Origin of the sequence: Flavobacterium hibisci (assembly GCF_020026925.1) — a bacterium.
GTDB lineage: Bacteria > Bacteroidota > Bacteroidia > Flavobacteriales > Flavobacteriaceae > Flavobacterium > Flavobacterium hibisci.
Window position 1 is genome coordinate 57672 of the sequence record NZ_JAIQDW010000002.1, and the last position, 57671, is coordinate 115342.

The window sequence follows — 57671 nt, forward strand, 5'->3', positions numbered from 1 at the left end:
TGTTCAGCTGTGCAATTGTGGGGTCCGGAGTGAGCAATTTTACTGCCAATTATCCTGTGATGCGATCTAATGGTATTTCGACCATGTTTAAATACGAAGCCGATCAATATCGTATGGGAAGTTCTATGTATGACAATATTGACGGATACATCAAAAATTCGCCTATTTTTTCGGCTAAGAACATCAAAACACCAATCCTTATTTTTCATAATGATAATGATCGTGCCGTGCCTTATCAGGAAGGGCAATCTTTGTTTTTTGCACTCCGCCGTTTAGGGAAACCTGCTTTATTGGTTAACTACAAAAAAGAAGGACATACTTTAGATGATGCTGCCAATAGAAAAGACTGGACGCAAAAAATGCAGCAGTATTTTGATTTCTATTTAAAAGGTGCTTCACGCCCGGACTGGATGTAGATTTTTCTAAATGCTTATTATTTAGACGCTGATTTTACAGATTCAATTTGCGAAAACGCGGATAAACACAGATAAAAAGAGAAAAAGAAAATCCGTTTATAATCCGCGTTTTCGCGATAGCGAATCCGTTTCATCCGCGTACAATAAAACTGTTATTTGAAGGTTTCAAATTAGACCTTCAAAGCAACAGCAAGGGTTTCTTATATTTTTTCAAACCAAAATTCAATCAAAAAAGAACAATAATTATCAAATGAAAACAAAATTAATTCTGGCGCATTTCCTGATTCTGGGTTTAGCTCAAGTTTCGGCGCAGTTTAAAACTACGTTTCCGCTGCCAAAAGAAGTCGCACACGGAACGCTTCCAAACGGAATGCAGTATTTTATCATGCACAACGAATGGCCTAAAGACAGGGCTGATTTCTATTTTGTTCAAAATGTTGGAGCTATTCTGGAAAATGATGACCAGGATGGATTAGCACATTTCTTAGAACATATGGCTTTTAACGGAACGGAGCATTTTAAAGGAAAAGGAATCATCAATATGTTAGAAAAACAAGGTGTTTCTTTCGGAAAAGATATCAATGCTTACACGGCTTACGACGAAACCGTTTACAACATCAGCAATGTTCCTTCGCAAAACAAAACTTTATTAGACTCCTGTATGTATGTACTGCACGACTGGTCGGGTTCTCTCCTGCTTGCCAATAACGAAATTGATGCAGAAAGAGGCGTAATTCGCGAAGAATGGCGTACCAGAAGAAACGCAGATTACAGAACAGGAGAAAAAATCAATAAAGTTATTTTCGAAGGTTCAAAATATGCAAAACGAAATGTAATTGGAGATTTAAATGTGATCAATAATTTCAAGTATCAGGTATTAAGGGAGTATTATAAAAAATGGTATCAGCCACAAAATCAGGCTGTCGTAATTGTAGGAGATGTTGATGTCGCTTTAATCGAAAAACGTGTTAAAGAAATTTTCGGTTCAATACCTACTCCAAAAAAAATCAATAAAAGAGAATACGAAACAATTCCGGTACAGAAAGAAAATCGTTACGTTTTGGCTACCGATAAAGAATTACAGCGTTCCGGGATTTCTCTTTCATACAACAAATTGAAACCTTTAGTACAGGATCAGGCAGAAATGATTAAAAGCATGCAGGAAAATCTGGCACTGCAGATGATGAATACCCGTTTCAACGAATACATAATAAATAACGAAACAGCAGGTTTAGCATTCGGGGTTTCTAATGAAAATATTTCAAGATTAGACAGCAAATTTTCACTGTCCATTAATCCGAAAAAAGGAAAATTTATCGAAGCTTTTACAGAAGCTTATACAGAATTTGAAAGAGCCATGCAAAACGGATTCACACAGCAGGAATTAGACCGTTTGAAAACTAAAATGCGCACCAACTATGATAATCGTTTAATAAATAAAGACAAAATTGGCAACAGTTACTGGGCAGAGCAATTACAGCTTTATTTCTTAGAAGCCAATCCTGTTTTTTCTGTTGAAGGTGAACACGAATGGATCAATACTTTCCTTAACAATGTTACTTTAGCTGAGGTAAATACTGCTTTTAAAGCGCTTAATCCAAAAGATAATTTAGTGTTATCAGTTTCTGCTCCGGAAGATGCAGCAACAAAATTCCCGGAAGCAAATGAATACTGGAATGCTATCAAAACTATTTCTAACACAAAATTAGAACCGTACAAAGAAGAAGAATTAACCGCTTCTTTGGTAAAAGAGCAATTGACAGAAAAACCAATTGTAAAAACAGAAGATATTGAGGCTTTCGCGAATGCAAAAAAATATACTTTGGCAAACGGCGCAAAAGTGATTATTTATCCGACTGATTTGAGCAAAGATCAAATTTTGTTTACCGCTTACAGTGCCGGAGGAAACTCTCTTGTTGACTGGAAAGACCTTCCGTCGGCTCAAATTGCTGCTGGTGTAGCGACATATTCTGGTTTAGGCGATTATAAATTTACCGATTTAAAAAAGAAACTGACTGGTAAAACAGCCTCTGTGAGTCCGTATATTGGAGGCTTGTACGAAGGTTTTAACGGAACCAGCAACAAAGAATCGCTTACGACTTTATTACAGCTTACTTATTTGTATTTCCAGCATCCGAGATTTGACAACAGCACTTTCGATAAAATAAAAGAACAATATCAAAATAAACTGAATAATGCTTCAAACAGCAACGAAAAAGCTTTAAATGATACGATTTCAAATTTAAATACCAATTACAGCAAACGTAACTGGTCTTTAACACAGGATTTCGTTACTGCCTTAGATTTAAATAAAGCTAAAAAATTCTACACAGAACGTTTCTCAAACGCAGCGGATTTTACCTTTTTATTCGTCGGAAATATTTCAGAAAACGACATTACTCTGATCAACAACTATTTAGGAAATATCCCGTCAAACGAAAAAACAGAAAAGTATGTTGACCATAAAATTTTTATGAAAGACGGAAAAGTAGAAAAAACGATTTTCAGAACGATGGATACGCCAAAAACAACGGTGTATCTTCATTTAGAAAATAAAGATGTTGCCTATAACAAAAAGAATAAAATCTTAAGTTATATGTTATCTGAATGGCTGACAAAACGTTATTTAGAAACGATTCGTGAAGAAGAAGGCGGTAGTTACGGCGTTCAGGTTGGAGCCAATTTATCGCAGTCTCCTTCTCCATTATTTTCTTTAGAGATCAATTTCGATTGTAATCCTGATAAAGCTGATGCTTTGGTAAAAATTGTTCATGCCGAGCTTGCAAGAGTTCAGACTGAAAATATTCCGGCAAATATGCTCGAAGACATCAAGCAGTCTATTCTAAAAAATCATCAGGAACAGATCAAACAAAACAATTACTGGCTGAATGTTTTGACTTCTTATGTTCGAAATAACGAAGAACCTCAGGATACAGAAATTCTAAAAAACACTTTAAGCACCCTAACTGCAAAAGACCTCAAAGATTTCATCGTTAGCTCTTTAAAAAAATCCAACAGTGTACAGGTACTTATGAAAGCAAAATAAGAATTTTTATAAGTCAGTTCCTGATTTGTAATTCTTATTGATTTTTTTATTTTTAATTAGTTTTTAAAGGCTGTTCAAAAGACAGCCTTTATTATTAGCATATAATTGATAAACGTTTACCCTATGAATGCATCTTTAAATAGTATCAAATCTTAAACAGTTCAGTGAATAAACCTTACAAGCAAACAAGCGATTGAGAATACTAAATTATGTTCTCAATCGCTTTTTTTTTTAATCGGGATATCTAATCTGTACTTTATCAATACAATTAAAAGGATATTGCGTACAAACAGTTAACTTTTAAAGCCTTCTTTATTGTTAAAAAGTTTTAGAAACCTTATCAATTGCATTAATAGTAAAATCTAAATCTTCATACGTCAAAGCATCTGTAATAAACCAGGTTTCGTATGCCGATGGGGCAATATAAACACCTTCCTGCAATAAACCGTGGAAGAATTTCTTAAACGTTTCGTTGTCTCCTTTCGCAGCCGTTTGAAAGTCAGTAACCGGATTTGCATCAAAATGTACCGAAATCATAGAACCTACTCTATTGATGGTAAAAACAACATTATTAGCTTTCAAAACCCTGTCGATTCCTGCTTCTAAATACGCCGTTTTTTCTTCTAATCGGGTAAAAATTTCCGGATCATTATTTAAAGCTTGTAACATCGCTAATCCTGCAGCCATCGCCAAAGGATTTCCTGATAATGTTCCAGCTTGATAAACCGGGCCAAGCGGTGCTAAATAATTCATAATTTCTTCACGGGCAGCAAAAGCACCAACCGGTAATCCGCCACCAATCACTTTTCCGAAAGTCACAATATCAGCATCGATATTGAATAATTCCTGAACACCGCCTTTTGCTAAACGGAAACCTGTCATTACCTCATCAAAAATCAATAAAATTCCGTTTGCCGTACACAATTCTCTTACCCCTTGCAAGAAACCTTTTTGAGGTGGAATACACCCCATATTCCCTGCAACTGCTTCTATAATTATCGCTGCGATTTCATTTTTATTCGCTTCAATTAACGTTTTTACATTCTCTAAATCATTGTATTTCGCCAATAAAGTATCTTTTGCTGTTCCTTCTGTAACTCCGGGACTGTTTGGTGAACCAAAAGTTACAGCTCCGCTGCCTGCCTGAATCAAAAACGAATCAGAATGCCCGTGGTAACAACCTGCAAATTTGATGATTTTATCTCTTTTTGTGAAGCCGCGAGCCAGACGAATGGCACTCATACAAGCTTCTGTACCTGAATTCACAAAACGGATTTTATCAATATTCGGAACCATTGAAACCGCTAAAGCAGCAATTTCTGTTTCCAGTTCGGTTGGCATTCCAAATGAAGTTCCCAGTTTTGCTTTTTCGATTACCGCATCCACTACCGGCTGATAGGCATGACCTAAAACCATTGGTCCCCAGGAGTTGATATAATCGATTAATTTATTTCCGTCTTCATCATATAAATATGCTCCTTTGGCACTTTTTACAAAAATCGGAGTTCCACCAACGGCTTTAAATGCTCTTACTGGTGAATTTACCCCTCCCGGAATTACTTTTTCTGCTTCAGCAAAAAGCTGACTACTTCTTTTATAAATCATCATTAATTATTAATTGTCAATTATTAATTGTGAATTACTTCACTCTGAGCATTTGCCCTATCGAAAGGGCATTATCCGTCAAATTATTTTTTTGTTTTAATTCGTCAACCAAAATATTGAATTTTTTGGATATCGAATACAAAGTATCTCCTTTCTGGACTTCGTATAAATTCGGATCGTCTGAACTTGTAACTGAAGGCGAAGACGAACTCTTTACCGGTGCGGACTTATTAATTGCGGTATAGCTTTTCCCTGTAACCTGACAATCGTACTGATGCAGATTATAACGCTCAATATAACTGATTAATTTATCCGGATAATTAGGATCTGTTGCATAACCACAAGCCCTCAACCCTTTTGACCAGGCTTTATAATCGTCTTTTTCATACGTAAACAAAACGGCATATCGGTTTTTACCAACTAAAAATAAAGCGTGATCCCTGTAGGATTCTGATGGTTCTTTATATTTTCTAAAACATTCCTGAGACGAATCATCATCATGACGAACACTTTCCCCAAGCCAGTCCTTGTGACATTTTATTCCGAAATGATTATTAGCTGACACCGCCAGATCCCCTCTTCCTGCTCCCGATTCCAGAATTCCCTGGGCCAGAATAATACTGGCCGGAATACCGTATGTTTTCATGTTTCCCATTGCAATATCTTTATACTGCAAAACATAATCAGTAATCAGACTGCTGGTAACAACTGTTTTGGAAGTCGATTGGATAACCTCAGTTGTGTTATTTGTAGAAGGATATTTAGCAGTTGGTCTGGAAGTAACTCCTTTTTTAGTCGTAACTGTTCTGGGTCTTTGAACCGCTGCCTGTTTTTTAGTGGTTGCGATAGTAGGCTTGCTGGAAGAACAGCTTGCCAATACTGCAACTACGAAGAGTGTAATTATTTTTTTAAGCATCAATTTTGAGTGTTGGTAATTTTTTCTGCTTCAATTTAATATTCATTCCTTCAATTCCCTGTAATCCGCCGGTGTGAATGAGTAAAATTTTTGAATGTGCAGGAAAATAGTTTTTATGGATTAAATCTATAACGCCAAAAACCATCTTTCCAGTATAAATTGGATCTAAGGGCACTTTATTTTCTTCAAAAAAAGCATTGATAAATTCTATTAATTCTAAATTTATCTTGCCATAACCTCCAAAATGATAGTCAGAAATGAAATTCCAGTTATCTTTTTGTGCAAAAATACGAATTTCATCTTTTAAAAAATCACCTTTTAACGCCGGAAAACCTAAAATTTTCTGATTGGGCAATGCGCTATTTATTAATCCGGAAATTGTTCCACCCGTTCCAACTGCGCAGCAAACATAATTAAAAACTGAATCCTCATCAGTCAAAATCTCTTCACAGCCTTTCACGGCCAGCTCGTTTGTACCGCCTTCGGGAACCAAATAAAAATCTCCAAATTTCGCTTTTAAATTTTCAATATAAGATTTTTCGCTTTTTAAACGATACTCTTCTCTTGACACAAATTCAAATTCCATTCCGTTTTCCTGAGCGAATTTCAGGGTTGGATTTTCTTCAATTTTATCGAAAAGTTCATCCCCGCGAATAATTCCGATGGTTTTAAATCCCTGTTCTTTGCCCGCAAAAGCGACAGCTGCAATATGATTTGAAAAAGCACCGCCAAAAGTCAATAAAGTCGTTTTGTTTTCGGCTATCGCCTGAAGCAAATTGTATTTCAGTTTCCTGAACTTATTTCCTGATACAAAAGGATGAATCAGATCTTCCCGCTTTATCGTCAAAGAAATGTCGTTTGAAAACTCAATATTTATGGGCTGATTAAAAACGGGGGTCATTTTAATTTTATGTATTGCAAGAACTGAAAAAAAGAGCGGTTTTTCAGATAGTTAAAATTAGTTTCATTTTTGTATGCCTCTCTTTCAAAACTAATATTTCTATAAGCTAAATCTGTGTTTTTGTATTGAATCAAACGAATAAAAAATTCTAAAATATACCAGATAAAAAACGGTAGAATCAACATTTCTATTTGCTGTCTTAAATGTATTTTTTCGTGGTTTACAAAAACAGCATTTACCTGGTCATTATAATATTTTACTAAAATGAAGGGAAAAACAGCCATTCCGCGATATCCTTTGGGAATTAAATATTTAGCAACAATCAGAAACATTGGCTGTAAAATTTATAAATTTGTAGTTATAAAATTGTTCGATTTCAATAAAATCACAATCGATTAATTGTTTTTTCAACTTTAATGAAACGCCAATTGACACAAAATAGTTTATGAAAGAGCAAAGTAATGAAAATAAATTAATCGAAGGCGAAGATTTTTACTATACGCTCGAAGGTTATAAGTGCTTTACCGAAAAACACCATTTAAAACGTGGTTACTGCTGTAAAAGCGGCTGTCGTCATTGTCCTTACGGTTTTGACAAACGAACCGGACAAATCAGAAAGAAAGCCAATTAGATAATGTATCAATTTGAGAATTAGATAATTTAAATAAAATCCCAATCTTAAAATACCAAGATTTAACAAACATCTTTAGGAGTAAAATATTGGTAGATTTCAAAAGTCAGTCTCAGGTAGACAAAATTAAAAAACAAAAAATTAATCTGTTGTTAATCTAATAAAAATACCTTAGCAACTTAGAAGCTTAGGATCTTAAAAAAATGACTTTCAAAGAACAAATACAACAAGGAATCCCTTCTATATTGCCACCAAAGCAGGCATACGATCCGGCTATTAATCATGCTCCGAAACGAAAAGAAATTCTTTCGGCTGAAGAAAAAAAGCTGGCATTGAAAAATGCTTTACGCTATTTCGACCCAAAACATCACGCCGAATTAGTTCCTGAATTTTCAGAAGAATTAGAAACTTACGGTCGTATTTATATGTATCGTCTTCGTCCGGAATATAAAATGTACGCAAGACCAATTGATGAATATCCCGGAAAATCATTGCAGGCAAAAGCGATTATGCACATGATTCAGAACAATTTGGATTATGCCGTAGCGCAGCATCCTCACGAATTGATTACCTATGGTGGAAACGGAGCTGTTTTTCAAAACTGGGCGCAATATTTATTGACAATGCAATATTTGTCTGAAATGACAGATGAGCAGACTTTAACAATGTATTCCGGTCATCCAATGGGATTATTTCCTTCGCATAAAGAAGCCCCGAGAGTTGTGGTTACAAACGGAATGGTAATTCCGAATTATTCTAAACCTGACGATTGGGAAAAAATGAATGCTTTGGGCGTTTCGCAATACGGACAAATGACGGCGGGAAGTTATATGTATATTGGCCCACAGGGAATTGTACACGGAACTACAATTACGGTTTTGAATGGTTTTAGAAAAATAAAACAAAATCCAGAAGGAAGCTTATTCGTAACTTCGGGCCTTGGCGGAATGTCAGGCGCACAGCCAAAAGCAGGAAATATTGCGGGTTGTATTACGGTCTGCGCCGAAGTAAATCCGAAGATTACTAAAATCCGTCACGAACAAGGATGGATTAATGAAGTTGTAACTACGACCGAAGAATTGGTTGCCAGAGTCAATTCGGCGAAAGCCAAAAAAGAAACCGTTTCTATCGCTTATTTAGGAAATGTTGTGGATGTTTGGGAATGTTTCGATAAAGAAAACATCAAAATCGATTTAGGATCCGATCAGACTTCACTTCATAATCCATGGGCAGGAGGTTATTATCCGGTTGGAGTTTCGTTTGAAGAAGCTAATGAAATGATGGCTAACAATCCGGAATTATTCAAAGAAAAAGTTCAGCAAACGCTGCGCCGTCATGCCGATGCAATCAACAAACATACCGCAAAAGGAACTTACTTTTTCGATTATGGAAATGCGTTTTTATTAGAAGCTTCCCGTGCAGGAGCTGATGTAATGGCCGAAAATAATATCGATTTTAAATATCCGAGTTACGTTCAGGATATTATGGGATCCATGTGTTTTGATTACGGATTTGGCCCTTTCCGCTGGGTTTGTACTTCCGGAAAACGGGAAGATTTATTAAAAACTGATGCAATTGCAAGTCAGGTTTTAGAAGAAATGGCCAAAACAGCCCCTGATGAAATTCAGCAGCAAATGCAGGATAATATCAAATGGATTAAAGGGGCTCAGGAAAACAAACTGGTTGTAGGATCTCAAGCCCGAATTTTATATGCCGATGCCGAAGGCCGAATTAAAATTGCCGAAGCTTTTAATCAGGCGATTGCAAAAGGTGAAATTGGCGCTGTCGTTTTAGGACGCGACCATCATGACGTTTCCGGAACTGATTCGCCTTATAGAGAAACTTCAAATATTTATGACGGATCCCGTTTTACAGCTGATATGGCGATTCATAATGTAATTGGAGACAGCTTCAGGGGAGCAACATGGGTATCGATTCATAACGGCGGGGGCGTTGGCTGGGGAGAGGTTATAAATGGCGGATTTGGTATGGTTCTTGATGGTTCTACAGAGGCTTCAAACCGTTTAGCATCAATGCTTTTCTGGGATGTAAACAACGGAATTTCAAGACGAAGCTGGGCCCGAAACGAAGGTGCTGTTTTTGCAATAAAACGCGCCATGAAAGTTCAGCCGTTATTGAAAGTAACTTTACCCAACATGGTTGATGAAAGCTTACTATAAACAAAACATTTAATTCTATAAAATTATGAAAACATTCAAATTAGTTCCGATTTTGCTGTTATTGATCCTTAGTTCATGCAGCAGTATTACTGTTTATTCTGATTACGATAAAAATGTCGATTTTACGCCTTACAAAACCTATGCCTTCTTCAAACCCGGAATTGATAAAGTCGAGATTTCTGATTTGGATAAAAGACGTATCCTTCATGCAATTGATACAGAAATGCAGTCTAAAGGTTTCACAAAAAGTGAAAAACCTGATTTGCTGGTGAACATTTTTACAAAATCAAGAGAGCAGGTTGATGTAAACCAATTTAACGCCGGATGGGGCTATGGTTGGGGATGGGGATGGAATCCATGGATGATGTATGGAGGAAACCAAACTACCGTATCAACTTCTACTGAGGGTACTTTATACATCGATCTGATTGATGCCAAAAAGAAAGAAATGATCTGGCAGGGAGAAGGAATTGGGGTTTTAACCCGAAACATCGATAAAAAAGATGAAAGAATTGCTGAATTTGTAAGCAAAATTTTAGCGCAGTATCCTCCTCAGGTAAAAAAATAATTATACATTTGCTCTTCACACAACAGTAAATGACAAACTTTAATAACATCATTATCGCTATTATGAGCATTATTGCAATTGAGCAGTAATGGCGGGGTGTTATATTAAAAAGTAAACAATACAATTTATGAAACCTCCCACAACCGGGAGGTTTTTTATTTTCAAAATTAAAATTATGAATTTATTCAACGAGGTACTCAATGCAAAAAAACAACTTGAAAATGTTGTAGCTTCTACTCCACTTATGCAGAATCTTAATCTTTCTGATGAATTTAAGGCAACTATTTTATTAAAAAGAGAAGATTTACAAATTGTCCGCTCTTATAAGATCAGAGGGGCTTACAATAAAATTTCTTCGTTGACTGATGCTGAAAAACAAATTGGAGTGATTTGCGCCAGTGCCGGAAATCATGCCCAGGGTGTTGCTTATTCCTGCAATTTACTTCAGATAAAAGGTAAAATTTATATGCCAAAAACCACTCCGAAGCAAAAAGTAAAACAAGTACAATTGTTCGGGAAATCGTTTGTAGAAATTGTACTGACAGGAGATACTTTTGATGATGCTTACGCTTCTGCCACTGCAGATGCCATCAAAAATCATAAAATATTCATTCATCCGTTTGATGATGAAAAAGTAATTGCAGGTCAGGGAACGGTTGGTTTAGAAATACTCGAAAATTACAAAGAGCCTATTGATTATGTTTTTGTTCCAATTGGCGGCGGCGGACTGGCTTCCGGTTTATCTGAGGTTTTTAAACATTTAAGTCCGAATACCAAAATAATTGGTGTTGAGCCAAAAGGTGCTCCTTCAATGAAAACTTCGATTGAAGAAAATAAAAACACAGCCTTAAAAACAATCGATAAATTTGTAGATGGCGCCGCTGTAAAACAAGTGGGAGACAAAACTTTTGAAATCTGTCGTTATAATCTGGAAGATATTATCCTGGTTCCCGAAGGAAAAGTATGCACCACTATTTTACGATTGTACAATGAAGAAGCTATGGTAGTTGAGCCGGCAGGTGCTTTAACAATTGCTGCTTTAGATTTTTACAAAGACAAAATTAAAGGAAAAACAGTTGTTTGCGTGGTGAGCGGAAGCAATAATGATATTGAAAGAACAGCCGAAATAAAAGAACGTTCTTTACTGTACGAAGGCTTAATGCATTATTTTATGATTCAGTTTCCGCAGCGTCCCGGTGCTTTAAAAGAATTTGTCAATAACATTTTAGGTCCTGATGATGATATTACTTATTTTCAGTTTGCTAAGAAAACAAGTCGTGAAATGGGTTCTGTTGTCGTTGGACTAGAATTAAAAAACAAAAAAGACATTCTAAATATTAAACTGAATATGACCCAAAACGGATTTGAATTTCAATATCTGAATGATAACCCCAATTTGTTTACACAGTTAATCGGGTAAAAAATGTACCGCTATGATAAATATCAGCAAATAAAAAAGACGCTATATCGTATTTTTGCAAACTCAAAAATTTAATTAAAAAAAACATGGCATTTCAGGATATTTCAAATATAGAAGACATAAAACTTTTAGTCAATACATTTTACGAAAAAGTACAGAACGATGATTTGATCGGACCTATTTTTAATGAAAAAATGATCGGAAGATGGCCGGAACATCTGGAAAAAATGTACCGTTTCTGGCAGACTTTACTTTTAGAAGAACATACCTATTCCGGAAGCCCTTTTCCGCCACACAAACATTTACCGGTAAACCAATCGCATTTTGATCGATGGATGGAAATTTTCACCGAAACTGTTGATTCTTTATTTGCCGGAAAATTAGCAGAAGAAACCAAAGTCCGTGCGGCAAATATGGCTTATATGTTCAATTATAAAATTGAATATTTCAGAAATCAGGCAAATCAATAAATTGCAATAATTTTAAAATAACTACTTACTTAAAATATGAAAAAACTAATTATTCTGTGTAGCGTTCTTTGTATGTTCTTTGCTGTCACCACAAAGGCACAATCTGCCAAAAGTATGCTTTACAAAGGCACTATTGACGGAAAAATAGCCGTAACATTTTATATAAAAGAAGAAGAAAATCCTTGTACCGCAGATTTAATGTACACATCAATGTACCGCTACGACAAATCCGGCAGCTGGATACAATTAGACATTACTCAAAATAAAAAGAATGAAAACCAACTTGTATTAGTCGAACATGGATTTTCAGGAGTTATGATTTTAACGAAGGAAGGAACAAATTTTAATGGATTATGGATCAGTCCTGACAGTAAAAAACAATTAAAAGTAACCTTGAAGGAAGTCCGTATGACCAAAAAAGAGACTGAAACTTACGAGGATAAAATGGAGAAAATAAATTATGAAAATAACGATTGTTAAAACTGTCGTTATTTTCATAACTGTAAATTATTTCAATTTTCTATCAAAAATTTTTCCGTTTCTAAATTTATTTGTTCCGTCCTCCCAAATATCATTTTCAGAAGTTCTTTTAAATATTTTTGGATCTGCTTTTTCAACAATACTATTTTTGTAAAATACATTTTTACTGTCCTTGGCATAATCCGGCGAGAGGATTTCAAAACCTGAAATAGAAGCACCGGTTATTTTTATGCCTGAATAATACACATTTTTCCTGTCTTTGCAGTAGCCATAATCTAATGGCTCAAAAGATTGAATATCAATTTCAGGGTATACTATTCCTTTGTAAATTAAGGTGTCGTTAACCACTATTGTATAATAATCAATTGCTTTGGCACTTTTAATAGTTTCGAAAGTATGCAGGGTAAATTCATCTTTCGTAAAAGCAGAAACTACAACATTTCCGATTTGGACGTATGAATCGTTAACAACCTTGATTTCACCTTCAACCCTTTTATGTTTTCGGATGACTTCATCAACTTCAAAAGCATATAAACCGTCTCCTCTTTGATGAATAATCGAATAAATGTAATTTGCGTCTATAGCAATTGCATCGTTTAAAGGCCTAAAAGTTACTGGATCTCCTTCTGTTTTTTTACCCTTGTAAAAGACTGCATTAGCATCCCTGAACCAGCTAATCCGTTTATAATCCGGAAGTGAGGGATCCAACAGCTGATAACTTTTAGGATCTGCTCCTTCAATAATTCCTAAAAAATTATATTCTTTCCCGTTCGTAGTATAAACATGGTTTTTATCCTTAATAATTCCGGAAGTATCCACCTGAAAAGTTGCATAATCAACAGCTTGCTTTCTTCCTTTCCAGAAAACATCCTTTTTATCTTTTCCAAAATCCCTGTTTATGGGCTGAAAAGATTCAACATCAGCATCCGATTCAAAATACCCCAATTCAAACCAATTGCCCATTGGAGAATGTACAATCAAATTTTTTCTGTAATGATAAAAATACGAATCGGAAACTTTACTATTTACCGGATCCCCTATTCGGAATAAAAAATATCTTATACCTAAAAAGACGAACACAGCTATTGCTAAAATGATCAACAAAACTTTCATACTTATGAATACCTTAAATATACTTTTGTAAAACTAAGTATTTTATTGTTATTTTTTCAGTTCTAATTTACCCGCATAAAATATACGTATTGAAGAAATATCCTAAAACATGTGAGTGACAAAAACTAACAATTCACTAACAAAAGACGCTTTTTATTTAAATTAAATAGCATAAAAGTCATTTTCAATACCTCAAATTTGTAATTTTACATTTCAACCTACAGTTTTTCCAAATGAATCCAAATATTGAAACAAATCCGTTATTAGAAAGATTGCCCAAACATTTAAAGCAATTCATCAAACCTCAGGATTACAGCGATTATACGCCCATTAATCAGGCGGTTTGGCGGTATGTTATGCGTAAAAATGTAGATTATTTATCAAAAGTAGCACATCACTCCTATTTGGATGGTTTGAAAAAAACCGGAATCGAAATTGACTCTATTCCGAGCATGTACGGCATGAACCGAATCCTGACCGAGATTGGCTGGGCTGCCGTTGCTGTTGACGGGTTTATTCCACCCAATGCTTTTATGGAATTCCAGGCCTACAATGTTTTGGTTATTGCTTCTGATATCAGACAATTAGAACATATTGAATATACTCCCGCTCCGGACATTATTCACGAAGGTGCCGGCCACGCTCCTATTATTGCCAATCCGGAATATGCTGAATATTTAAGACGTTTTGGAGAAATTGGCTGCAAGGCGATTTCATCCCATAAAGATTATCAGATGTATGAGGCGATCCGACTGCTTTCGATTTTAAAAGAAGCTGAAGATACACCTCAGGAAAAAATTGAGGAGGCGGAAAAAGCTGTTGCCGATTTGCAAAAAAACATGGGCGAATTGTCTGAAATGGCCCAAATTCGAAACCTACACTGGTGGACCGTTGAATATGGTTTGATTGGAACGGTAGAAAATCCTAAAATTTATGGTGCAGGACTCCTTTCTTCTATTGGTGAAAGTGCCCACTGTATGACTGACAATGTGAAGAAAATCCCTTATGATATTTCTGCTGCCAATCAGAATTTTGATATTACGCAATTACAACCCCAGTTATATGTAACGCCTACATTTTCACACCTGAGCCTGATTTTAGAAGAATTTGCTAATAAAATGGCTTTACGAACCGGAGGACTCTCAGGTATTCAAAAACTGATTCAATCGAATGCTTTGGGAACGATTGAACTGAGTACCGGTTTACAAATTTCCGGTGTTTTTACTAATGTTATTGAAGAAGAAGGAAAACCAGTTTACATTCAGACAACCGGAAAGACCGCTTTATCGTACCGCGAAAAAGAATTGGTGGGTCACGGAACTTTGACACACCCACACGGATTTGGGAGTCCGATTGGAAAACTGAAAGGCTTTAATCTGGCAATTGAAGATATGAGTCCGAAAGATTTACAGGCGTACAGCATCGTAGAAAGTGAAACCGTAAAACTGGAATTTGAGGGTAATATCATCGTCGAAGGAGAAATTATTACCGGTTCCCGAAATTTACATGGTGAAATTATCCTGATCAGTTTTAAAAATTGTACCGTAACACACGGCGAAACGATTTTGTTCCAGCCAGAATGGGGGAATTATGATATGGCGATTGGTAAAAAGGTAGTTTCGGCCTTTTCCGGTCCAGCAGATGTAAATAGCTTCGATCTGGTTAATATTGTTCCGGCTTCTAAAACCATTAAAGCAAAACATACAGATGAACGTGATGATTTGGAAATTTTATATTCAACAGTTCGGAATATTAGAAATAATAAAGATTCTAAATCTGAACTACGAACGGTTTTTGAAAAATTAAAAAATTATCATCCAAACGACTGGCTTCTTGCTGTTGAAATTACAGAACTTTTAAAAGATTCTGATGAAAAAGAACTTTTACAGGAAGTATTAAATCATTTAGAACAATTGAAAATAAAACGTCCTGAAGTGGCGCATTTAATTTCTGGTGGTTTGGATTTGATTTTTGATCAGGAAGCTGTTTAAAATATTGCACATAGGTTTTAATATCGTAAAGATGCAAAGTTTTTTTACTGAGCAAAGAGTCACACTGCTTGTCACTTCGACGAAGGAGAAGTCACACTCGGAATTCGACAAAGATTGGCGATTTTGATTGCGGAGTTTCTAGTGTGATTTCTCCTTCGTCGAAATGACAAAAAAGATGAGTTAAATTGAATCAAAATGATAATTTAAAAATTCTAATTTTGGATTAAAATCTTTTATTAATTCAATCTTCTTTTCTCTTCTCCATTTTTTTAATTCTTTTTCTCTGGAAATTGCTTCCTGAATCCCAACAAATTTTTCATAATAAACCAGAAATTCTAAACCGTATTTTGAGGCAAAAGTTTTATTACCAGTTTCTAAATTGTCTTTATGCTGTTCCAATCTTATTTTCAAATTATTGGTAACTCCAATATAGAAAGTTGAACGATATTTATTGGTTAAGATGTAAACGTAATAAGAATGAAAACCTTCCTGAGGATTAAACATAGTTTTAAATAATTATATTTTTCTAAGTTTTTTTGTCACTTCGACGTAGGAGAAGTCACAAAAAGCATTTACAGTTCGTTGCTCACTGGGTGTGATTTCTCCTCCGTCGAAATGACAAGATCGTCAAAAACTCCTTCTACAACTTCAAATCCTCATTTAACTCACTCTCAGATTCAATCGTTTTCCCATTATACTGAAGTTTCCACCCCATAGAATTCGTCATAATCAAAATCTTAGACAATTCACTAATCAACCTATTTTGTGCGTTTGTTTTAAGTGTTGATTTATCGATTTTCTTAGCCAGATTCGCCTTCACCGACTTGTTGATTTTATTGTAATCGTCTCCAGTAAAAGGATTCAGTTTGCTTTGCTCTACATCATAAAACTGAATATCGGGATTGATGGTAATTTCTTCTTTTGGAATATTGAGGATTGTGATCGTTTTATTCTTTTCATCAATATCATATTTCATTTTATGTAAATCGTAGGCAACTGTAACATTTGCGTTTACGACAACAAGTGCTTTCTTCTCAAACGAAATCATGTTCATAAAATATTTCTGTTGGTTTTTATAAGTGATGACTTCAGAAAAATGCCCCTCAGTAACAACTAGTTTTCCAACATTTAAGATTTGCTGCTGAATTAGATTTGTATTATACTCAATTCCGGCATCATCATTTTTTTTGAATTCACAATATCTGAAAGCCAAAATAATGGCAAGTACAATTCCGGAAACAACTACTATTCTCTTAAGCATAACTTGAATTTACATTTTATAATGAAAGCTAATTTAATACTTTTTTAAGTAGAATTCCTTATCATTTTAAAAGGGATTTTTGATAAACAATTTCGCGTCACATTGAAATTATGTAAGATAATCAGCTTTTTACATAAACCCGGCAACCCACTAGTCAGGTATTTTTGTAAAAATGAATTTAACCTGCAAAATTTAAATGTTATGATTGAAAAAATTAAGGAATTACCAGAAAATATGATTGGTTTTAAAACAGCTGGTCACGTAGTGAAAGGCGATGTTGATTTTGTGAAATCAGAAGTACGTCTTTTAATCGATGAAGCACAAAAACTAAACTATTTATTATTTTTTGACAACTCTCCAACTGATTTTGCTTTGGGCGCCTGGCTTCATGAATCTTTGCTAAGCTTTAAAAACATTACAAAATGGACAAGAGCCGCTATTGTAACAGACTGTCAGAGAATGATTAATTTCACTAAAGTTTTCAATACAATTATGCCGGGAGAATTCAAAGGATTTAAAAAAGAAGATTATATGCTGGCCGTGGACTGGACATCAGAAAAAATTGACTTGGACTAAACTATAAATAACGATATCATGCATAAAGATTTAGATAATAAAGAAGCAATAGAGAAAATAATTTCATTAGTAAAAGAAATTAAAACAGGGATTTTTGTAACTGAATTAACAAAAACACCTCTTCAATCAAGACCTATGAGTATTCAGGATATTGATGATGAGGGAAATTTGTGGTTTATTAGTTCTGCAAACAGTAATAAGAATTTTGAAATTTTAAAAGACAATCAGGTTCAATTGTTTTTTGCTAACAATGCAAGCTCACAATACATTTCGATATACGGTGCAGCGTCGATATATAAAGATCAGGCTATAATTGACGAATTATGGACGCCAGTTGCCAAAGCCTGGTTTGAAGAAGGCAAAAATGACCCAAACGTTACAGTTATAAAAGTGACTCCATCGGATGCTTATTACTGGGACACAAAAGACGGAAAAGTTATTTCATTGCTTAAAATGGCAGGATCAGCATTATTTGGAAACACCGCAGATGTAAGTGTTGAAGGAAAATTGAAACTATAAAAAAAGTGACTCGATTGAGTCACTTTTTTTTATGTATTAAATCTAGAATTATCTGTTAGCATTTAATTCATCAAGTACTTCTTTAGTCAGTTGCAGGCTTTTCAATTTCGCCTGATGGTCAAAAATTGGACTTGTAATCATCAGCTCGTCAATTCGGGAATAATCGATGAATTTTTTCAAATCTATTGCCAGTTGTTTTTTACTTCCCACAAAAGAACAGGCCGTCATCTGATTGACATGAAAACGTTCTTCTTCGCTCATAATAGCATCAAGGGAATCAACAGGCGGCTGAAGTCCTTTACGGTCATTTCGAATTAAATTCAGAAACATTTGGTACAAACTTGTGGAGAGTTTTTCTGCTTCTTCATCAGTACCGGCGGCAATAATGTTTACACAAGCCATTGTTTTCGGTTTATCCAAAACTTCAGAAGGCTGAAAATTATCACGATAAAATTCGAAAGCCTGTAGCATCTGACGAGGTGCAAAATGCCCTGCAAAAGCATACGGAAACCCGTAAGAAGCCGCTAAAGAAGCACTTTCCATGCTTGATCCTAAAATCCAGATTGGCACTTTAGTTCCTTCGGCAGGAAAGGCACGCACTTTTGCTGTAGCGTTTCCTTCAGAAAAATATTCCTGTAATTTTGATACGTTTTGCGGAAATCGCTGTGCCTGCTCGAAAAAATCTTTTCGGATTGCCTCAGCAGTGGGCTGGTCGGTTCCTGGCGCTCTTCCTAATCCTAAATCAATTCGACCCGGATATAATGTTTCTAAAGTTCCAAATTGCTCTGCCACTATCAATGGCGAATGGTTCGGAAGCATAATTCCACCAGAACCTACACGGATATTTTGAGTCTGACTGGCAACATAGCCGATTAAAACCACCGTTGCAGTACTGGCAACATGTGCCATATTGTGATGTTCTGCAAGCCAAAATCTTTTGTATCCTAAATTATCTGTTAGTTGGGCAATTTCTTTTGTTTTATTTAATGTTTCAGCTGCATTACTGTTATTATTGATAATAGCAAGTTCTAATATGGAGAGTGAAATTGGATTTTTCATGTAAAATAAATATCTTTTTGCAAAATTAATTTATTTGTTACGAATGCTAAATTCTTCGGTGTTAATAGATTTATAATGTTTGAAATCAAATTTATATTTTGAATTCTAAAGGCAAATGATTTAAAAACTAAATTTGTACTTCTAAAATAATATCTGATTTTAGCAACTTCCATAAATGGCACACAAAATATTAATTATAGACGACGAAGAAAAACTGCGAAGTCTTTTGGCACGAATTATAAAATCGGAAGGATTTGAAGTTTTTGAAGCCAAAGATTTAAAATCAGGTTTTAAGAAATTAGAACAAACGGATATTGATGTCGTTTTGTGTGATGTGAAATTGCCTGATGGAAATGGTGTTGATTTTCTTCAAAATATAAAAAACAGTTTTCCCTTAACGGAAGTTATACTTTTAACCGCTTTCGGAAATATTCCGGATGGCGTTCAGGCAATGAAAAATGGTGCTTTCGATTATATTGTAAAAGGCGATGATAACGACAAGATTATTCCGCTTCTATACAAAGCTATCGAAAAAGTACAATTACAGAAAAAAGTACAGCAACTTGAAAAACGTATCAGTGATAAATATTCTTTCAATACTATTATAGGAAAATCAAAAGGAATCGAACAAGTTATTGATTTAGCTCAAAAAGTAGCCAAAACCGATTCGACCGTTTTACTAACTGGAGAAACCGGGACAGGAAAAGAAGTTTTTGCGCAGGCGATTCATGAAAAAAGCAATCGCACAGGAAAATCTTTTGTGGCCTTGAATTGCAGTACTTTTAGCAAAGAAATTCTGGAAAGCGAACTTTTTGGTCACAAACAAGGCGCTTTTACGGGAGCTGTGAAAGATAAAAAAGGTTTTATAGAAGAAGCGAATGGCGGAACTTTGTTTTTAGACGAAATTGGCGAAATGCCGATTGATCTTCAGGCAAAATTATTGCGTGTTTTGGAAACCAGCGAATATATTCCGGTTGGTGAAACGACTTCTAAAAAATCAAATTTCAGGTTAATTGCAGCCACAAACAGAGATTTAAAAGAAGAAAGTGAAGCACATCGTTTTCGTTCTGACTTGTATTTCCGTTTGAATATTTTCGAAATCAAATTGCCTTCATTGAAAGAAAGAATAAAAGATATTCCGCTTTTGGTTCATTTTTTCGTTAAACAATTTTCTGAAAAGACAAACAAAAAGAATTTATCTATTTCAGATGATTTTATTCAGAAATTAGAAAATTATTCGTGGCCGGGAAATATCCGTGAACTTAAAAATATTATCGAACGTTCTGTAATTTTAAGCGATACGGTTTTAACGTCAGATGTTTTGCCGTATGAAATGCAGCAGCAAGCTGAAAAAACCTCAAAATCTATGTCGGCTTTTTCGATGCAGAGTATTGAAAAACTGCATATTCAAAAGGTTTTAAATTATACTAAAGGAAATAAAGCGGAAACGGCAAGATTATTAGAAATTGGAATTGCGACGTTGTATCGAAAGATTGAGGAATATAATTTATAATCTAGATCCTGCAAGGTTTTCAAAACCTTGTAGGTTTAAATTTTAAAGTATTAGATTAACCTAGAATACCTTACAAGATTTTGAAAACCTTGCAGGAAACGAATAAAAATAAACTTATCGTTTTAATAAAAGCTTATCATTTTGATAGGCTTTTTTTATACCTAGATTTTTGGTACAAAGTAATATTCTCTTATTCTACAGCACTTTACACATTACTTGACTTTTTCGGAACATCTTTTGGCATAAGGAGAAAGAACATTAAAATTTCATCCAAATGAAAAATCAAGTTAATTCTATTTACAAACAAGCAGAACGCTTTGCTGAGATAACTAAAAAAAATATTATCAGCGGTAATATCGTTCGGGCAAAAAAGTGCCTGGCACTTGCTGAACGGTTATTTGTAACAGGAAGCATCGAAACTAAAAATGCGATTTCAAACGTGTACATTTTTTCCGTTTCGTCTTTTATGGAAATGCGCCACTGCAATATTTCGCATCTTTTTCCACAAACGCTTAAAGCAGAATATATCAGACAAGTTAATACTTCTGGAGTCTAATGATGAAAAATGTAATCTGTAAAATGTCAAATGTCTTTCCGTTTACTTTTCACATTACTCAGATTACATCATCTAACAAATAACATTTTACATCTCACAATAAAAACAATTTTATGATCACTTTTCTTTTACTTGCATTGGCCGTTTTGCTCTTTGCCATTTGTTTCCTCTCCGTTGAATTCTTTGAAAAAATCTAAATCATGACTGCACTCTTCATCGTTTCAATTGCCGTTTTCGTGTATTTGGTTTATGTATTAATTAAACCTGAAAAATTTTAAATCATGTAAAAAGTTAAAAGTGAAATGTTAGAGGTCTTCATTTTACAAATCACATTTCACTTTTTACAGCTTCACATCTCACTTTTTACAATCAACAACTCACAATATTATGAATACAGAATTACTAGGTGTCATAGGTATTTTTCTCCTCACTATTATTTTAGCGATTCCCTTCGGAAAATATATTGCTAAAGTATTTTTAGGAAATAAAACACTTCTTGACCCGATTTTCAATCCGCTTGAAAAATTTATTTTTAAAATAAGCGGTATCAATCCAGCCGAAGAAATGAACTGGAAACAGCATTTAAAAGCACTTTTAAGTATTAATATGCTTTGGTTTTTTCTTTGCTTTTTTGTCTTGATGTTACAGGGTTCATTATTCTTAAATCCGGATAATAATCCTAATATGTCGCCCGATTTGGCTTTTAATACCGCCATTTCGTTTTTAGTGAACTGTAATCTCCAGCATTATTCAGGCGAAAGTGGCGTTTCGTACCTATCGCAAATGGTGCTGATGTTTTTGCAATTTGTTTCTGCTGGTGTCGGAATTGCCGCTGCTGTAATGGTTTTTACCGCTATGCGCGAAAGAACAACTGACAAACTAGGGAATTTTTACAACTATTTTGTAAAAAGCTCTACTCGTATTTTATTACCGCTTTCTGCAATCGTGGCAATCGCTTTGGTTTTTAGCGGAACGCCTATGACTTTTGAAGGAAAAGATGCGATTACCACTTTACAAGGCGATCATGTAGAAGTTTCCCGCGGACCTGCAGCTGCTTTCGTTGCTATCAAACATATTGGTACTAACGGCGGTGGATTCTTCGGAGCCAACTCTGCCCATCCTTTAGAAAATCCAACTTATTTTACAAATGCGGTTGAACTTTGGGCACAGCTTATTGTACCATTTGCAATGATTTTTGCACTTGGATTTTTCCTAAACAAAAGAAAATTTTCTTATATCATTTTTGGTGTAATGACCGTTGGATTTTTACTCTTGGTAATTCCAACAATTTCATCAGAACTTAACGGAAATCCAGCCATCACAAAAATGGGAATTGCACAGACAACCGGAGCAATGGAAGGAAAAGAAGTCCGTTTTGGTCCGGCAATTTCAGGTTTCTGGAGTATTGCTACAACGATAATTTCTACTGGTTCTGTAAACAGTATGCACGATAGCGCGATACCAATTTCGGGAGCGATGCAATTATTGGCGATGATGGTCAATGCTTTTTATGGCGGATGCGGTGTTGGTTACCTCAACTTTTACATTTTCATTATTCTGGCTGTATTTATTTCGGGTTTAATGGTTGGGCGAACTCCTGAATTTCTCGGAAAGAAAATTGAAGCCCGGGAAGTAAAAATTGCTGCTTTTATTGCCATTCTTCATCCTTTGTTAATTTTAGCCGGAACAGCTTTGGCTTCTTATTTTGCTGCGAATGATACTGCAATGGGTTACTGGTTCAGCGGAAATGCAATGGGCTGGCTGAACAATCCCGGCAATCATGGTTTCTCTGAAATGTTATACGAATATACTTCAAGCGCTGCTAACAACGGTTCTGGTTTTGAAGGTTTAGGAGATAATAATCCGTTTTGGAATATCTCTACAGGAATTATTTTACTGTTAAGCCGTTTCATTCCAATCATCGGACCTTTGGCAATCGCTGGTTTATTAGCAAACAAAAAATACATTCCGGAAAGCGCAGGAACTTTAAAAACAGATACAACAATTTTCGGAATCATGATTTTTGCTGTGATTGCTATTATTGCTGCTTTATCTTTCTTTCCAGCTTTGGCTCTTGGACCTTTAGCAGAATATTTTACACTGAAATAATGTTCTTTAATTAGATAAACATAGCCCAAGGTTTCAACCTTGGGGACAAAGATTGCGATATACGTTGCGACCCAACGGTTGAAACAGTGGGCTATGTTCTATAATTGGTGCGTTTGTTTCGCATAACATTTAACAAATAACATTTAACTTTTTACAAGAAAATGACAACTAATAAATCCACATCATTATTTGAAAGCCAGCAGGTAAAAGAAGCTTTACTGCAGTCTTTTGTGAAGCTGAATCCAAAAATGATGATTAAAAATCCGGTAATGTTTACCGTAGAAATCGGGACTGCGATTATGTTTGCGGTTTGTGTTTCCATCTTGATGGGCGCAAACGATCAGGGCAGTTTTATTTACAATTTAATTGTTTTCTTAATCTTACTCGCCACACTTTTGTTTGCCAATTTCGCGGAAGCTATTGCCGAAGCCAGAGGAAAAGCACAAGCCGACAGTTTACGAAAAACCCGTGAAGAAACTCCTGCAAAATTGGTGAAAAGTGAAAAGTCAAATGTGGCAGGTCAGCCAGATACATTTCACATTTTACAAATTTCATCCTCACAATTAAAAAAGAACGATATTTTTATTTGCGAAGCGGGCGATTTAATTGCTGCCGATGGTGAAATTATTGAAGGTCTGGCAACAATTGACGAAAGCGCCATTACCGGAGAAAGTGCGCCAGTGATTCGTGAAGCGGGCGGAGACAAATCGTCTGTAACAGGAGGAACAAAAGTTTTATCTGATAAAATCAAAGTAAAAGTAACCTCTGAACCTGGCGAAAGCTTTTTGGATAAAATGATTGCTTTGGTTGAAGGTGCAAGCCGTCAGAAAACGCCAAACGAAATTGCATTGACTATTCTGTTAGCGGCTTTTACGTTAATATTTATTATTGTCTGCGTGACATTGAAACCGTTTGCTGATTATGCAAATGCACCCATTACAATTGCTGCTTTTATCTCCCTTTTCGTTTGTTTGATTCCGACTACAATCGGCGGATTACTTTCTGCGATTGGGATTGCGGGAATGGACAGAGCTTTACATGCCAACGTAATTACCAAATCAGGAAAAGCGGTTGAAACTGCGGGAGATATTGATGTTTTACTTTTGGATAAAACCGGAACGATCACTATTGGAAATAGAAAAGCAACGAATTTTTATCCAACAAAAGGAATCTCTTTTGATGATTTCGTAAAATCTGCTGTTTTGAGTTCACTTGCTGATGATACGCCAGAAGGGAAAAGTATTTTGGAACTTAGTAAGATGTTAGATGTAAATAGTAAAATGGAATCCGACATTTCACGTCTCACAGACAACATTTCACAAACCATAAAATTTACTGCTGAAACCAGAACTTCGGGTGTGATTTTAAAAGACGGAACCAACATCCGAAAAGGTGCGCAAGACGCCGCTAAAAAAATCGCAGAACAAGCAGGAAATACTTTTCCTGAAGATACTTTGCAACAGGTAATCACGATTTCTTCTAACGGAGGAACACCTTTAGTTGTTATTAAAAATAACGAAATTCAAGGCGTTATCGAATTGCAGGATATCATTAAAGCCGGAATGAAGGAACGTTTTGAGCGCTTACGCCGAATGGGAATCAAAACGGTTATGGTTACGGGAGATAATCCCTTAACTGCCAAATTTATTGCCAAAGCAGCAGGAGTTGATGATTTTATTGCCGAAGCAAAACCGGAGGATAAAATGAACTACATCAGAAAAGAACAAGCCGAAGGACGTCTCGTTGCCATGATGGGAGATGGAACAAACGACGCTCCTGCCCTAGCTCAAGCCAACGTAGGTGTTGCCATGAACAGCGGAACACAAGCCGCGAAAGAAGCCGGAAATATGGTTGATTTGGATAACGATCCAACCAAACTTATTGAAATTGTAGAAATCGGAAAACAGCTTTTAATGACCCGCGGAACGTTAACTACTTTTTCAATCGCGAATGACGTTGCTAAGTATTTTGCGATTGTTCCGGCACTTTTTATTACTGCGATTCCGGCATTACAAGGTTTAAACATTATGCATTTGCACAGTCCGGAAAGTGCCATTTTATCGGCTGTGATTTTTAACGCGATTATCATTCCGATTTTGATTCCGCTAGCATTGAAAGGTGTCGAATACCGTCCTATTGGAGCGAGTGCGATCTTAAAACGTAATCTTTTGATTTATGGCCTTGGTGGTTTGATAGTTCCTTTTATTGGAATAAAAGTCATTGATCTACTCGTAACACTTTTTATTTAGTGAAATGTGATTTGTAAAATGTAAAATCAAAAACACAGATAACAATTTACAAATCACTTTTTACATCTAACATTTTACACAAAAACATGAAAACAATATTTTCAATCCTAAAACTTACTGCGGTTACTTTAGTCTTATTAGCAGTTATTTATCCTCTTGCGATTTACGGAATCGCACAATTAGCTCCTAATCAAGGAAAAGGAGAAACTATTTCGGTTAACGGAAGAGTGGTTGGTTATCAAAAAATCGGACAAAAGTTCGATAAATCAAATTATTTCTGGGGAAGACCTTCGGCTGTAGATTACAATGCAGCGGGAAGTGCCGGAAGTAATAAAGGTCCGAGCAACGCTGAGTATTTAGCTTTGGTTCAAAAAAGAATTGATACTTTTTTAGTGGTTCATCCTTATTTGAAAAAATCTGAGATTCCGGCCGATATGGTTACCGCTTCAGGAAGTGGTTTAGATCCGAATATTTCTCCGCAAGGCGCTTTGGTTCAGGTTAAACGTGTCGCTAAAGAAAGAAATTTAGCTGAAGCTAAAGTAAAAGCTTTGGTAGAATCTAAAATTAATACGGCTGTTGTTGGTCCTGAAACTGTGAATGTTTTGGAATTGAATGTGGCTTTGTATAAGCTTCGCTAAAAGATGCTAAGGTTCTAAGTTTTTTCTCCTGCAAGGTTTTCGAAACCTTGTAGGTATGACTTTGACACACCGTTTGGCATCCCAAGGAACGAGGGATCTCCGCAAGAAGCTCCATATCGTGAATTGCCAATTTTTGTCGAGTTACTTGCGGAGATCCTTCCTTCGTCAGGATGACATAAAATGAGAATAAAAATAATATCTACAAAACACCTTTTTACCCCAAATGCCTTAGCCCCGATAGTAGTGAAAATCCTTTTTCTGGCTCCTTTAGCCAGGAAAAGATTGAAACGTATAGCGGGATTAGCTCCTAAAAAATCTACTTATAAATTAATTACCCTTTTTGGGTTTGAATACCACAATTAACAATGAAAAAAATACTACTTACTGCTTTAATCGCTTTTGGTTTTGGCAATTTACACGCACAGTCAGCATCTAAAAGTACGTTTAATTTTTCTGGATATGTTGATGTTTATTACAGTTATGATTTTGCAAAACCTGAAGATCATACCCGGCCGGGATTTTTTTACAGTTATAATAAAAGTAATGAAGTGAACCTAAATATGGGAATGGCAAAAGTGAATTATTCTACAGTCAATATCCGAGGAAATTTTGCTTTGATGGCGGGAACTTATGCACAATATAATATGTCGGCCGAACAACATTTATTGCAAAATATTTATGAAGCGAATGTTGGTGTGAAAATTTCTTCGAAACATAATTTATGGATTGACGCTGGAATTATGCCTTCGCATATTGGTTTTGAAAGCGCGATTGGAAAAGATTGTGCGACGCTTACGCGAAGTATTCTTGCCGAAAATTCTCCTTATTATGAAACGGGCATAAAAATTGGCTACACTTCTGAATCTGGAAAATGGTATTTGGCGGGAATGTATTTGAATGGCTGGCAGAGAATCGAAAAAGTAGAAGGAAACCAGACTCCGGCTTTTGGAACTCAGGTTACTTTTAAGCCTTCGGACAAAGTGACGTTGAACTGGAGCACTTATGTTGGGAATGAGCAACCAGATATTGAAAAAAAATGGCGCTATTTTAATGATTTCTATGGGCAATTTAAGTTAACCGAAAAAACAAATATTACAGCTGGTTTTGATGTTGGTTCTCAGCAATCGGCTAAAAATAGTAACAAATATGATACATGGTTTTCGCCTGTTTTGATTCTGCAATACAAACCAACAGATAAAATTCAGTTGGCCGCGCGAGGTGAATATTACAGTGATGAAAAAGGTGTAATTATCGCAACAGAAACCTCAAACGGATTTAAAACCTACGGATTTTCAGCTAACTTTGATTACTTAGTTTCTGATAATGTGATATTTAGAATCGAAGCCAGAAGTCTTTCGAGCAAAGATGAAATTTTTACCAAAAATAATCTGCCAACAGATACGAACACTTTTGTAACTACATCATTGGCAATTAGTTTCTAATTATGTGAAATGGTTTCTGTAAAATGTAACATTCAATCATTTTACATTTTACAGAAAACTTCTTACTCTCAAAAACATGGAAAACGAAAATAACGCACAGCACTTTCTGGATTTGATTCAGAAATCCCGAAAAGGAAAATTTAAAATCTACATTGGAATGAGCGCTGGTGTGGGCAAGACTTTCCGCATGCTTCAGGAAGCACATTCGTTATTACGAAACGGAATCGATGTGAAAATTGGTTATATCGAAACGCACATGCGAAAGGAAACGCATGAGTTATTGTTTGGTCTTCCGATTATTCCGAGGCGGACTATTTTTTATAAAGGGAAGGAACTCCAGGAACTCGATGTTCAGGCAATTATAAATTTACGTCCCGAAGTGGTTATTGTAGATGAATTGGCGCACACAAATGTAGAAGGAAGCAAAAACGAAAAACGCTGGCAGGATGTTTTGGAGATTCTCGAAGCAGGAATTAACGTGATTTCGGCTGTGAATATTCAGCATATTGAGAGTTTAAATGAGGATGTAAAACGGATTACCGGAATTGATGTTCAGGAAAGAATTCCGGATAATGTTCTTAGAATTGCAGATGAAGTGGTGAATATAGATTTGACTTCGGAAGATTTGATTGCGCGTTTAAAGGAAGGTAAAATTTATACTCCGGATAAAATTCAGACGGCGCTGTCCAATTTCTTTAAATCGGAGCAAATTCTACAATTGCGGGAATTGGCGTTGAAAGAAGTAGCGAGTCAGGTTGTTCGGAAAGTTGAAAATGAAGTACCTCAGCTTCATGCTTTACGCCATGAAAAACTTTTAGCATGCATAAGCAGTAATGATAAAACGGCTAAAATTGTGATTCGAAAAGCAGCCCGACTGGCCAGTTATTACAACGGAAGCTGGTATGTTTTGTATGTCGAAACGCCAGAGGAAACCCCTACACGAATTGCACTGGATAAACAAAGACATTTAATTAATAACTTTAAACTCGCCGTACAATTGGGAGCGGAAGTGATAAAGCTGGAGAATGAAAATATTTCCAATGCAATTCTGAAAACTGTAGAAGAAAAAAAAATTACAACTGTCTGCATCGGAAAACCGCATTTGAATTTATTTAAAGTAATTTTGTCTACAACAATTTTCAGGCGTCTGCTTAATAAATTGTCTTTATCAAACGTTGATCTTGTTATACTGTCGTGAAAGTTTTTAACCATATAAGTTATAGAAGTTCATTTAATTAGGGACGTTGAAGTTTAACCGCAAAGGAGCTAAGGTTTCGCAAAGCACGCAAAGGTTGATTAAAACTTTGCGCCCTTGCGACTTTGCGAGCAAAAAAACCTAGCGAACTTCGCAGTTAAAAAAACTTCTAATATTTCCTTACATAACTATATGGTTCAAAAAAAATTAAATGTTTTTATGAAATGAGAATTAAAACCAAATTAAATCTGGGTGTCGGATTGTTATTTTTGATGATTATTATCCTTTCGCTGGTTAGCGCTTATTCTGTTTTTTTGATTAAGCAGGATACCGAGAATATTCTCAAATCCAATTACAATACGCTGGAATATTCCCGAAATATGATTTCTGCTTTGGATGAAATTAAATTAGGTTCGAAACAGACAATTCATAATTTTGAAGAAAATCTCGAAAAACAAAGACGAAATATTACGGAGCCTGGCGAAAAACAAGCGACCGAAAAACTAAAAGAGAACTTTACTGTTTTAGCTAAAAATAATGCCGATGAAATTGTAAAAGCACATATTCGTCAGGATATTTTTGCGATCATGAAACTAAATCTGGATGCCATTAAACAGAAAAGTGACATTGCAAAAAAAACGGCCGAAACATCCAATTTCTCCATTGCAATTGTAGGCACTTTATGCTTTTTGATTGCTTTTAATTTATTGGTTAATCTTCCAAATAATATTGCGAATCCGATTAAAGAATTAACTTTTAGTATTAAGGAAATTGCGAATAAAAATTATTCAGAGCGTGTTCATTTTACCAGTCACAGCGAATTTGGGGATCTTGCCAAATCGTTTAATACCATGGCGCAAAAACTGGAAGAATATCATGACAGCAATGTGTATAAACTTCTTTTTGAGAAAAAACGACTGGAAACGCTTATCAATAATATGAACGATCCAATTATTGGTTTGGATAACGAAGGAATTGTTTTGTTTGCGAATGATGAAGCGTTGAAAATTATTGGTTTGAAATCAGAAGATATAATTGGGAAATCAGCTTCTGAATTGGCAATTTCGAATGATTTGATTCGTTCTTTAATTGTAAAAGAAAGCGAAACTCCAAAGAAACAACCTCTCAAAATTTTTGCTCACGGAAAAGAAAGTTATTTCGAAAAAGAAATTCATAATATCACGATAACACCAACTGGCGAAGAAAAAGAAATGAACATTGGAGATGTAATTATTCTGCGAAATATTACGCTTTTTAAAGAACTGGATTTTGCCAAAACGAATTTTATTGCCACCGTTTCACACGAATTAAAAACGCCAATAGCCTCTATAAAATTGAGTCTGCAATTGCTTGAAAATGCTAAAACGGGCGATATGAACGATGACCAGAAACAATTGGTCGAAAGTATTAAAGATGATAGTCAGCGTTTGTTGAAAATCACAGGCGAATTACTGAATTTATCACAATTGGAAACTGGAAATATTCAGCTGAATATTGAGAAAAGTAATCCGCATGCAATTGTGAATTATGCCGTAGAAGCCGTAAAAATTCAGGCCGATCAAAAACAGATTCAATTAATTATTGATGCTGATGAAAACCTAAAAGACGTTAAAGCCGACAGCGAAAAAACGGGCTGGGTTTTAATTAATTATTTGTCGAATGCAATTCGGTATTCATCTGAAAAAAGTACGATTCTCATTAAATTAAAAGAAGAAAACAATCAAATGGTTTTTCAGGTAATTGATACCGGACTCGGAATTGACACTAGATACAAAGACAAAGTTTTTGATAAATATTTTCAGATTCCGGGGAGCCCAAAATCCGGAACTGGATTGGGTCTGGCGATTAGCAAAGAATTTATTGAAGCGCAGAATGGAAGTGTTGGTGTTGAGAGTAATTTGGGATTAGGGAGTACGTTTTGGTTTTCACTAAAAATTTAATTTTTTTTAAAGCATAAAAAACGCCTTACTTTTATTCGTAAGGCGTTTTTTATGCTTTATTCTTCTTTTGGTTTTGTCAAATAATAAACCGGAATACCAATTAACATAATTAAGATTCCCCAACCGCAGGTTGAAAACTTTGTAATCAGTAAAGAAACACTTATTGCTGATGCTAAAACAATGTAAAGCAATGGTAAAAACGGATATCCAAATGCTTTGTATGGTCTGTCAGCATCCGGCATTTTTTTGCGTAATATAAAAATACCGTAGATTGTCAGGATGTAAAAAATCAAAACAATAATAATTACAAAGTCAAGTAATTCATTGTATTTTCCGGTAAGGCATAAAGCAGATGCCCAAATGCACTGTGCCCACAAAGCCCATGCAGGGACGCTAAATTTATTTAAAACAGTTGCTTTCTTAAAAAACAAACCGTCATTTGCCATCGTATAATACACTCTCGCACCAGCCATGATTAATCCGTTATTGCAGGCAAAAGTCGAAATCATAATCATAACAGCAATAATTATCGCTCCACTGTCTCCAAAGATATATTGGGAAGCAACAACTGCCACACGGTCTGATTTAGCAGTTGCAATTTCATTCATAGGAATTACTGCCAGATACATCAGGTTAGTCAAAACATAAATTACAGTTACAATAAAAGTCCCAAAAAATAAACTTAGACCTACATTACGTTTTGGGTTTTTAATTTCACCGGCAATAAAAGTTACTCCAACCCAGGCATCACTTGAAAACAAAGAGCCAACCATTGCTGCTGATATACCAGCAATTAATGCGCTTCCGCTAATTGGCAGCCATCCTTCATCTTTAACATATTTTGATGTTTCCCAGGTATTTGCCCAATTGGCATCCCAAACTGTAGATTTCGCCGCAAGTGTTAATCCAAAGACGATTAAACCAAGCAGCGATAGTATTTTGATAATCGTTAAAACGGTCTGAAGAATCTTTCCGTTTTTCACACCGCGGCTATTAATAAAAGTTAATAACACAATGGTAACAATCGATACAATTTGTGCTGCATTCAGCTTAAAATCCCCCAATTCATATAATATATTCTCATCGCTCAGGGGTTCATAAAGATAGGCTGCAAATTTAGAGAAAGCTACACCTACAGCAGCAATAGTTCCCGTTTGGATAACCGCAAAAAAGCTCCACCCATACAAAAAGGCAATCAGTTTATTGTATGCTTCTTTCAGATACACATATTGTCCTCCCGCATTTGGGAACATCGAACTCAGCTCACCATAACTTACAGCGGCAATAATGGTAATTAATCCTGAAATAAGCCAAATCAGCGTCAGCCAGCCGGCAGAACCAACTTGTCTGGCAATATCGGCACTTACAATAAATATCCCGGAACCAATCATAGATCCTACCACAAGCATAGTTCCGTCTAGTAATCCGAGTTCTCTTTTAAAATTTTCCTGGTTCTTTTCCTGCATTTTTTTGGTTTTTGGTTGGTTAAAGATATACTTTTTTTAGAAACCTTTTTAATAGGACAGTTAGATTGTTAAGGTAAAAAAACAAAGACCAGTTTACATTTTAAACTCACAAGAGAATAACGGAATTAAACAAGAGCAATTCCCTTATATTATTTTAACTAATGACAATTTAAGGCTTAAATTTTGACTAAAACCAGTTTTGTGAAGGGTAAAAAAGTTTGACGTGGCTTATTGTAATTATAAAAAATTAAACTTATTCCAAAACACGGTTTACCTGCGAAAAAGTTCTTTCGTAATAAGGCTCTTTGGTTGAAGAAATAATAACCCCTCCATGAGTTGAGGAATGAACGAATTTAATTTCTTCATCAACAACTTCTACAACCATTCCAACATGATTGATTCGGCTTCTACCGTTGGTCTTAAAGAAAATTAAATCTCCTTTTTGGGCTTCTTCGGGATTGACTTTTGTACCAATTCTGGATTGTTCTATAGAGCTTCTCGGCAGCTTTATATCAAAATTACCAAAAGTACAATACATTAGTCCTGAGCAATCAAAACCTGCTTTTGTTGTCCCGCCTGAGCGATAACGGGTACCAATGTTTTCAGTAGCATTTATAATCAGCTGATCAACTAACTCTGGGTAATTACTAACTTTTATTACTGTAGAGGAATCCTTCTTAACAGATGTATCATTTGTTGCAACAACTGAAGAATTTACAGTGCTCGTTGTTTCCTGACTAGCCTTTGAAGCCTGCAGGTTATTTGCTTTTTCTTTGGAAGCAAGAATTTTTAGCTTATAGCCAATAGGTAGTTTATTCTTGATTTCAGGGTTTTGCTTTTCTAATTCAGCTACGGTAATTCCGAATTCTCTCGCGATTGCGTATTTTGTTTCTTTTGGCATAACTTCCCTTGAAACTTCAACCAACTCTGATGGAGCATTTTCAATCGGCTGCTGCACTACTGAATTCCCGTTGGAAGGAATGACAATCTGTTTTCCAATTTTAAGTCCTTCTGTTTCTAATGAAGGATTGGCTTTTTTCAGATCTTCAACTGAAACTTTATATTTTTTTGATATTCCCCAAAGTGTTTCTTTTGCCAAAACCTCATGAGTACCGGGAGTTGTCTGAGCAACGTCTTGATTGGATTTTATTTCCTGAGATGCATTAGAATTGGGAATTAATAAAACCGAATTTAATTTTAAAATTTTCGGCGCATCCGGATTGGCGTTTGCGATATCTTTTGGCTTAACACCGTATTTTTTAGCAATATTGTAAAGGTTATCACCTTTTGAAATGGTATGCCTGATGTAATTATCCTGAGAAAAAGCACTTACTGAAAAAAGCAAAAATATAAAGACAAATCTGAAAATCATTATTTGGGGAATTTTAATTTTCTATACTACTATCCCTTCTTAATTTTAACTCAAAAAAGAAGTTTTATTACCAAAAATGCGAATTTAACTTTTTTAAGTAAAAAATACACCTTTTTTAACAACAAATTTATTTCAAATTAGAAACCTGAAAACGTTTTTGAAGCTAACTCAAAGTTTTTGTGTGAGTTATCCTTTTTAGTAAAATCATAAAATTTAAAATAAAAATTGTAGTGAAAATGGGACTTTTAGCCCGGATGGAAGTGGCATCCTTTTTTCCCGATAGTTATCGGGAAAAAAGATAAAACGTACAGCCGGAATAGCTACAAATAAAAAACGCCCTGTTTTCACAGAGCGTTCTTAACTAGTATTAAAATTTAAGATTAAGCTTTTCCGGCAGCAATTAAGTTTAATGCAGAACCCGCAACGAACCACCCAATCTGACCTTCATTGTACGTATGATTTGCCAAAATTATATCTTTTGAACCATCAGCATGAACAAATTCTAATGTTAATGGTTTTCCTGGAGCAAATTCCGTTAAATCAGTAAAATTAATGGTGTCATTTTCCTGAATTTTATCATAATCAGCTTCGTTAGCGAAAGTCAATCCTAAAAGACCTTGTTTTTTAAGGTTTGTTTCGTGGATACGGGCAAAAGATTTTACTAATACCGCTTTAACTCCTAAGAAACGTGGTTCCATAGCAGCGTGTTCACGAGAGGAACCTTCTCCATAATTGTGATCTCCCACAACGATCGACGGAACTCCTGCCGCTTTGTAGGCACGTGCTACTGCAGGAACAGCATCATATTGTCCTGTCAATTGATTTTTTACCGAGTTAGTTTTTTGGTTGAATGCATTTACGGCACCAATCAGCATATTATTCGAAATATTATCTAAGTGCCCACGGAAACGCAACCAAGGTCCCGCCATAGAAATGTGGTCTGTTGTACATTTTCCGAAAGCTTTGATTAGCAATTTAGCTCCAGTAATATTTTTGCCATCCCAGGCATCAAAAGGCGCTAATAACTGCAAACGCTCTGAAGTAGGACTAACCACAACCTGAACACCTGAACCATCCTCTGCAGGAGCCTGAAATCCAGGATCTTCAGCATAGAAACCTTTTTCCGGCAATTCGTCTCCAGTTGGTTCATCAAGCATTACTTCTTCACCTTCTTCGTTTATTAATTTATCTGTTAATGGATTGAAACCTAAATCACCTGCGATTGCTAAAGCCGTTACCAATTCAGGAGAACCTACGAAAGCCAAAGTATTAGGATTACCGTCTGCACGTTTTGAGAAGTTACGGTTGAAAGAATGAACGATTGTATTTCTTTCTTCTTTCTCTGCTCCTTCCCTGTCCCACATACCGATACATGGTCCACAAGCGTTGGCAAAAACTGTTGCTCCAATTTTATGGAATGTATCTATAAACCCATCTCTTTCGATTGTAGAACGAACGACTTCAGACCCCGGAGTGATTGTAAATTCTGCTTTTGTTTTTAAGTTTTTCTCTGCAACCTGCCTGGCTAAAGAAGCTGCACGGGAAATATCTTCGTAGGATGAGTTGGTACACGAACCAATTAAACCAACCTGTATTTGCAATGGCCAGTTATTTTTGATGGCCTCTTCTTTCATCTTAGAAATTGGAGTAGCTAAATCCGGAGTAAAAGGACCATTTAAGTGTGGCTCTAACTCAGATAAGTTAATTTCGATAACCTGATCAAAATATTTTTCAGGATCAGCGTAAACTTCCGGATCACCTGTTAAGTAAGAAGCTATTTTATCAGCAGCATCTGCTACATCAGCTCTGTTTGTGGAACGCAGATAACGGCTCATAGAATCATCGTAACCAAAAGTTGAAGTTGTAGCTCCAATTTCAGCTCCCATGTTACAAATGGTACCTTTACCAGTGCAAGACATAGCTGTTGCTCCTTCTCCAAAATATTCAACGATAGCACCTGTTCCTCCTTTTACAGTAAGAATACCGGCAACTTTAAGAATAACATCTTTTGGAGCTGTCCAGCCTGATAACTTACCGGTTAGTTTAACTCCAATTAATTTAGGAAATTTCAATTCCCACGCCATTCCAGACATAACATCTACAGCATCAGCACCGCCGACACCAATCGCTACCATTCCTAAACCTCCTGCATTTACAGTATGAGAATCGGTACCAATCATCATTCCGCCCGGGAAAGCATAATTTTCAAGTACAACCTGGTGAATAATTCCGGCTCCCGGTTTCCAGAAACCAATTCCGTATTTATTAGAAACTGACGACAAGAAATCGAAAACTTCATTACTTTGTGTTTTTGCTCTGGCCAAATCGGTTGCAGCATCTACTTTTGCCTGAATCAGGTGATCACAGTGGACCGTTGTAGGAACTGCAACTTTTGATTTACCGGCATGCATAAACTGCAATAACGCCATTTGTGCCGTTGCATCCTGACAGGCTACGCGATCCGGTGCGAAGTCAACATAATCAACTCCTCTTCCAAACGCTTTGGTTGGATTTCCATCCCAAAGGTGATTGTACAAAATTTTCTCTGTTAAAGTAAGTGGACGACCAACAATCTGGCGTGCTGCATCAACACGGGCAGGCATGTTGTCATACACTTTTTTAATCATTTCAATATCAAAAGCCATAGTTATATATTAATTATGTTAGTGTAAATCAGCTTAAATTTAAGGATTTTATTATGGTTTATGCTAAAATAATTGTTAATACTATTATTTAAAACTATTCTATTTTTCTTAAAAGGGAGTAAATTGAAAATCAATCTAATATAATTATTTAGCTTTTACAATAACCTATTGTAATTGCTACCTCCAACTTTAAAAATTTGATTTAGCAAACCATCCAACGGTAATCCAGCAGTGATAAGAAACGTTTAACTCGCAGTGAAGAACGAATTAATGTTAGAAGCGAATAACCCGTAGCCAAAATATAAATAAAAAAGAGACAACCTATTACTTACTAAGTTGCCTCTTTTTAGAAATTATGAAATTGCTACTATTATAATTTAGTAGAGATTGGTTTGAATTTTGTTAAGTTGATACCTTCAACCGCAGCTTTATACTCTCCGATAGATGGCATTCTTCCTAAAATTGCAGAAAGCACAACTACTGGTGTTGATGCTAATAAAGACTCTCCTTTTTTACCCTCTCTATCCTCTACTACACGTCCCTGGAACAAACGAGTTGAAGTAGCTAATACAGTATCTCCTTTTTCAGCTTTTTCCTGGTTACCCATACATAAGTTACAACCAGGACGCTCTAAATACATAATATTTTCGTATTCTGTACGTGCTGTAGATTTTGGTAAGGCATCTGAGAATTCGAAACCTGAATATTTTTGTAACATTTCCCAATCACCTTCAGCTTTTAATTCGTCGATGATGTTATACGTAGGAGCTGCAACTACTAAAGGTGCGTTGAATTTAACTTCCCCATTTTGTTTTTCAACATTGCGTAACATTTGAGAAACAATTTTCAAATCGTCTTTATGGACCATGCAAGAACCTACAAAACCTAAATCTACTTTTTTATCTGTTCCATAGAAAGATAATTCGCGAATGGTATCGTGTGTATAACGTTTAGAAACATCAACATTGTTAACATCTGGGTCAGCAATCATTGGTTCCTCGATTAAATCTAAATCGATAACAACTTCAGCATAGTATTTTGCATTATCGTCTGGAGTTAAAGCCGGTTTAGCACCTGTTTTAATTTCCTCGATACGTTTGTTTGCTTTATCAATTAAACCTTGTAAAACCTTGTTTTTGTTGTCCATACCTTTATCAATCATGATTTGGATACGAGACTTAGCAATTTCTAACGATTGAATTAATGTTTCGTCCTGAGAAATACAGATAGAAGCTTTCGCTTTCATTTCTGCTGTCCAGTCTGTAAATGTAAACGCCTGGTCAGCTAATAAAGTTCCGATATGAACCTCAATAATACGACCTTGGAAAACGTTCTCACCATCAAATTGCTTCAACATTTGAGATTGCGTCGCATGAACTACATCACGGAAATCCATGTGTTGTTTCATCTCACCTTTAAAAGTAACTTTTACAGATTCCGGGATTGGCATAGAAGCTTCACCTGTTGCTAAAGCTAAAGCTACAGTTCCTGAATCAGCACCGAAAGCAACCCCTTTAGACATACGTGTATGTGAATCTCCACCGATGATAATTGCCCACTCATCAATTGTAATATCATTTAACACTTTATGAATAACGTCTGTCATTGAATGATATTCCCCTTTAGGGTCTCTCGCTGTAATAACACCGAAATCGTTCATGAACTTCATTAACTTAGGAATATTAGCTTGCGCTTTTTTGTCCCAAACTGAAGCTGTGTGACATCCTGATTGGTAAGCACCATCAACAACTGGAGAAATAACTGTAGCCGCCATAGACTCTAATTCCTGAGCAGTCATTAAACCTGTAGTATCCTGAGAACCTACGATGTTAACTCTCACACGTACGTCTGATCCTGCATGTAATGTTTTACCTGGAGTTACACCAACTGCATTTTTGTTGAAGATTTTTTCAACAGCAGTTAATCCCTGACCTTCTATAGAAACTTCTTTAGCTGGTGCAAATACTGTTGGAGCAGTAACTCCTAAAGCTTGCGCAGCAAATGTTTGGATTTTTTTACCAAAAACGATTGCATAAGATCCACCCGCTTTGATAAATTCTATTTTTTGAGGAGTGAAAGACTTAGAAATATCTTTTAATTCTTTCTCACCGTTGTATAATTTTTTAGTTTTTGTATTGATTGTCAATACAGTTCCTGTAGCTACAGAATAAACTTCTTCTAAAACAGGATCACCAGCTTCGTTACGAACTACGTTTCCTTCTGCATCTGTTTTCTTTACCCAGTTTTGTAAGTCGATACCGATACCACCTGTTACGTCTACAGTAGTTAAGAAGATAGGAGAGATTCCGTTAGTACCTGCTACAATTGGAGCAATGTTCACGAAAGGAATGTATGGAGATGCTTGCTTACCAGTCCATAAAGCTACGTTGTTTACACCTGACATACGAGAAGATCCAACTCCCATTGTTCCTTTTTCAGCGATTAACATAACAGAAGCATCTGGATGCTGTGCTTGCAATGCTTTAATTTCTGCCTGAGCTTCAGGAGTAATCATACATTTTCCATGTAATTCACGGTCAGATCGAGAGTGTGCCTGGTTACCTGGAGATAATAAATCAGTAGAGATATCACCTTCTGCAGCGATGTAAGTAACCACTTTAATTTCTTCAGCAACTTCGGGTAATTTTGTAAAAAATTCAGCTTTTGCGTAGCTTTCTAAAATTTCTTTTGCAATTGTGTTACCAGCGCTGTAGGCTTCTGCTAAGCGGGCTGTATCAGCATCATATAAATAAACCTGAGTTTTTAAAACTTCAGCTGCTTGTTTAGCAATTGCAGCATCATTACCCAAAGCTAAATCAAGAAGTACTTCAATAGAAGGTCCTCCTTTCATATGTGACAATAATTCGAAGGCAAAAGCAGGTGGAATTTCTTTTACTTCAGATTCACCAAGAATGATTTCTTTTAAAAACTTAGCTTTCTCACCTGCAGCACTAGTGGTTCCAGGCAAAGTGTTGTAAATAAAAAACTTAAGAGAATCCTCTCTGTATTCATTATTTAAATCTTTTATTTGCGCAATGATTTCGCTTAGTAATTCAGCACCATCAATTGGCTTCGGATGAAGACCCTGGGCTTTTCTTTCTTCAATCTCTTGAATGTAATCCTTGTAAATATTCATAATAGAAGTCTTTATAAATAGGTATTTTTATTTTTTTTGCAAGCAAATTTAGGAATTAAAGCTGAGAATTAAAAAAAATATAATGTATGGCGCTTTTTTAAAAATTATTATTGCAAAAAAACAACTATCAATCTTAAAAACTGATAAAAAATCATTTTTAGGTTCGAAAAATAAATTATCAATAATTTAAAAACTTTTCTTTAACAAAGTAAAAATTTAATGTTATAAAGAAAGTCGGATTTTACCTCTCTTTTAAAAGAGAATACTCCTAAATAAGTATTTTATAACGTTATAGTTTTAGTATATACCACCGCAAGTAAGTAAAACTACTTATATAAAATGCGGAATTTTCATATACAAAAAAGCCAAACTGATTTGATCAGCCTGGCTAATAATCTAATTTAAATCTTATTTACATCAACTTCTTGATAATTACTTCTTCTGTAATTCCTTCTGCATCTGCTTTATAATTTTTGATAATCCTGTGACGTAAGATTCCGGTGGCCACTGCTTTCACATCTTCAATATCAGGTGAAAATTTGCCGTTAAAAGCAGCATGCGCTTTGGCAGCTAAAATTAAATTTTGAGAAGCTCTCGGACCTGCACCCCAATCCAGATAATTTCTAACAAAATCATTAGTCAGACTATTATCAGGACGTGTTTTACTAACAAGTGTCACTGCATATTCAATGACATTATCTGCTACTGGAATTCTACGGATCAAATGCTGGAAATCTATTATCTCCTGAGCTGTAAACAACGGATTTATCTTCGTTTTTACATCCGAAGTAGTTTGTTTAACAACCTGAACTTCTTCTTCAAATGTTGGATATTCTAATTTTATAGCAAACATAAAACGGTCTAACTGAGCCTCTGGAAGAGGGTATGTACCTTCCTGCTCAATTGGGTTTTGGGTCGCCAGTACAAAATAAGGCAAATCTAATTTATAGTTTTGCCCAGCAATTGTTACAGAACGTTCCTGCATTGCTTCTAATAATGCAGCCTGAGTTTTTGGAGGGGTTCTATTGATCTCATCCGCTAAAATTATGTTCGAAAAAATTGGTCCTTTGATAAACTTAAACTGTCGGTTTTCATCCAGAATTTCACTTCCTAAAATATCCGAAGGCATTAAATCAGGAGTAAACTGAATTCGTTTAAAATCCAGACCCAAAGCCTGAGAAAGCGTATTTATCATCAGGGTTTTTGCCAAACCGGGAACACCAATTAAAAGCGCATGCCCTCCTGAAAATATGCAAAGTAAAATTTGATCTACAACGGCATCCTGCCCTACAATGATTTTTGCTATCTCGGTTTTTAATTCGTTTCTTTTTTGAACTAAATTATGAATTGCTGCTACGTCAGACATTTATGAATATATTTTAAATTAAAAAGAGTTAGCTCTATGAATTCATAAAACTAACTCTTTTCTTTATTTAATAAAAATTATTTTTTCAACCAATTATTAGTAAAGGTACAATCTCTGTATTCGCCAATAATCTTAATATAGGTGTCTTTGATTTTTGTATCAAACCATTTTGCAATGGCATTGATTTGTTTTTCTTTTAATGCTAACTCTTTGATTTTAGTATAATCTTTTGCATAATCTGCTACATGCTCATCGATTCTATTTGTCACAGTAATCAATTTATATGTTTTTTTCCCTTTATCATCTGTATCCAAAATTGGCTGAGAAACTTCATCATCTTTTAAATTTGAAACCTGACTGTATAAAGCTGCATCCATTTTAGTCAGTTCAAAACGTGTATCCTGAGTATTCGGATTAACCAAAGTACCCCCATTTGCTCTTGTTTCTTTTTGATCAGAATCATTTCTGGCAGCATCTGCAAAAGAAATTTCTTTATTTACAATCTTATTTCTGATGTTTGTAATTCTTTCTTTTGCTTCTTTTAAAGCTGTTTCTGAAACTGTTGGCGAAATTAAAATATGACGCAATTCTACTTCTTGCCCTTTTATTTTATCAACCATTATAATATGGTATCCATATTGTGTTTCAAAAGGTTCTGAAATCTCGCCTTCTCCAAGGCTAAAAGCAACATCTTTAAATTCTTTCACAAAAGGAGTTTTTCTGGTCATTTTATAATAACCTCCATTAGGTGAAGACCCTGGATCCTGAGAATACAAAACTGCTTTTGTGGCAAAACTTGAACCTTCTAAAACATCTTTTCGAATAGAATTCAATCTGTCAATCACTTTTTGTTTGTCTTCTTTTGAAACTTTAGGTTCTACCACTATTTGGGCTACTTCCATTTCAGCTCCAAAAGTAGGCAATTCATCTTTTGGTATCTTTTTAAAGAAATTACGAACCTCTTCTGGCGTTATTTCAACTGCATCAACAATCTTTTTCTGCATTTCAGAAGATAGTTTTTGCTCTTTTAATATATCTGCAAAATATGTTTTAAATTCCTCAACCGAACTCTTTTTGTAAAATTCTACAATTTTATTTATATCCCCACCAGTCTGTCTCATCATGTAAGTAAGCCTTTCATCCATCATGCTTTTTACTTCGGCATCACTAACAATAATACTGTCCTGAATTGCCTGATGTGCATACAATTTATCTTCCAAAAGCTTCCCTAACATCTGACATCTGGTAATATCCTTTACCGAACCGCCCTGAGAAGTAATTTCAAGATACCCTTTATCAATATCTGAGTCTAAAACAATATAATCCCCAACCGTGGCAATAATACCATCCACCTTTTGTTTATTGATTGAAGCTTTATCAGCCGGTTTCTCAGCTACAACATCCTTAATAACTTCCTGAGCAGAAATAATCGAGCTGAAAAAAAGTAAAAAACATATTGTCAGTATTAACCTGTAATCAATAGTTTTTAGCTGTAATTTTTTTAATAACATTATTTTAAATTTAATTTGAATGTAAGGTCGGCTTTAGTTTTTTTTCTTTAAAACTGAAAATTAATTATACAAATATTTTCAAATTATAGAAATAGAAAAACTGTATCCTGTTTTCACAACTTATAACGAACAAAAATAACAATTCAATTACATAATCCAACTATCTGCTATACTATTAACAAAAAATTATACCCAATACAAATAGTTAAATACATCTCACTAATTTTCATTAATATAAATAATGAAGAAAAACGAAATTATGTATACCAAAACAGAATCGTATTTATTTTTAAATCGTAGTAATTAATAGTACTTTTGCAAACCTATTTATACAAAATATGAGCTTTTTAAAAGAAATACAACGCAGAAGAACTTTTGGAATTATCTCGCATCCTGATGCCGGTAAAACAACATTGACAGAAAAATTATTACTTTTTGGAGGTGCAATCCAAGAAGCAGGCGCCGTAAAAAATAATAAAATAAAAAAAGGAGCAACGAGTGATTTTATGGAAATCGAACGCCAGAGAGGTATTTCGGTTTCGACTTCTGTACTTGCTTTTAATTATAAAGACAAAAAAATCAACATCCTTGATACTCCCGGACACAAGGATTTTGCTGAAGATACTTTTAGAACTTTAACTGCTGTAGATAGTGTAATTGTAGTTATTGATGTTGCCAAAGGGGTCGAAGAACAAACTGAAAAATTAGTTGCAGTTTGTAGAATGCGTAACATTCCGATGATTGTTTTCATCAATAAATTAGACCGTGAAGGTAAAGATGCCTTCGATTTAATGGATGAAGTAGAACAAAAGTTAGGATTAAAAGTTACACCTTTAAGTTTCCCAATCGGAATGGGGTATGATTTTCAGGGAATTTATAATTTATGGGAAGAAAACATTAACCTTTTTAGTGGGGACAGCCGTAAAAACATTGAAGAAACAATTGCTTTTTCTGATGTTCAGAACAATCCGGAATTAGATAAGATCGTAGGACAAAAAGCAGCTGATAAACTTCGTGAAGAATTAGAATTAATTGATGAAGTATACCCCAAATTTGAACGTCAGGATTATTTAGACGGAAAAATTCAGCCTGTGTTTTTTGGCTCTGCTTTGAATAATTTTGGAGTTCGTGAGTTATTAGATTGTTTCGTTACAATTGCGCCATCACCAAGACCAAAAGATTCCGAAACTCGTTTAGTTGATCCTACAGAAGAAAAAATGTCTGGTTTTGTTTTCAAAATCCATGCTAATATGGATCCAAAACACCGTGACCGATTAGCTTTTATTAAAATTGTTTCCGGAACATTCGAAAGAAACAAACCCTATTACCATGTTCGTCAGAAGAAAAATTTAAAATTTTCCAGTCCGAATGCCTTTTTTGCAGAGAAAAAAGAAATTGTTGACATTTCATATCCGGGAGATATTGTTGGACTACATGATACAGGAAATTTCAAAATTGGTGACACTTTGACTGAAGGAGAATTAATGAGTTTCAAAGGAATCCCAAGCTTTTCCCCAGAACACTTTAGATACATCAACAATGCTGATCCAATGAAAGCAAAACAATTGGATAAAGGAATTGATCAGTTAATGGATGAAGGTGTAGCCCAGTTGTTTACATTAGAAATGAATAATCGTAAGATTATCGGTACTGTTGGCGCACTACAATATGAAGTTATCCAATACCGTTTAGAACATGAATACGGTGCAAAATGTACCTATGAAAATTTCCCTGTTCACAAAGCATGTTGGGTAAAACCGAATGATCCTAAAAGTGAAGAATTCAAAGAATTTAAAAGAATCAAACAAAAATTTCTGGCTCATGACAAATATGGCCAATTGGTATTTTTAGCCGATTCTGATTTTACAATTCAAATGACTCAAAGCAAATATCCAAATGTAAAATTATTTTTTACATCTGAGTTTGAATAAATATTTGATCGTCTTATATAATCAAAAAGCGCCAACTTTGAAAGTTGGCGCTTTTTTAATAGTATTAAATTAACTTTTTATTGGAAAAATTAATTTTCTTTATTTTATGTTACGTCAAAATTAGAATTAAAAAGCAATGTATTAAAACATATTCGTTGAAAGTAAATTAAATCAGACAAAATACACTTTTGCACAAGTCACTTTATAAAAAAAAGCTCCATTTCTGGAGCTTTTGAAATTTATGCTTGTCCTGCCGGACCAAAATTAAGCGGAATTGGCGCTTGTTCAGTTTCTTTGATTTCACCATGGGCTGCTTCAAATCGATGAATATTTTCTCCAATAGCTCTCAATAATCTTTTAGCATGCTGTGGAGTCAGTACAATTCTTGACTTTACTTTTGCTTTAGGAGTACCCGGCATAATATTTACAAAATCTAAAACAAATTCAGATGATGAGTGATTGATAATAGCAAGATTAGAATAAATCCCTTCTGCAATGGTTTCATCTAACTCAATGTTGATTTGTTCTTGTTGTTTCGGATTACTCATAATTTTAATATTTTTTCAATTTCCCTCTTCCGAAAAAGAGGGAATTGATAAGAATTAATAAATGTATTCTTCTTTATTTGCCATCATTTCATTGTAATCATCCTTAGAACCTACGATTGTATTATCGTATTCTCTCATACCAGTTCCCGCAGGAATTCTGTGACCAACAATTACATTTTCTTTTAATCCTTCTAAGTCATCTACTTTACCAGCTACTGCAGCTTCGTTAAGTACTTTCGTTGTCTCCTGGAATGAAGCCGCAGAAATAAATGATTTAGTTTGTAACGAAGCTCTTGTAATACCCTGAAGAACTGGCGTTGCAGTTGCTGTAATTACGTCTCTTGCTACTACAAGATTTCTATCATTTCGTTTCAATAATGAATTTTCATCACGCAATTCACGAGGTGTAATAATCTGACCTGGTTTCAATACAGAAGAATCTCCGGCATCTTCAACCACTTTCATACCATATAACTTATCATTTTGGACGATAAAATCTTTAGTATGAATCAATTGATCTTCTAAGAATAAAGTATCTCCCGGATCCTGAACTCTTACTTTACGCATCATCTGACGAATAACTACCTCGAAGTGCTTGTCATTAATTTTTACCCCTTGCAAACGGTAAACCTCCTGAATTTCATTTACCAAGTACTGTTGAACAGCAGCAGGTCCCTGAATTCTTAAGATATCATCCGGAGTAATAGCACCATCAGACAATGGAACACCCGCTCTTACAAAGTCATTTTCCTGAACAAGGATTTGACTTGATAATTTTACAAGATATTTTCTAACGTCTCCAAATTTAGATTCGATAACAATCTCACGGTTACCTCTTTTGATTTTTCCAAAAGAAACAACACCATCAATTTCAGAAACTACAGCTGGGTTCGAAGGATTACGAGCCTCTAACAATTCTGTAATTCTTGGTAAACCTCCTGTGATATCCCCAGATTTAGAAGAACGACGTGGAATTTTAACCAAGACTTTACCAGCCTTAATTTTCTCGCCATTCTCAACCATTAAGTGTGCACCTACTGGCAAGTTGTACGAACGAATCAATTCACCTTCTTTACCGTAAACCAATAAAGTTGGGATTAATTTTTTATTTCTGGCTTCAGAAATTACTTTCTCCTGGAAACCTGTCTGCTCATCGATTTCAACCATGAATGTTTGTCCTTGTTCTAAGTCCTCGTAAGCAATCTTACCAGTAAATTCAGAAACAATTACACCATTATATGGATCCCATTTACAGATTACAGTTCCTTTTGCAACAGTATCTCCATCATTAACAAAAATACTAGATCCGTAAGGAATGTTATGCGTATTTAAAACAATTCCTGTTTTTTCGTCAACCAATTTCAACTCAGTTGAACGTGAAACTACGATATCAACAGAGTTTCCTTCGCTGTCTTCTCCTTTTACTGTTTTTAAATCTTCAATTTCTAATCTACCGTTAAATCTTGTAACAATACTAGATTCTTCAGAAATTCCTCCAGCAACCCCTCCAACGTGGAACGTACGAAGTGTTAACTGTGTACCCGGCTCACCAATAGACTGGGCTGCAATAACTCCAACAGCTTCACCTCTTTGTGTCATTTTTCCGGTAGCTAAGTTTCTACCGTAACATTTAGCACAAATACCTTTTGTAGCTTCACAAGTTAATGGAGATCTAACCTCTACTTTTTCAACTGGAGAAGCTTCTATTGTTCTCATGATTGATTCCGTGATTTGCTCTCCAGATTTAACCATTACTTCGTTTGTAAGAGGATTAATAACGTCTTGTAATGCAACACGTCCTAAAATTCTCTCTCCTAATGATTCAACGATTTCCTCATTTTTCTTCAATGCAGATACTTCAACACCTCTTAGAGTTCCACAATCTTCGATGTTTACAATAACATCTTGAGACACGTCATGAAGCCTTCTTGTTAAGTAACCAGCATCGGCCGTTTTAAGAGCCGTATCCGCAAGACCTTTACGAGCACCGTGAGTAGAAATAAAGTACTCAAGGATTGAAAGACCTTCCTTAAAGTTAGAAAGAATCGGGTTTTCAATAATCTCACCACCACCGGCAGTAGATTTTTTAGGCTTAGCCATCAAACCACGCATACCTGTTAACTGACGAATCTGCTCCTTAGAACCCCTCGCCCCAGAATCAAGCATCATATATACAGAGTTGAAACCTTGTTGGTCTTCTCTAATATTTTTCATTGCTAATTCTGTTAACTGAGCATTCGCAGAAGTCCATACGTCAATAACTTGGTTGTAACGCTCGTTATTTGTGATAAGACCCATATTATAGTTGGTTGAGATACCTTCAACTTGCTCTCTGGCATCTGCAATTAACTTCGTTTTTTGTTCTGGGATTCTAATATCACCTAAAGAGAATGATAAACCTCCTCTAAATGCGAATTTATAACCCATATCTTTCATATTATCCAAGAAAGCTGCCGTTGTAGGTACATCAGTCACACTTAAAATGTGTCCGATAATATCTCTAAGGTTTTTCTTAGTCAATACGTCGTTGATATATCCAGCTGCTTCCGGTACTACTTCGTTAAATAATACACGTCCTGCAGTTGTTTGAATGATTTTGTACACTAATTCTCCGTTTTCATTAAAATCTTTTGCACGGATTTTCACACGGGCATTCAATTCTAATCTTCCTTCGTTTAATGCAATGTTCACTTCTTCAGCAGAGTAGAAAGTTAAATCCTGACCAATAATTTTATGATCTTCTGTAGAAATACGCTCTTTGGTCATATAGTATAGACCCAAAACCATGTCCTGAGAAGGTACAGTAATTGGAGCACCATTTGCAGGGTTCAGGATATTGTGAGAAGCCAACATTAATAATTGCGCCTCTAAAATAGCCTCTGGTCCTAATGGTAAGTGAACCGCCATCTGGTCACCATCGAAATCGGCGTTGAATGCCGTACATACTAATGGGTGTAACTGGATTGCTTTTCCTTCAATTAATTTTGGTTGGAATGCCTGAATACCAAGTCTGTGCAAAGTAGGAGCACGGTTTAGTAATACTGGGTGACCTTTAATTACGTTTTCAAGGATATCCCAAACTACAGGCTCTTTTTTGTCAATGATTTTCTTAGCAGATTTTACTGTTTTTACAATACCTCTTTCAATCAATTTACGGATAACGAAAGGTTTGTATAATTCAGAAGCCATATCTTTTGGCAATCCGCATTCATATAATTTTAACTCTGGACCAACGACAATTACCGAACGAGCAGAATAATCCACACGTTTTCCTAAAAGGTTTTGACGGAAACGCCCTTGTTTACCTTTTAATGAGTCAGATAATGATTTTAAAGGTCTGTTTGATTCTGTTTTAACAGCAGAAGCTTTACGTGTGTTATCGAATAATGAATCTACAGATTCCTGCAACATACGTTTTTCGTTTCTTAAGATAACTTCTGGAGCTTTAATCTCCATTAATCTTTTCAAACGGTTGTTACGGATGATTACACGACGATATAAATCGTTCAAATCTGAAGTTGCAAAACGACCTCCATCAAGTGGCACAAGCGGACGTAATTCTGGTGGAATAACTGGAACCACTTTCATAATCATCCACTCAGGACGGTTTTCGCGGTTTAAATTAGACTCACGGAAAGACTCAACAACTTGTAATCTTTTTAAAGCTTCCGTTTTTCTTTGTTTAGAAGTCTCGTTGTTAGCGCTGTGTCTTAATTCATAAGATAAAGCATCTAAGTCAATACGAGCCAATAAATCCATAATACACTCTGCTCCCATTTTGGCAACAAATTTATTAGGATCCATATCATCTAAATATTGATTTTCTTGCGGAAGAGTATCTAAAATATTCAAATATTCTTCTTCAGTTAAGAAATCTAATCTTTGTAATGATTCTCCATCTGCATTTTTAGCGATACCAGCTTGAATTACTACGTATCTTTCGTAGTAAATGATCATATCTAATTTCTTAGATGGAAGACCAAGGATATAACCAATTTTGTTTGGAAGAGAACGGAAATACCAAATGTGAGCAATTGGCACAACAAGGTTGATGTGTCCTACTCTGTCTCTACGTACTTTTTTCTCAGTAACTTCAACACCACAACGGTCACAGATAATACCTTTGTAACGAATTCTTTTATACTTACCACAAGCACATTCGAAATCTTTTACTGGTCCGAAGATTCTTTCGCAGAAAAGCCCGTCACGCTCTGGCTTGTGCGTTCTATAGTTAATAGTTTCTGGCTTTAAAACCTCTCCTCTTGATTCTTTCAAGATAGATTCTGGTGAAGCCAATCCGATAGAGATTTTATTAAATCTTTTTACCTGATTTTTATCTTTATTATTGTTTCTGTTATTCATCATAGTTTTTACTATTGATTTATTTGCAATTAAAAAATTGATTTTAGATTTATAATCTACTCTTTAAAAAGACAAAGAGTTAATCATTCGCTACTACCTCGGGTTACTTCTCTAAACCTCAAATTTTATTTGAAGCGCTAGTTATAAAAATGACTCGCATTATTATAAAAAATCGGAACGGGTTACGGGTATAAATCTTTAAAAACTGATATAAATGAGTAATCAGTCCCATTAAAAATGAGACTGACTACAAAACTTTTATTTATTCTTCCAAACGAAGATCTAATCCCAAACCTTTCAATTCGTGCATTAATACATTGAATGATTCTGGTAAGCCTGGTTCTGGCATAGTTTCACCCTTAACGATAGCTTCGTAAGTTTTAGCTCTACCAATAACGTCATCAGACTTAACAGTTAAGATTTCACGTAGTGTACTAGAAGCTCCATAAGCCTCAAGTGCCCAAACCTCCATCTCTCCAAAACGCTGACCTCCAAATTGAGCTTTACCTCCAAGTGGCTGTTGTGTAATCAACGAGTATGGTCCAATAGAACGTGCGTGCATCTTATCATCAACCATGTGTCCTAATTTAAGCATGTAAATTACACCCACTGTCGCTTTTTGTGCAAAACGCTCTCCAGTTCCACCATCATAAAGATAAGTATGTCCGAAACGTGGTACATTCGCTTCATCTGTCAAAGCATTGATTTGATCTAAAGAAGCACCGTCGAAAATTGGGGTAGCAAATTTTCTACCCAAGTTCATACCAGCCCAACCTAATACAGTCTCATAAATCTGACCAATGTTCATACGGGAAGGTACCCCAAGTGGGTTCAACACGATATCTACTGGTGTTCCGTCTTCAAGGAAAGGCATATCTTCATGACGAACGATTCTGGCAACAATACCTTTGTTACCGTGACGTCCTGCCATTTTATCCCCTACTTTCAACTTACGCTTCTTAGCAATATAAATCTTAGCCAATTTCAAGATTCCAGATGGTAATTCATCTCCAACTGTAATAGTAAATTTCTCTCTTCTTAAAGCTCCTTGTAAGTCGTTCAGCTTAATTTTATAGTTATGAATTAAATCATTAACCATTTTATTAGTAGCATCATCAGCAACCCATTGACCTTTACTTAAGTGAGCGAAATCTTCTACTGCGTAAAGCATTTTTTGAGTATATTTTTTACCTTTTGGTAAAACTTCTTCACCCAAATCGTTCATTACACCTTGAGATGTTTTTCCGTTAACGATCAGGAATAATTTTTCAACCAATCTGTCTTTTAATTCAACAAATTTAGTTTCGAATTCCATTTCAAGAGCTCCTAAAGCATCTTTATCCTGAGTACGTTTACGTTTATCTTTTACGGCTCTTGCAAATAATTTTTTGTCAAGAACTACACCATGTAAAGATGGAGAAGCTTTTAATGAAGCATCTTTTACATCACCAGCTTTATCCCCGAAGATTGCACGAAGCAATTTCTCCTCTGGAGTTGGATCTGATTCTCCTTTTGGTGTAATTTTTCCGATCAAAATGTCGCCAGGTTTAACCTCTGCACCAATTCTGATCATACCGTTTTCATCTAAATCTTTAGTAGCTTCTTCAGAAACGTTAGGAATATCGTTTGTTAACTCTTCGTTTCCTAACTTCGTATCTCTAACCTCTAATGAATAATCATCAACGTGGATAGATGTAAAAATATCATCACGAACTACTTTTTCAGAAATTACAATCGCATCCTCAAAGTTGTACCCTTTCCATGGCATGAACGCAACTTTTAAGTTTCTACCTAAAGCTAATTCTCCATTTTGAGTAGCATATCCTTCAGATAATACCTGACCAGGAACAACTCTGTCACCTCTTCTTACGATTGGTTTCAAGTTGATACTTGTACCTTGATTGGTTTTTCTAAATTTAATTAAGTTGTACGTTTTCTCATCAGCATCAAAACTTACCATTCTCTCTTCTTCTGTACGATCGTATTTAATAGTAATGATGTTAGCATCTACATATTCAACAGTTCCATGCCCTTCAGCATTGATTAATACTCTTGAATCTGAAGCTACCTGACGCTCTAAACCTGTACCAACAATCGGAGCTTCAGGACGGATCAAAGGAACTGCCTGACGCATCATGTTCGACCCCATCAACGCACGGTTCGCATCATCATGCTCCAGGAAAGGAATCAAAGATGCAGAAATCGAAGCGATCTGGTTAGGAGCAACGTCTGTATAATGAACTACTGATGGCTCAACAACCGGGAAGTCACCCTCTTCACGAGCAATAACATTGCTAGCTGTAATTTTACCTGTTTCATCCATTTCAATGTTTGCCTGGGCAATCATTTTTCCTTCTTCTTCTTCAGCACTTAAGTAAACTGGAGTACTTTCTAAATCAACTACACCATTAGTTACTTTACGGTATGGAGTTTCAATGAAACCCATTCCGTTTACTTTTGCATAAACACCAAGAGATGAAATCAAACCAATGTTTGGTCCCTCAGGAGTTTCAATCGGACATAAACGACCATAGTGAGTATAGTGAACGTCACGAACCTCAAAACCAGCTCTCTCTCTCGAAAGTCCACCTGGTCCAAGTGCAGAAAGTCTTCTTTTGTGTGTAATCTCAGCTAATGGATTCGTTTGATCCATAAATTGAGATAACTGGTTAGTACCAAAGAAAGAGTTGATAACTGATGATAATGTTTTAGCATTAATCAAATCAATTGGTGTAAACACCTCGTTATCTCTAACGTTCATTCTCTCACGAATAGTTCTAGCCATACGTGCTAAACCAACACCGAATTGTTGAGACAATTGTTCTCCAACTGTTCTAACACGACGGTTTGATAAGTGATCAATATCATCAATCTCTGCTTTAGAGTTGATCAATTCGATCAAATATTTTACAATTGTAATGATATCTTCTTTGGTAAGCACTTGCTTATCCATCGGGATATCTAAATTCAATTTTTTGTTCATTCTGTAACGACCAACTTCACCTAAGTTATAACGTTGGTCAGAGAAGAACAATTTATCTATAATACCACGAGCAGTTTCCTCATCAGGCGGTTCAGCGTTACGCAACTGACGGTAAATGTGCTCTACAGCTTCTTTTTCAGAGTTAGTTGGGTCTTTTTGTAACGTGTTGTGGATAATAGCATAATCTGCCTGGTTGTTATCCTCTTTGTGTAACAAAATAGATTTTACATTAGAATCAATGATCTCTTCAACATTATCTTTGTCGATAATAGTATCACGATCAAGGATGATTTCGTTACGTTCGATAGAAACTACTTCTCCAGTATCCTCATCAACGAAATCCTCGTGCCATGTGTTCAAAACACGTGCAGCAAGTCTTCTTCCAATATATTTCTTAATACCAGTTTTAGAAACTTTAATTTCTTCAGCAAGGTCGAAAATTTCAAGAATATCCTTGTCTCTTTCGAATCCGATAGCACGGAACAAAGTCGTTACAGGCAATTTTTTCTTTCTATCGATATAGGCGTACATTACGCTGTTAATATCAGTAGAGAATTCTATCCAGGAACCTTTAAAAGGAATTACTCTGGCAGAATAAAGTTTAGTTCCATTTGCGTGGAATGACTGTCCAAAGAAAACCCCTGGAGAACGGTGTAATTGAGATACTACAACACGCTCGGCACCATTGATTACAAAAGTACCACTTGGAGTCATGTAAGGAATTGTTCCAAGATAAACATCTTGCACAATTGTTTCAAAATCTTCGTGTTCCGGATCTGTACAATATAGTTTTAACCTGGCTTTTAAAGGTACACTATAAGTAAGGCCTCTCTCTATACATTCTTGAATAGTATAACGTGGCGGATCTACAAAATAATCAAGAAACTCCAATACAAAGTTATTTCTGGTATCTGTAATTGGGAAATTTTCCATGAAGGTATTGTACAACCCTTCGTCGCCTCTTTCGTCAGATTTGGTTTCCAGTTGGAAGAAATCTTTAAACGATTTTACCTGAACATCTAGAAAATCCGGATATTGAGGAATGTTTTTGGTAGAGGCAAAATTCAATCTTTCAGTCTGATTTGTTATCATCAATGGACAAAATTTTGATTAAAAAAAAGTAATTTTTTTGTGTAAAACACATTGCTTAGTTTATACTTTCTTTTTAAAACCAATACATCTTTAAAAATAAACTGAGACTTCAGTTCAATTTTTTTTCTTCGTATTGATCAAAAACTCTTTCGTATATTAAACTATTTTGATAATAAAATTTAATGTATTTTATTATACGAAAAATGGTTTAGGCCTTTGAGTGTTAACTCAGGACCTAAACCTAGTTCTTAAAACCGAGTTGAATTATTTTAATTCAACTACAGCTCCAGCTTCTTCTAATGATTTTTTAAGACCTTCAGCCTCTTCTTTAGAAACACCTTCTTTAACAGTACTTGGAGCACCATCAACTACATCTTTAGCTTCTTTAAGACCTAAACCTGTAAGTTCTTTAACTAATTTTACAACTGCTAATTTAGAAGCACCAGCTTCTTTTAATACAACTGTAAATTCAGTTTGTGCTTCTTCAGCAGCACCTTCTCCACCACCAGCAGCAACTACTACAGCTGCAGCAGCAGGCTCGATACCATACTCATCTTTTAATATTGTTGCTAATTCGTTAACTTCTTTAACTGTTAGGTTAACTAATTGTTCTGCGAATTGTTTCAAATCTGCCATTTTTTCTATCGTTTAAAATGATTTGTAAAATTATATTTTGTTTATTGTGCGCTAATTAAGCAACAGAGAAACTAAATTCTCTCTGTTTGGATTATTATGCTTCAGTTTCTTCTTCGCTACCAGCGAATTTATTTTGTAAAGCAGAAATAATTCTTTGAGCCGGAGATTGTAATAATCCAATAAGTTCTCCAAGTAACTCTTCTTTAGATTTAATTGTAGCTAATGCATCTAGTTGATTATCTCCAATATATACTTCAGAATTGATGTAAGCCCCTTTTAAAAGTGGTTTATCAGATTTCTTACGGAAATCTTTTATAATTTTTCCAGGTGCATTAGCAACATCAGAAATAAATATAGCACTGTTACCTGTCAATACTGTAGGTAAATCACCATAATCATTAGCAGAAGCTTCCATTGCTTTTGCAAGCAAAGTGTTCTTTACAACTTCTAATTTGATACCTGCTTTAAAACAAGCTCTACGTAAGTTTGAAGTTGTTTCTGCGTTTAAACCAGAAATATCAGATACATAAATGATATTTGTACCAGCTAACTGCGCAGTTAAATTTTCAATCGCGATTGATTTTTCTTCTCTAGTCATACTAAAAATTTTTAACTACCAATTATACTGCTTTTGGGTCTAATGCAATTGCAGGACTCATAGTGCTTGTAAGGTGAATACCTTTAATGTAGGTACCTTTAGCAGCAGTTGGTTTAAGTTTTATTAATGTTTGAATAATTTCGTGTGCGTTGTCAACAATCTGCTCAGCTCCAAAAGAAACTTTACCAATTCCTGCGTGAACGATACCAGTTTTATCAACTTTGAAGTCAATTTTACCAGCTTTAACCTCTTGAACAGCTTTTGCAACATCCATAGTTACAGTACCTGTTTTAGGGTTTGGCATTAAACCTCTAGGACCTAAAATACGACCTAATGGACCTAATTTACCCATAACAGCCGGCATCGTGATAATAACATCAACATCTGTCCAACCGTCTTTAATTTTTTGTAAGTAATCATCAAGACCAACATGGTCTGCTCCAGCCTCTCTAGCCTCAGCTTCTTTATCCGGAGTAACCAATGCTAATACTTTAACATCTTTTCCTGTCCCGTGAGGTAAAGTAACTACACCTCTTACCATTTGATTCGCTTTTCTTGGATCTACACCCAAACGTACTGCGATATCAACAGACTCATCAAATTTTGCAGAAGCAACAACTTTAATTAATGCAGCAGCATCTTTTAAAGAGTATAATTTGTTCTTTTCAATTTTTGAAGCAGCCTCTTTTTGCTTTTTTGTCAATTTTGCCATTTCTTTCTCTTAATTAAAAAGGAGCTTCTCCTGATACAGTTATACCCATAGATCTAGCAGTTCCTGCAATCATACTCATTGCTGATTCGATTGTGAATGCATTTAAATCTACCATTTTATCTTCAGCGATTGCTTTGATAACATCCCAAGTAACACTCGCTACTTTTTTACGATTTGGTTCACCTGATCCAGACTTTAGCTTTGCTGCTTCCATTAACTGTACTGCAGCTGGAGGAGTCTTAACAACAAAATCAAATGATTTGTCTTTGTACACAGTGATTTGCACTGGACAAATTTTGCCAGGTTTATCCTGAGTTCTAGCATTAAACTGCTTACAAAACTCCATGATATTAACCCCAGCAGCTCCTAAAGCAGGTCCAACCGGTGGCGACGGGTTCGCAGCACCTCCCTTAACTTGTAGTTTAACTACCTTACTAATTTCTTTAGCCATTTTTTAAAAATTTAACACTATAATCATTTGGAAGCGATTATAGTGGATATTATAGATGTAACAAAATTATACTTTTTCTACTTGCATAAAACTCAGTTCTAACGGTGTTTTTCTTCCGAAAATCTTAACCATTACTTCAAGCTTACGCTTTTCTTCATTGATTTTTTCCACCGTACCATTAAAACCATTAAAAGGACCATCAATCACTTTTACAGTTTCACCTAAGCTAAATGGAATCGATCTTGTATCTGTATTCACAGCGAGTTCATCCACTTTACCCAGCATACGATTTACTTCAGACAATCTCAAAGGAACAGGTTCTCCTCCTTTAATTTCTCCTAAGAAACCAATAACACTAGTGATAGATTTAATAATATGAGGTATTTCACCAACTAAGTTAGCTTCAATCATTACATATCCAGGGAAATACACTTTATCCTTAGATGATTTTTTCCCATCTTTTACAGTAACTACTTTTTCAGTAGGCACCAAAACCTGGGAAACATAATCCTCCATCCCTAATCTGGCAATCTCAGTTTCAATATAAGCTTTTACCTTATTTTCCTGGCCACTTACAGCTCTAACCACATACCATTTCTTCACATTATTATCTGCCATCACAAAAAAATTATCCTTTTAACCAGTTAAAAAATCCAGCCAAAGCTTTTGCAAAAAATTCGTCTACTCCCCAAGTCGCCAAAGCGAACAGAATCGAAAACACAGCCACAACAATTGTCAATTTCTGAACCTCAGCCCAGGCAGGCCAAGTAACATTTGACTTCAACTCTTCGAAAGCCTCTGATAAATAATTCGTAACTTTTGTCATTTGATATATTTTTTTATTGCACGGGCGGAGGGATTCGAACCCCCATCAACGGTTTTGGAGACCGCTATTCTACCCTTGAACTACGCCCGTAATTAAAGCCAGTTGTTTCAATTAAGAAAACCAACTGGCTTTTGTTTTAATATTTATAGAAATTATTCTACAATTTCAGTAACCTGACCAGCACCTACTGTTCTACCACCTTCACGGATAGCAAAACGTAAACCTACGTTCATTGCGATTGGGCTTAATAAAGCAACCTCAATTGTCAAGTTATCACCTGGCATTACCATCTCTACACCTGCTGGTAAAGAAATAACCCCTGTTACGTCAGTTGTACGTACGTAGAACTGTGGACGGTAGTTATTGTGGAATGGAGTGTGACGTCCACCTTCTTCTTTTTTCAAGATATAAACCTCAGCTTTGAATTTAGCGTGTGGTTTTACTGAACCTGGCTTAATAATAACCATACCTCTTTTGATATCAGCTTTATCAATACCTCTTAACAATAAACCTACGTTATCTCCAGCTTCACCTCTGTCAAGGATTTTACGGAACATCTCAACTCCTGTAATAGTAGAAGTTAATTTTTCAGCTCCCATACCAATGATTTCAACAGGATCTCCAGTGTTAGCAACTCCAGTTTCGATACGACCTGTAGCAACAGTTCCACGACCTGTAATTGTAAATACGTCCTCAACTGGCATCAAGAATGGTTTAGCTACGTCACGTACTGGCTCTTCGATCCAAGCATCAACAGCTTCCATTAATTCAATAATTTTAGGTACCCAGTTTGGATCATTGTTTAATCCTCCTAAAGCAGAACCTTGAACAACAGGACCATTATCTCCATCATATTCATAGAAAGATAATAAATCTCTGATTTCCATTTCAACAAGCTCTAACAATTCAGCATCATCAACCATATCCACTTTGTTCATGAAAACAACGATTCTTGGAATACCAACCTGACGTCCTAAAAGGATGTGCTCACGAGTTTGTGGCATTGGACCATCTGTAGCAGCAACTACTAAGATAGCTCCGTCCATCTGAGCAGCACCAGTAACCATGTTCTTTACGTAATCCGCGTGACCTGGACAGTCAACGTGAGCGTAGTGACGGTTAGCAGTTTCATACTCTACGTGTGATGTATTAATAGTAATACCTCTTTCTTTCTCCTCTGGAGCGTTATCGATTTGATCAAACGATTTTGCTTGACAGTAACCAGCATCTGACAATACTTTT

Annotated in this window: 46 protein-coding genes and 1 tRNA gene (2 of these 47 cut by a window edge); 22 read left to right on the forward strand and 25 right to left on the reverse strand. The window is 35.5% G+C overall.

Annotated elements, in window-relative coordinates:
* Positions 1 to 416: the final stretch of an alpha/beta hydrolase family protein gene (locus K8B81_RS02710; RefSeq protein ID WP_223678685.1), read on the forward strand. It extends 2182 nt beyond the left edge of the window; 416 of the gene's 2598 nt are visible here — the last part of the coding sequence; its start codon lies off the left edge, out of view; its stop codon occupies positions 414 to 416.
* Positions 417 to 666: 250 nt separating this feature from the next.
* The gene (locus K8B81_RS02715; RefSeq protein WP_223678686.1) at positions 667 to 3462 is read left to right on the forward strand and encodes a M16 family metallopeptidase; all 2796 of its coding nucleotides are present in this window, start codon (positions 667 to 669) and stop codon (positions 3460 to 3462) included.
* Between the two features lie 318 nt (positions 3463 to 3780).
* Here K8B81_RS02715 and hemL read toward each other — a convergent pair whose 3' ends face one another.
* From hemL to K8B81_RS02735, 4 genes are read right to left on the reverse strand one after another with little or no spacing between them, the layout of a single operon-like run.
* Entirely contained in the window at positions 3781 to 5067 is a 1287-nt protein-coding gene (hemL, locus tag K8B81_RS02720; RefSeq protein WP_223679048.1) for a glutamate-1-semialdehyde 2,1-aminomutase, read from the reverse strand.
* A 34-nt stretch (positions 5068 to 5101) separates the two neighbouring features.
* Entirely contained in the window at positions 5102 to 5983 is an 882-nt protein-coding gene (locus K8B81_RS02725) for a glucosaminidase domain-containing protein (RefSeq protein WP_223678687.1), read from the reverse strand.
* The gene (locus K8B81_RS02730; protein ID WP_223678688.1) at positions 5976 to 6884 is read right to left on the reverse strand and encodes a 1-aminocyclopropane-1-carboxylate deaminase/D-cysteine desulfhydrase; all 909 of its coding nucleotides are present in this window, start codon (positions 6882 to 6884) and stop codon (positions 5976 to 5978) included. The genes K8B81_RS02725 and K8B81_RS02730 overlap by 8 nt, the downstream gene beginning before the upstream one ends.
* Positions 6881 to 7216: a hypothetical protein gene (locus K8B81_RS02735; protein ID WP_223678689.1), complete on the reverse strand. Its 336-nt coding sequence runs from the start codon at positions 7214 to 7216 to the stop codon at positions 6881 to 6883. Before K8B81_RS02735 ends, K8B81_RS02730 begins: the two co-directional genes overlap by 4 nt.
* A gap of 113 nt (positions 7217 to 7329) precedes the next feature.
* Between K8B81_RS02735 and K8B81_RS02740 the strand changes: the two genes are divergently transcribed.
* The 6 genes from K8B81_RS02740 to K8B81_RS02765 all read left to right on the forward strand — a co-directional run bounded on the left by K8B81_RS02740 (position 7330) and on the right by K8B81_RS02765 (position 12633).
* Complete coding sequence (locus K8B81_RS02740) at positions 7330 to 7515, forward strand: DUF5522 domain-containing protein (protein ID WP_223678690.1); 186 nt, start codon at positions 7330 to 7332, stop codon at positions 7513 to 7515.
* Positions 7516 to 7718: 203 nt separating this feature from the next.
* Positions 7719 to 9695 carry a urocanate hydratase gene (locus K8B81_RS02745; RefSeq protein WP_223678691.1) on the forward strand — a complete coding sequence of 659 codons (1977 nt, stop codon included), beginning with the start codon at positions 7719 to 7721 and terminating at the stop codon, positions 9693 to 9695.
* 25 nt (positions 9696 to 9720) lie between these two features.
* On the forward strand, positions 9721 to 10263 hold the full coding sequence (locus tag K8B81_RS02750) for a DUF4136 domain-containing protein (protein WP_025572117.1): 543 nt from the start codon (positions 9721 to 9723) through the stop codon (positions 10261 to 10263).
* A 175-nt stretch (positions 10264 to 10438) separates the two neighbouring features.
* A complete protein-coding gene (gene ilvA / locus K8B81_RS02755) occupies positions 10439 to 11683 on the forward strand; it encodes a threonine ammonia-lyase IlvA (RefSeq protein WP_025572116.1) in 1245 nt (414 codons plus the stop codon).
* An 86-nt stretch (positions 11684 to 11769) separates the two neighbouring features.
* The gene (locus K8B81_RS02760) at positions 11770 to 12153 is read left to right on the forward strand and encodes a group III truncated hemoglobin (RefSeq protein ID WP_223678692.1); all 384 of its coding nucleotides are present in this window, start codon (positions 11770 to 11772) and stop codon (positions 12151 to 12153) included.
* A gap of 36 nt (positions 12154 to 12189) precedes the next feature.
* Positions 12190 to 12633, forward strand: coding sequence for a hypothetical protein (locus tag K8B81_RS02765; protein WP_223678693.1), 444 nt, complete (start codon positions 12190 to 12192; stop codon positions 12631 to 12633).
* A gap of 27 nt (positions 12634 to 12660) precedes the next feature.
* On the opposite strand, the gene K8B81_RS02770 is transcribed toward K8B81_RS02765, so the two are convergent.
* On the reverse strand, positions 12661 to 13614 hold the full coding sequence (locus K8B81_RS02770) for a DKNYY domain-containing protein (RefSeq protein ID WP_223678694.1): 954 nt from the start codon (positions 13612 to 13614) through the stop codon (positions 12661 to 12663).
* 365 nt (positions 13615 to 13979) lie between these two features.
* Here K8B81_RS02770 and K8B81_RS02775 point away from each other — a divergent pair, with 365 nt between their 5' ends.
* Positions 13980 to 15737: an aromatic amino acid hydroxylase gene (locus K8B81_RS02775; protein ID WP_223678695.1), complete on the forward strand. Its 1758-nt coding sequence runs from the start codon at positions 13980 to 13982 to the stop codon at positions 15735 to 15737.
* A 180-nt stretch (positions 15738 to 15917) separates the two neighbouring features.
* On the opposite strand, the gene K8B81_RS02780 is transcribed toward K8B81_RS02775, so the two are convergent.
* Positions 15918 to 16241 carry a GIY-YIG nuclease family protein gene (locus K8B81_RS02780; RefSeq protein ID WP_223678696.1) on the reverse strand — a complete coding sequence of 108 codons (324 nt, stop codon included), beginning with the start codon at positions 16239 to 16241 and terminating at the stop codon, positions 15918 to 15920.
* A gap of 136 nt (positions 16242 to 16377) precedes the next feature.
* Complete coding sequence (locus K8B81_RS02785) at positions 16378 to 16998, reverse strand: DUF4230 domain-containing protein (RefSeq protein ID WP_223678697.1); 621 nt, start codon at positions 16996 to 16998, stop codon at positions 16378 to 16380.
* 201 nt (positions 16999 to 17199) lie between these two features.
* Between K8B81_RS02785 and K8B81_RS02790 the strand changes: the two genes are divergently transcribed.
* Positions 17200 to 17574, forward strand: a complete 375-nt coding sequence (locus K8B81_RS02790; protein ID WP_025571934.1) for a SpoIIAA family protein — start codon at positions 17200 to 17202, stop codon at positions 17572 to 17574.
* A gap of 18 nt (positions 17575 to 17592) precedes the next feature.
* On the forward strand, positions 17593 to 18093 hold the full coding sequence (locus K8B81_RS02795) for a pyridoxamine 5'-phosphate oxidase family protein (protein WP_223678698.1): 501 nt from the start codon (positions 17593 to 17595) through the stop codon (positions 18091 to 18093).
* 48 nt (positions 18094 to 18141) lie between these two features.
* On the opposite strand, the gene K8B81_RS02800 is transcribed toward K8B81_RS02795, so the two are convergent.
* Entirely contained in the window at positions 18142 to 19152 is a 1011-nt protein-coding gene (locus K8B81_RS02800; RefSeq protein WP_025571932.1) for an LLM class flavin-dependent oxidoreductase, read from the reverse strand.
* A gap of 175 nt (positions 19153 to 19327) precedes the next feature.
* On the opposite strand from K8B81_RS02800, the gene K8B81_RS02805 reads away from it, so the two are divergent.
* The 10 genes from K8B81_RS02805 (at position 19328) to K8B81_RS02850 (ending at position 30794) form a co-directional block, all read left to right on the forward strand.
* Positions 19328 to 20665, forward strand: coding sequence for a sigma-54-dependent transcriptional regulator (locus K8B81_RS02805; RefSeq protein WP_223678699.1), 1338 nt, complete (start codon positions 19328 to 19330; stop codon positions 20663 to 20665).
* 274 nt (positions 20666 to 20939) lie between these two features.
* The gene (locus K8B81_RS02810; protein ID WP_025571928.1) at positions 20940 to 21221 is read left to right on the forward strand and encodes a DUF7674 family protein; all 282 of its coding nucleotides are present in this window, start codon (positions 20940 to 20942) and stop codon (positions 21219 to 21221) included.
* A gap of 200 nt (positions 21222 to 21421) precedes the next feature.
* Complete coding sequence (gene kdpF / locus K8B81_RS02815) at positions 21422 to 21499, forward strand: K(+)-transporting ATPase subunit F (RefSeq protein ID WP_073489533.1); 78 nt, start codon at positions 21422 to 21424, stop codon at positions 21497 to 21499.
* Positions 21500 to 21608: 109 nt separating this feature from the next.
* Positions 21609 to 23330 carry a potassium-transporting ATPase subunit KdpA gene (kdpA, locus tag K8B81_RS02820; RefSeq protein ID WP_223678700.1) on the forward strand — a complete coding sequence of 574 codons (1722 nt, stop codon included), beginning with the start codon at positions 21609 to 21611 and terminating at the stop codon, positions 23328 to 23330.
* Between the two features lie 161 nt (positions 23331 to 23491).
* Entirely contained in the window at positions 23492 to 25579 is a 2088-nt protein-coding gene (gene kdpB, locus K8B81_RS02825; RefSeq protein ID WP_223678701.1) for a potassium-transporting ATPase subunit KdpB, read from the forward strand.
* A gap of 86 nt (positions 25580 to 25665) precedes the next feature.
* The gene (locus K8B81_RS02830; protein ID WP_223678702.1) at positions 25666 to 26217 is read left to right on the forward strand and encodes a K(+)-transporting ATPase subunit C; all 552 of its coding nucleotides are present in this window, start codon (positions 25666 to 25668) and stop codon (positions 26215 to 26217) included.
* 180 nt (positions 26218 to 26397) lie between these two features.
* A complete protein-coding gene (locus K8B81_RS02835) occupies positions 26398 to 26580 on the forward strand; it encodes a hypothetical protein (RefSeq protein ID WP_025571921.1) in 183 nt (60 codons plus the stop codon).
* A gap of 2 nt (positions 26581 to 26582) precedes the next feature.
* Positions 26583 to 27659, forward strand: a complete 1077-nt coding sequence (locus tag K8B81_RS02840) for a porin (protein WP_223678703.1) — start codon at positions 26583 to 26585, stop codon at positions 27657 to 27659.
* A 76-nt stretch (positions 27660 to 27735) separates the two neighbouring features.
* Positions 27736 to 28857 (forward strand): sensor protein KdpD, encoded by a 1122-nt coding sequence (locus K8B81_RS02845; protein WP_223678704.1) that lies wholly within the window; start codon positions 27736 to 27738, stop codon positions 28855 to 28857.
* A 221-nt stretch (positions 28858 to 29078) separates the two neighbouring features.
* On the forward strand, positions 29079 to 30794 hold the full coding sequence (locus tag K8B81_RS02850) for an ATP-binding protein (protein ID WP_223678705.1): 1716 nt from the start codon (positions 29079 to 29081) through the stop codon (positions 30792 to 30794).
* A gap of 56 nt (positions 30795 to 30850) precedes the next feature.
* Here K8B81_RS02850 and K8B81_RS02855 read toward each other — a convergent pair whose 3' ends face one another.
* The 6 genes from K8B81_RS02855 to K8B81_RS02880 form a co-directional block, all read right to left on the reverse strand.
* Positions 30851 to 32260 (reverse strand): APC family permease, encoded by a 1410-nt coding sequence (locus K8B81_RS02855; protein ID WP_223678706.1) that lies wholly within the window; start codon positions 32258 to 32260, stop codon positions 30851 to 30853.
* Between the two features lie 253 nt (positions 32261 to 32513).
* Positions 32514 to 33632 carry a C40 family peptidase gene (locus K8B81_RS02860; RefSeq protein ID WP_223678707.1) on the reverse strand — a complete coding sequence of 373 codons (1119 nt, stop codon included), beginning with the start codon at positions 33630 to 33632 and terminating at the stop codon, positions 32514 to 32516.
* Between the two features lie 380 nt (positions 33633 to 34012).
* Positions 34013 to 36277: an aconitate hydratase gene (locus tag K8B81_RS02865; protein WP_223678708.1), complete on the reverse strand. Its 2265-nt coding sequence runs from the start codon at positions 36275 to 36277 to the stop codon at positions 34013 to 34015.
* A gap of 370 nt (positions 36278 to 36647) precedes the next feature.
* Positions 36648 to 39413 carry a bifunctional aconitate hydratase 2/2-methylisocitrate dehydratase gene (locus K8B81_RS02870; RefSeq protein WP_223678709.1) on the reverse strand — a complete coding sequence of 922 codons (2766 nt, stop codon included), beginning with the start codon at positions 39411 to 39413 and terminating at the stop codon, positions 36648 to 36650.
* Between the two features lie 412 nt (positions 39414 to 39825).
* On the reverse strand, positions 39826 to 40779 hold the full coding sequence (locus K8B81_RS02875) for an AAA family ATPase (RefSeq protein ID WP_025572329.1): 954 nt from the start codon (positions 40777 to 40779) through the stop codon (positions 39826 to 39828).
* Between the two features lie 77 nt (positions 40780 to 40856).
* The gene (locus tag K8B81_RS02880; protein ID WP_223678710.1) at positions 40857 to 42290 is read right to left on the reverse strand and encodes a peptidylprolyl isomerase; all 1434 of its coding nucleotides are present in this window, start codon (positions 42288 to 42290) and stop codon (positions 40857 to 40859) included.
* Between the two features lie 338 nt (positions 42291 to 42628).
* On the opposite strand from K8B81_RS02880, the gene K8B81_RS02885 reads away from it, so the two are divergent.
* Positions 42629 to 44221: a peptide chain release factor 3 gene (locus tag K8B81_RS02885; RefSeq protein ID WP_223678711.1), complete on the forward strand. Its 1593-nt coding sequence runs from the start codon at positions 42629 to 42631 to the stop codon at positions 44219 to 44221.
* 239 nt (positions 44222 to 44460) lie between these two features.
* Here the strand turns inward: K8B81_RS02885 and K8B81_RS02890 are convergent, their stop codons facing one another.
* The 11 genes from K8B81_RS02890 to tuf all read right to left on the reverse strand — a co-directional run.
* The gene (locus tag K8B81_RS02890; RefSeq protein ID WP_025572408.1) at positions 44461 to 44769 is read right to left on the reverse strand and encodes a DUF3467 domain-containing protein; all 309 of its coding nucleotides are present in this window, start codon (positions 44767 to 44769) and stop codon (positions 44461 to 44463) included.
* A gap of 54 nt (positions 44770 to 44823) precedes the next feature.
* The gene (gene rpoC / locus K8B81_RS02895; RefSeq protein WP_025572410.1) at positions 44824 to 49134 is read right to left on the reverse strand and encodes a DNA-directed RNA polymerase subunit beta'; all 4311 of its coding nucleotides are present in this window, start codon (positions 49132 to 49134) and stop codon (positions 44824 to 44826) included.
* 259 nt (positions 49135 to 49393) lie between these two features.
* Complete coding sequence (gene rpoB, locus K8B81_RS02900) at positions 49394 to 53206, reverse strand: DNA-directed RNA polymerase subunit beta (RefSeq protein ID WP_223678712.1); 3813 nt, start codon at positions 53204 to 53206, stop codon at positions 49394 to 49396.
* A gap of 264 nt (positions 53207 to 53470) precedes the next feature.
* On the reverse strand, positions 53471 to 53842 hold the full coding sequence (gene rplL / locus K8B81_RS02905) for a 50S ribosomal protein L7/L12 (protein ID WP_025572412.1): 372 nt from the start codon (positions 53840 to 53842) through the stop codon (positions 53471 to 53473).
* Between the two features lie 94 nt (positions 53843 to 53936).
* A complete protein-coding gene (rplJ, locus tag K8B81_RS02910; RefSeq protein WP_163392994.1) occupies positions 53937 to 54440 on the reverse strand; it encodes a 50S ribosomal protein L10 in 504 nt (167 codons plus the stop codon).
* Positions 54441 to 54462: 22 nt separating this feature from the next.
* Positions 54463 to 55152 carry a 50S ribosomal protein L1 gene (gene rplA, locus K8B81_RS02915; protein ID WP_025572415.1) on the reverse strand — a complete coding sequence of 230 codons (690 nt, stop codon included), beginning with the start codon at positions 55150 to 55152 and terminating at the stop codon, positions 54463 to 54465.
* A 13-nt stretch (positions 55153 to 55165) separates the two neighbouring features.
* Positions 55166 to 55603 carry a 50S ribosomal protein L11 gene (rplK, locus tag K8B81_RS02920; RefSeq protein ID WP_025572417.1) on the reverse strand — a complete coding sequence of 146 codons (438 nt, stop codon included), beginning with the start codon at positions 55601 to 55603 and terminating at the stop codon, positions 55166 to 55168.
* Between the two features lie 66 nt (positions 55604 to 55669).
* Positions 55670 to 56221: a transcription termination/antitermination protein NusG gene (nusG, locus tag K8B81_RS02925; RefSeq protein ID WP_132989544.1), complete on the reverse strand. Its 552-nt coding sequence runs from the start codon at positions 56219 to 56221 to the stop codon at positions 55670 to 55672.
* Between the two features lie 10 nt (positions 56222 to 56231).
* Positions 56232 to 56429, reverse strand: a complete 198-nt coding sequence (gene secE, locus K8B81_RS02930; RefSeq protein WP_008466927.1) for a preprotein translocase subunit SecE — start codon at positions 56427 to 56429, stop codon at positions 56232 to 56234.
* A gap of 19 nt (positions 56430 to 56448) precedes the next feature.
* Positions 56449 to 56519 (reverse strand) — tRNA-Trp (locus K8B81_RS02935).
* 62 nt (positions 56520 to 56581) lie between these two features.
* Positions 56582 to 57671: the 3' portion of an elongation factor Tu gene (gene tuf, locus K8B81_RS02940; RefSeq protein ID WP_026730432.1), read on the reverse strand. It continues 98 nt past the right edge of the window; the window shows 1090 of its 1188 coding nt (coding positions 99–1188); its start codon lies off the right edge, out of view; it ends in the stop codon at positions 56582 to 56584.

Bases quoted from the DNA above. Each gene is read 5' to 3' on its own strand.
- K8B81_RS02715 (WP_223678686.1), top strand. From the start codon at position 667: ATGAAAACAAAATTAATTCTGGCGCATTTCCTGATTCTGGGTTTAGCT.
- hemL (WP_223679048.1), bottom strand. From the start codon at position 5,067: ATGATTTATAAAAGAAGTAGTCAGCTTTTTGCTGAAGCAGAAAAAGTA.
- K8B81_RS02725 (WP_223678687.1), bottom strand. From the start codon at position 5,983: ATGCTTAAAAAAATAATTACACTCTTCGTAGTTGCAGTATTGGCAAGC.
- K8B81_RS02730 (WP_223678688.1), bottom strand. From the start codon at position 6,884: ATGACCCCCGTTTTTAATCAGCCCATAAATATTGAGTTTTCAAACGAC.
- K8B81_RS02735 (WP_223678689.1), bottom strand. From the start codon at position 7,216: ATGTTTCTGATTGTTGCTAAATATTTAATTCCCAAAGGATATCGCGGA.
- K8B81_RS02740 (WP_223678690.1), top strand. From the start codon at position 7,330: ATGAAAGAGCAAAGTAATGAAAATAAATTAATCGAAGGCGAAGATTTT.
- K8B81_RS02745 (WP_223678691.1), top strand. From the start codon at position 7,719: ATGACTTTCAAAGAACAAATACAACAAGGAATCCCTTCTATATTGCCA.
- K8B81_RS02750 (WP_025572117.1), top strand. From the start codon at position 9,721: ATGAAAACATTCAAATTAGTTCCGATTTTGCTGTTATTGATCCTTAGT.
- ilvA (WP_025572116.1), top strand. From the start codon at position 10,439: ATGAATTTATTCAACGAGGTACTCAATGCAAAAAAACAACTTGAAAAT.
- K8B81_RS02760 (WP_223678692.1), top strand. From the start codon at position 11,770: ATGGCATTTCAGGATATTTCAAATATAGAAGACATAAAACTTTTAGTC.
- K8B81_RS02765 (WP_223678693.1), top strand. From the start codon at position 12,190: ATGAAAAAACTAATTATTCTGTGTAGCGTTCTTTGTATGTTCTTTGCT.
- K8B81_RS02775 (WP_223678695.1), top strand. From the start codon at position 13,980: ATGAATCCAAATATTGAAACAAATCCGTTATTAGAAAGATTGCCCAAA.
- K8B81_RS02780 (WP_223678696.1), bottom strand. From the start codon at position 16,241: ATGTTTAATCCTCAGGAAGGTTTTCATTCTTATTACGTTTACATCTTA.
- K8B81_RS02785 (WP_223678697.1), bottom strand. From the start codon at position 16,998: ATGCTTAAGAGAATAGTAGTTGTTTCCGGAATTGTACTTGCCATTATT.
- K8B81_RS02790 (WP_025571934.1), top strand. From the start codon at position 17,200: ATGATTGAAAAAATTAAGGAATTACCAGAAAATATGATTGGTTTTAAA.
- K8B81_RS02795 (WP_223678698.1), top strand. From the start codon at position 17,593: ATGCATAAAGATTTAGATAATAAAGAAGCAATAGAGAAAATAATTTCA.
- K8B81_RS02800 (WP_025571932.1), bottom strand. From the start codon at position 19,152: ATGAAAAATCCAATTTCACTCTCCATATTAGAACTTGCTATTATCAAT.
- K8B81_RS02805 (WP_223678699.1), top strand. From the start codon at position 19,328: ATGGCACACAAAATATTAATTATAGACGACGAAGAAAAACTGCGAAGT.
- K8B81_RS02810 (WP_025571928.1), top strand. From the start codon at position 20,940: ATGAAAAATCAAGTTAATTCTATTTACAAACAAGCAGAACGCTTTGCT.
- kdpF (WP_073489533.1), top strand. From the start codon at position 21,422: ATGACTGCACTCTTCATCGTTTCAATTGCCGTTTTCGTGTATTTGGTT.
- kdpA (WP_223678700.1), top strand. From the start codon at position 21,609: ATGAATACAGAATTACTAGGTGTCATAGGTATTTTTCTCCTCACTATT.
- kdpB (WP_223678701.1), top strand. From the start codon at position 23,492: ATGACAACTAATAAATCCACATCATTATTTGAAAGCCAGCAGGTAAAA.
- K8B81_RS02830 (WP_223678702.1), top strand. From the start codon at position 25,666: ATGAAAACAATATTTTCAATCCTAAAACTTACTGCGGTTACTTTAGTC.
- K8B81_RS02835 (WP_025571921.1), top strand. From the start codon at position 26,398: ATGAGAATAAAAATAATATCTACAAAACACCTTTTTACCCCAAATGCC.
- K8B81_RS02840 (WP_223678703.1), top strand. From the start codon at position 26,583: ATGAAAAAAATACTACTTACTGCTTTAATCGCTTTTGGTTTTGGCAAT.
- K8B81_RS02845 (WP_223678704.1), top strand. From the start codon at position 27,736: ATGGAAAACGAAAATAACGCACAGCACTTTCTGGATTTGATTCAGAAA.
- K8B81_RS02850 (WP_223678705.1), top strand. From the start codon at position 29,079: ATGAGAATTAAAACCAAATTAAATCTGGGTGTCGGATTGTTATTTTTG.
- K8B81_RS02855 (WP_223678706.1), bottom strand. From the start codon at position 32,260: ATGCAGGAAAAGAACCAGGAAAATTTTAAAAGAGAACTCGGATTACTA.
- K8B81_RS02860 (WP_223678707.1), bottom strand. From the start codon at position 33,632: ATGATTTTCAGATTTGTCTTTATATTTTTGCTTTTTTCAGTAAGTGCT.
- K8B81_RS02865 (WP_223678708.1), bottom strand. From the start codon at position 36,277: ATGGCTTTTGATATTGAAATGATTAAAAAAGTGTATGACAACATGCCT.
- K8B81_RS02870 (WP_223678709.1), bottom strand. From the start codon at position 39,413: ATGAATATTTACAAGGATTACATTCAAGAGATTGAAGAAAGAAAAGCC.
- K8B81_RS02875 (WP_025572329.1), bottom strand. From the start codon at position 40,779: ATGTCTGACGTAGCAGCAATTCATAATTTAGTTCAAAAAAGAAACGAA.
- K8B81_RS02880 (WP_223678710.1), bottom strand. From the start codon at position 42,290: ATGTTATTAAAAAAATTACAGCTAAAAACTATTGATTACAGGTTAATA.
- K8B81_RS02885 (WP_223678711.1), top strand. From the start codon at position 42,629: ATGAGCTTTTTAAAAGAAATACAACGCAGAAGAACTTTTGGAATTATC.
- K8B81_RS02890 (WP_025572408.1), bottom strand. From the start codon at position 44,769: ATGAGTAATCCGAAACAACAAGAACAAATCAACATTGAGTTAGATGAA.
- rpoC (WP_025572410.1), bottom strand. From the start codon at position 49,134: ATGATGAATAACAGAAACAATAATAAAGATAAAAATCAGGTAAAAAGA.
- rpoB (WP_223678712.1), bottom strand. From the start codon at position 53,206: ATGATAACAAATCAGACTGAAAGATTGAATTTTGCCTCTACCAAAAAC.
- rplL (WP_025572412.1), bottom strand. From the start codon at position 53,842: ATGGCAGATTTGAAACAATTCGCAGAACAATTAGTTAACCTAACAGTT.
- rplJ (WP_163392994.1), bottom strand. From the start codon at position 54,440: ATGACTAGAGAAGAAAAATCAATCGCGATTGAAAATTTAACTGCGCAG.
- rplA (WP_025572415.1), bottom strand. From the start codon at position 55,152: ATGGCAAAATTGACAAAAAAGCAAAAAGAGGCTGCTTCAAAAATTGAA.
- rplK (WP_025572417.1), bottom strand. From the start codon at position 55,603: ATGGCTAAAGAAATTAGTAAGGTAGTTAAACTACAAGTTAAGGGAGGT.
- nusG (WP_132989544.1), bottom strand. From the start codon at position 56,221: ATGGCAGATAATAATGTGAAGAAATGGTATGTGGTTAGAGCTGTAAGT.
- secE (WP_008466927.1), bottom strand. From the start codon at position 56,429: ATGACAAAAGTTACGAATTATTTATCAGAGGCTTTCGAAGAGTTGAAG.